This is a genomic window from Tateyamaria pelophila (genome assembly GCF_019966495.1).
GTDB classification, from domain to species: Bacteria; Pseudomonadota; Alphaproteobacteria; order Rhodobacterales; family Rhodobacteraceae; genus Tateyamaria; species Tateyamaria pelophila.
Genome location: NZ_JAIMIA010000022.1, coordinates 1 through 54,498 on the forward strand (window position 1 = coordinate 1; position 54,498 = coordinate 54,498).

A 54,498-nucleotide genomic window follows, 5' to 3' on the forward strand; every position below is an offset into this window, starting at 1 on the left:
GCCTTGGGTCATCACAGGCGCGATGAACGGCCCGGCATTCGACACCTACATCGAAACACAACTCGCTCCGGTGCTCGACCCCGGCACCGTTGTGATCCTGGACAATCTGTCCACCCACAAAAGTCCGCGCGCAGCCGAAGTTCTGCGCAAGCGCGGCTGCTGGTTCTTGTTTCTGCCTGCTTACAGTCCGGACCTCAATCCAATTGAAATGGCATTCTCAAAGCTCAAATCCCATCTGCGGCGCATCGGAGCCAGAACCTACGATGCCTTGTTTGAAGCGCTTGGCGACATCTGCGATCTCTACGAACCAGTAGAATGCTGGAACTTTCTCAAAGCCGCCGGATATGCCTCAGATTAAATGCAAAATGCTTTAGCGGTCGGCCCATGTCATTGAACGGAAAAAGGCCTCGGAATACCGAGGCCTTTCGAGCTTGCCCGTTGGCTTTGGGCCAGCCGCAGCTTAGTTTTTCGCGTAGAATTCGACCACGAGGTTCGGTTCCATCACGACGGGGTATGGCACGTCGCCCAATGTCGGTGTGCGAACGAATGTCGCTGTCAGTTTGGAATGGTCCGCATCGATGTAGTCGGGCACATCACGCTCTGGCAGTTGGGTCGCCTCGAGAACGACGGCCAGTTGCTTGGAGCGGTCACGCACTTCGATCACGTCGCCTTCTTTGACGCGGTACGAAGGGATGTTCACCTTGCGACCGTTCACACGGACGTGGCCGTGGTTCACGAACTGGCGGGCCGCAAAAACGGTCGCCACGAATTTCGCACGGTAGACAACCGCGTCCAGACGACGCTCCAGCAAACCAATCAGGTTTTCACCGGTATCGCCCTTGACCCGCTCCGCCTCGGCATAGATGCGGCGGAACTGTTTTTCGGTCACGTCGCCGTAGTAGCCTTTCAGCTTCTGCTTGGCGCGCAACTGGATACCAAAGTCAGAGACTTTGCCCTTGCGGCGCTGACCGTGCTGGCCGGGGCCATATTCACGACGATTGACGGGGGATTTGGGGCGGCCCCAAATGTTTTCGCCCATGCGGCGATCGATCTTGTACTTGGCAGACGTGCGTTTTGTCACGGCTGATCTCCTTCGTTCAGGTTTTCGAAGGGCGTTGTCCTCTGCCTGGATTTTGCCAGACCGACAGGAAACCCCTTGCGGGGTCCACCAACACCAATGAAGCCGCGCTTATACGGTTCGTTTCAGCAGAGTCAACGCCTCGCAAGGCGGGCACATTCCGCATGACGATGGCAGGTCACGATGTGATCGTTCACCAGACCGGTCGCTTCCAGAAAGGCGTATACGATGGTCGGCCCGCAAAACTTGAACCCTTCTTTCTTGAGATCCTTGGAGATTTGGGTGGAGAGCGGCGTAAATGGCGGCACGTCAGCTTGCGTGGCCCAGGTGTTCTGTAGCGGAATGCCATCAAAATACTTCCACAAGAACTGGTCGAACCCGTCGCGCGTGTTAACCATCTGAAAAACGCGCGCGTTGTTGATTGTCGCCTCGATCTTTCCCCGATGCCGGATAATGCCGGGATCCTTCAACAGGCGAACGACGTCCGCTTCCCCCCAGTCCGCGATGATATCAGGATCGAAACCTGCAAAAGCCTTTCTGAAATTTTCGCGCTTTTTCAGTATGGTGATCCAGCTCAGCCCGGCTTGGAACCCATCAAGGATCAGTTTTTCCCAAAGGGTTCGGGCATCGTATTCGGGCACGCCCCATTCGGTGTCGTGATAGCCGACATAGATCGGCTCAGGTCCCGCCCAACCGCAACGCGCCTCCATTTGTCACCCCTTTTCGATTAACCTCTAAAATTAGAACAAAATGTCAACATTAAGGTTTTCTTACGGATTCTGACGCAATGTGGCCAGAATAAATGCCTAAGGGGATCGCTGCCAGGCCATGCAACAGAAACGTAAGATCATTGCGCCCGCGGGCCTGGAAAACCCGCTGAACGTCGCGGTCTCATCGCGCGATCGCAGCACACTGGATATGGTGGCGCAAGCCGTCAAGCATCAGCAGACTCTGCTGGCCTTTCAGCCGGTCGTGATTGCCCGTGATCACCAGCGGGTTGGATTTTATGAAGGGCTGATTCGCGTCATGGACGAAACTGGCCGGGTGATCCCCGCCAAAGACTTCATGCCCGTTGTAGAGCGCGCTGAATTGGGCCGCGAGATTGACGTCGTCGCGCTGAACATGGGTCTGCGGACATTACACGACAATCAAGGCGTCCGATTGTCCATCAATATGTCAGCACGCTCAATCGGATATCAACGCTGGTTTCAGGTATTGAACCGATGGCTGAAGAAAGACAGCACCTTGGCCGAACGGCTGATCCTCGAGATCACCGAAAGCTCCGCGATGGATCAACCCGAACTGGTGATCGACTTCATGGCCCGGTTGAGCAGGCGGGGCATTTCCTTTGCCCTCGATGATTTTGGATCCGGCTATACCGCATTGCGATATCTCAAGGATTTCCTGTTTGATGTGTTGAAAATCGACAGCATGTACTGTCACGGGATTGCGGATGATCCTGACACACAGGTCTTGACGCAGGCGATGATCCACATCGCGCAGCATTTTGACATGCTGGTCATCGCCGAAGGCGTTGAGCGGCAGGCTGATGTCGAGATGCTGGTGGCAATGGGCGTCGACTGCATTCAGGGCTATTACTTCGCCGCACCGATGATCAGGCCCGGCTGGCTGCTGGGCAAGCACGGTGGGAATGCGCAGGCGGGTATGCGCGCCTGAGACACGGTGGCCGTTGCCGCGTCACAGCGAATCCAGTAAAGGAGCGATGACGTGGGGTAATCTGGGGCCCGCAATCCATGTATGTCTCGGACTGACCTCGCCAAATTTGACAGAGGACCTGACCCTTATGACCAACATCGTGATCGCTTCTGCTGCCCGGACTGCCGTTGGCAGCTTTGGCGGCTCTTTCGCCAACACACCCGCACATGACCTCGGCGCAACTGTCCTTGAGGCCGTGGTTGACCGGGCCGGTATCGACAAATCAGAAGTATCCGAGACCATTCTCGGTCAGGTCCTGACTGCGGCACAAGGCCAGAACCCGGCGCGCCAGGCGCACATCAACGCAGGCCTGCCCAAGGAAAGCGCCGCCTGGAGCATCAATCAGGTCTGCGGCTCCGGTCTGCGCGCCGTGGCCCTTGCCGCGCAGCACATCCAGCTTGGCGATGCCGATATCGTCATTGGCGGTGGCCAGGAAAACATGACGCTGAGCCCCCATGCCGCCGCCCTGCGCGCGGGTCACAAAATGGGCGATATGACCTATATCGATACAATGATCCGCGACGGTCTGTGGGACGCGTTCAACGGCTACCACATGGGTCAGACCGCTGAAAATGTTGCCGACCAGTGGCAGATTACGCGCGACATGCAGGATACATTCGCCGTTGCATCCCAGAACAAGGCGGAAGCTGCGCAAAAGGCGGGCAAATTCGCCGACGAAATCACCGCCTTCACCGTCAAGACCCGCAAGGGCGACATCGTTGTCGACGCCGATGAGTACATCCGCCATGGCGCGACGATGGAAGCGATGGGCAAACTGCGTCCTGCCTTCGCAAAGGACGGCTCCGTCACGGCCGCCAACGCTTCTGGCTTGAACGACGGCGCAGCCGCTGCTCTGATGATGACCGCCGAAAATGCGGAAAAGCGCGGCATCGAGCCCTTGGCACGGATTGCCAGCTACGCGACTGTCGGCCTTGACCCTTCAATCATGGGTGTTGGTCCGATCTATGCCAGCCGCAAAGCACTGGAAAAAGCCGGTTGGAAACCCGAAGACCTCGATCTTGTTGAAGCAAACGAAGCCTTTGCCGCGCAAGCCTGTGCCGTGAACAAGGACATGGGATGGGATCCTGCGATTGTGAACGTGAACGGTGGTGCGATCGCCATTGGTCATCCGATCGGCGCCTCAGGTGCACGTATCCTCAACACGCTTCTCTTCGAGATGAAGCGCCGCGATGCGAAGAAAGGTCTCGCCACGCTTTGCATCGGCGGTGGCATGGGCGTCGCCATGTGTCTCGAACGCGACTAAACTGGATCACAGGCGGCGCAAATCTGCGCCGCCAAGCATCTCAAATCCGTCAATCTCTCAAAATAGCAATCAGCCGCGTAATATTGTTGCGCATGCATTAGATATGCGCGAAACAAGATTACAAACCACTGGAGGAAACCACCTATGTCCCGCGTCGCACTTGTCACCGGAGGCAGCCGAGGAATCGGTGCCGCAATTTCAACTGCCCTCAAAGATGCAGGCTATTCCGTTGCGGCTACATATGCCGGTAACGACGAAGCGGCTGCAAAGTTCACCGACGAATCTGGCATCAAGACCTACAAATGGAATGTCGCGGATTACGACGAGTCAAAAGCTGGTCTGGCGCAAGTCGAAGCGGACCTCGGCCCAATCGACATCGTTGTCGCAAACGCCGGCATCACCCGCGACGCGCCGTTCCACAAAATGACGCCCGAGCAATGGCACCAGGTGATCGACACAAACCTGACCGGTGTGTTCAACACCGTCCACCCGATCTGGCCCGGCATGCGCGAACGCAAATTTGGCCGTGTCATCGTGATTTCGTCGATCAACGGCCAAAAGGGTCAGTTCGCGCAGGTAAACTATGCCGCAACCAAGGCAGGCGATCTGGGCATCATCAAATCGCTGGCCCAGGAAGGCGCGCGTGCGGGCATCACCGCCAACGCCATCTGCCCCGGGTACATCGGCACCGACATGGTGATGGCTGTTCCTGAGAAAGTACGCGAGAGCATCATCGCGCAGATCCCGGCAGGGCGTTTGGGCGAACCAGACGAAATCGCACGCTGCGTTGTTTTCCTCGCCTCTGACGACTCCGGTTTTATCAACGGGTCGACCATCTCTGCCAATGGCGCTCAATTCTTTGTTTGATCTAGCTTGCATCCGTTTGAAAACTGGTGCTAGAAACGAAAAAGGGGCCGGTGCAGATCGCACCGGCCCTTTTATTTTCTCGGGAAACGGTAGACTAAATCAGCTGGAATTCCTTGACCCAAACAACCAGTTCCACGCATCTTTCATGGCTTTTGCCCGTTCCATATGTGCATTCAGCATGGCGTCACGGGCAGCGGGGTTCGTTGTGGCTTCAATCATTTTACTATCCTCTGTGCCGCAGTGTTGGCGTTTCAATCAAGTTGAATATGAGGATTGGGTCGAAGACTGACAAACGAGACTTTCCATTCCTTCAGTTAAGTTATATTTAACTGATCATGCCGGACCGCCTGCCCCCTCTGACTGCTTTACGTGCCTTCGATGCGGCGGCACGCCACATGTCATTTGCCAAGGCAGCGGACGAATTGCATGTGACGCCCGCTGCCCTGTCGTTTCAGATCAAATCCCTTGAGGCACATCTAGGGGCGCCGCTCTTTCGGCGGCTGAACCGAGCCGTCGAGTTGACGGAAGCGGGGCATGCGCTTGCGCCGGGCGCGTCAGACGGGTTCCAGACTCTGGCCAGCGCTTGGCGTGCCGCAGAGCGAACGCAGGATAATCAAACGCTTACAGTCACGGCAGGTCCTGCGTTCACAGCCAAGTGGCTTGCACCCCGGCTTTACGAGTTTGCGCAGACCCACCCAGAGATCGAATTACGATTCTCGGCCTCTCTCAAACTGATGGACTTCGGCCGCGACGCCATCGATGTCGCAATTCGCTTTGGCCGCAGTGCGGATGAAGGGCTGTTTTCCATTCCCTTGGCCGAAGAATGGGTGTGTCCTGTAATGACACCCGCGATGGCGGCGTCCTACCCCACCCCGGAAAGCTTGATGGACGCTCCGCTGATCTTTGATGACAGCATCAGTTTTATCAAACCCAAGGCGGACTGGGAAACCTGGTTCAAAGCGATGGGGCTTACCTTTGCACCGACCTACGGCCCGCGCTTCAGCCAAGCGGACCATGCCCTTGATGCTGCCCTTGCAGGCGTCGGTGTCGTTCTGGGCCGCCGCGCCCTTGTGGTCAAGGATCTGGATGATGGCCGCTTGGTGGCGCCGTTTCCCACCGCGATCAACACCGGCGTACGCTTTCGATTTCTCTGCGCGCAGGGGGCCGAGGACAGACCCCAAATCGCGGCGTTCCGGGCATGGATGATGAGAGAGATCGACAAAACTGCGCATATTACAGATGGGCTGACACTCATCCCCTCTCGCGAAATCGCGGCACGATGACCTGCGGGCGTCCAACGCCCGTCAGGCTAGCGGTTGCCATATTTCGAAGCAATTCTTGGCTTTGACGCTGCCACACGGATCATTTTGGGTGTTGGGTGCGCCGTGCAAACTGTTGTATTGATTAGGTATCTGCTGGCTACTCGGTGCGACACAGCCTTGCACCCCGTACCGTTCCACCTTGGAAGTTCACATCTAAGCCGACAAACTTCGTCAGAGCGTCCTGATCGGTATCTTCATCTAAGGCAGTCTGACACACAAAGGACAGATGCCGCGTCTTACGCGGCATCCTTGCCGTTTATACACGTTTTGTGGCGACCGACATGGCAGCATCCAGTCTGTGGCTGGTCGCTGCTTCCGTACATGATTACAGGAGGTGCGGTTATAGCTGCTCATGCCAGCCTGAAGACTTCGAAATCAAACCGATAATCGGGTGATCTCCTCTTTAAGTTTCAGCTTCTGCTTTTTCATCGCTGCGATTTCGATCTGATCTGCAGCGGGCGAACGTTGGACGAGATCGACCTGTTCGCTCAGCCTCTGATGCTTCTTTTTCAACTCTTCGAGATGGGCTGTCACGCTCATGCATTACTCCTTGCTGATAAAGTGCACTTACAGAAAACCACACTCAAACGCGTGTGTCACGCCGCACGCGCAGCATGTGTACAAGTCAATGGATACAAATTTAACGGGATATCAGGACATCAGAGCCGCGCCGTCGCGTAAAACTGCTTGAATTTCAGGCCTGTAGCTTTCGCCATCGGCCATATGCACCGATCCGATATGCAGAATCACAGGAGCGTGAAGGCGAAAATCCGCTCTTCCGTCTTTGCGTGCCCGAAAAATCACCAGTTCTGCCGCTTTTCCATTCCTTGGGCAAAGCGGCAAAAGCTCAGGGCTACCCAATCGTTTTTGAGCCGCGGCCAATATGTCTGGCACCCGTTCTACGCGATGGATCATGTGCAGGTATCCTTTGTGGCGCAAACGGCGCGCCGCTGCATCCACCCAGGCCGCCAGCGGCGTATCGATCCCCAAGGCCCCCTCCCGCCCGGGGTCTTCGGCACTATGGCCCGCGCGGCGATCAAAATAGGGGGGATTCGCCAACATATGATCAAAGCTTTGGTCCCGGACCGGAGCGGGCAGATCCGTCAAATCCGCCTGAACGACATCAAGACCATTGCGTGCGGCGAGGTCAGCATAAAGCGGCTGCCGTTCGACGCCCAGGAGCCGCAGACCGGGCACCCGGGCCCCAAGGCATAATGCCGCAGCACCGACACCACAGCCCAGATCGAGCACCGACTGCCCTGCCCTTGCCTTTACAGATGCTGCCAACAGCACCGGATCAACGCCAGCGCGATAGCCTTGCCGGGGCTGCCAGAGATGCAGCTTTCCACCTAAAAACGCATCATGGGTCAGATCAGTATCCAAGGTCGATGTCATTGTCCTGCATCACCCGCAGTGCAGCATCATGATCGCCCGTCCGAACCATCAGGCGTCGTGGGAAAATTCCGATGCCGCCTTCGAGGATGCTCATGTTTACGTCTATCTGAAAGCAGTCTATATCCTCGCCCTCAAGCAAGGCCGAAGCGAATGCAATAATCGTCGGGTCGGTGCTGCGCAAAAGTTCCTTCATATCATGGATGTAGGAGCATAGCGGCCTAAATGTCGAGAGGGATTGGGGGAGCGGGTTATGGGCACGGCTGAAATCACGAAACCGCAAGATCGTCTGGCGGCCTGGATGACGACCGATATGGAGGCCGTCAACGGCCTTATCCGTGATCGCATGGCCTCGAAACACGCACCCCGCATCCCCGAGGTGACCCGCCATCTGGTGGATGCCGGCGGCAAACGTCTGCGCCCGATGCTGACATTGGCGGCGGCGCATATGTGTGGCTATGACGGCCCATACCACATTCATCTCGCCGCGACGGTCGAGTTCATTCATACCGCCACGCTGCTACATGACGATGTGGTCGATGAAAGCGCGCAACGGCGTGGGCGTCCCACTGCGAACCTTTTGTGGGACAACAAATCATCGGTTCTGGTCGGTGATTATCTGTTTTCGCGCAGCTTCCAGTTGATGACCGAAACCGGGTCACTGGATGTGCTGCGCATCCTGTCGGATGCTTCTGCCACAATTGCCGAGGGCGAAGTGTTGCAAATGACCGCCGCCCGGGATCTGGCCACGGACGAGGGCGTGTATCTGCAAGTCGTGCGCGGCAAGACGGCGGCACTGTTTTCTGCGGCGACCGAAGTCGGTGGTGTGATCGCCGGGGCCGATGCGGCCACTGTACGCGCTTTCTATGATTATGGAGACGCTCTTGGGATCGCGTTTCAGATCGTTGATGACCTGCTGGATTATCAGGGCCAGTCCGCCGCCACGGGCAAGAACGTCGGAGACGATTTCCGCGAACGCAAGCTGACGCTTCCCGTAATCAAAGCGGTCGCAAAGGCCGACGAGGAAGAAAGAGCGTTCTGGACGCGTACGATCGAAAAAGGGCGCCAGGAAGACGGCGATCTGGACCATGCGCTGGAGTTGCTGAACCGGCATGGTGCGTTGGAGGCGACGCGGTTGGATGCTGTGGCGTGGTCGGACAAGGCGAAGGCGGCGCTTGCCCCCTTGCCCGAACATGAACTGCGCACGATCCTGATCGATCTGGCCGACTACGTGGTCGAGCGGATCAACTGAGGCGCAGCACGGCTGCCGCCGTTTAACCGCCCCACACGCACCCACCAGTCCGGGTGCGCGGCAGTGATGGCATCAGTCGCAGCCTGGGCCAGATGGACACGTTCGAACAACCCGAAACAGGTCGCGCCAGAGCCGGACATCCGCGCCAACCGGCACGTCGGTTCCTGGGCCAGTGCATCCAGAACTTCGGCGATCGCGGGACAATCCTGCAGGGCGGGAGCTTGCAGGTCGTTGCGTTGTGCAGCCAGCCAATCCAGCACCGTATCGCGGTCTTCAAACGTTTCCGGCCACGGATCGAGGCCCGGATTTTCCTTGACCGCCAGTCGGGAAAACACTGCCGGGGTAGACACCTGAATGCGCGGATTCACCAGCACGATAGGATACGGGTGAAAGTCAGAAATCGGAGTGATCTGTTCGCCAATCCCCTGCACGCGCGCGGGCGCACTCGGCACGCACATCGGCACATCCGCCCCGATGGACATCAAGGCCTGTGCATCATGAAACGTTGGATCGCGCGGGGCGTCCTGCCCCTCAAGTGCCGCGCGCAAGGCCAACAGCCCACGATATGTTGCCGCCGCATCCGCTGATCCACCGCCGATGCCGGAGGCCACCGGCAATTGCTTGTCCAGATGCATCGAAAGGGGCCGGTCTTGCGCCCAGAACCGCGCCGCCGTCTGCCACATGATGTTGTCATTCCCGGCAAGCTCGGGTGACGCTTCGGGCCCCGTCACGTCCAGCACATGCGACACGGCCGCGCTGAGTGTTATGGTGTCGCCAATATTTGCGAAGGCCACCAGCGTGTCCAGCAGGTGATAGCCGTCCGCGCGCTTTCCGGTGACATGCAAACAAAGGTTGATCTTGGCTGGGGCAAAAACCTCAACCTTCGTCATCAGCCACCTTCAAAGGTTCCGAACCTTCTTCTTCCAGGACCTCATCCAGCCCAACCTCCAGCTTGCGGCGAATACGCTCCGGATCGGCTTCGCCATCCGCGTCATCCGGGTCCACGAAGCTCAGGGCGCGAGTCCACTGGAACTGCGCTTCGCGTTTTCGATCGACAGCCCAGTACACGTCCCCAAGGTGGTCGTTGACGACCGGATCAATGGGCAAGAGTTCGACGGCACGTTCCATATACTCCACCGCCTCTTCATAGCGGCCGAGGCGGTAGAGGACCCATCCTAGCGAATCGACGATGTAGCCACTGTCCGGGCTGGCTGCCACTGCCTCCTCGATCATTGACAGCGCCTCATCCAGCTTGATCTGCTTTTCCACCAGTGAGTAGCCCAGATAATTCAAAACCTGCGGCTGCCCGGGGTTCAGCTCAAGCGCCATGCGGAAATCCGCTTCTGCGCGCGGCCATTCCTTGATCCGTTCCAACGAAATCGCCCGCGCATAATAAAGGAACCAAGCCGCACGCGCGCCATCGTCGGTCAATTCAAGGGCGCGGTCATAAGCCACGACAGCCTCTTCGAATTTGTCCTGCTGACGCAATACGTCCCCCAAAGTGGAGTGCACGATCGCCAGATCACCAAACCGTTTCGCCAGCTGCTCCAGAACTTCGATCGCCGCGTCTGGCCTGCCGGACCGCCGCAGAACCGCGGAGCGCCCAAGCTCAGCCGCATGAAAGGCGGGATGATCCGCAGGGACTTCCTTATAGGCCGCATTGGCAAGGTCGTACTGCTCCAGACTGTCCAGCAATTCCGCGCCCAGAAGCAGGGAATCGATGTGGTCTGGCCTTAGATAATGCGCCAGCCGGGCGTAGAGAAGGGTGTAATCGGCCCCCGCGTCTTGCCGCAATGCGCCTGCCACGGAATAAAACACCTCCGCGGCGCCGTCGCGCGCCGAGGTGATGTGGGTAAATGGCAATGTCTCACCCGCTTCGAGCGTCGCTGCAAAGGCGGTCAGTTCCGGATCGGTCGCCGCGCCAAAAGCACTCCGGATCGCGGCGAGGGCTTCTTCATTCCGTCCCAGTTGGGATAACACCTCTGCCCGCGCCATCGCGCCGCGCCGCGTCTGCTGCAAGGGGCCGCCATCCTGGCCCTGAAAGATCGCTTCCGCCGCTTCGAAGTTACCCAGACCCCCAAGCGCCATCGCCTTGTGATACAGCGCAAATCCCTGCAATCCGGATTGCTCCGCGATTTCATCAAACTTGGCCATGGCTGCCGGTTGGTCACCGGCCCCCACATGCGCCCAGGCCGTCAGCAAGCTGTCCACCAGCGGGCCAATGCCCTGCGTTTCCGGGTCGCGTGCAAGATACGCGGCATAGTCCTCGTCTTGAAACAAGGTCGCGATCGTCGTCATATGTGCGATCTGGCTGCGCAGGCCGCTGGCCTCGAGTGCCGTAGCCAATGGTTTGGCCCGGTCGATCCGGCCGAGGGCAATCTGTGAAACAATCGCGTCCTCCGTGATTTCGGGATTCCCCGGATCACGCGCCAATGCCTGCATGTAATACCGCCCCGCCGCCTCAAAATCGCTACGTGCGGCGGCATGTTGGCCCGCCAGATAGGCCCCCGAAAACGATTCCGCGACCGCGGGAACGGTAAGTGCCACGATGATGGCGAGCCCTGCGGACGTAGACTTTAAAATTCGGATCACGAGGAATGCGCTCCTGTTTTGGCCATTGCGTGCATATCGCACCGTTTCAAGGTTATCACGGCCAGTTGCCGTTGCAATCGCACAAGCGTCGCAGGCCAATGACATCCGCGCGATCACACGGAATAAGGCCGCTTATAGCCCGAACAAAACAAAGGCGCGAGTACCCCCGCGCCTTTCACATGATCCGGTCGATTTGCCGTTACATGTTGGGATAGTTTGGCCCGTCGCCCCCTTGAGGCGTTGTCCAGTTGATGTTCTGGCTGGGGTCCTTGATATCGCAAGTCTTGCAATGCACGCAGTTCTGGAAGTTGATGACAAAGCGCGTGTCTTTGCCTGCCTCTTCCACAAACTCGTAAACCCCGGCAGGGCAATAGCGCGCGGACGGGCCCGCATATTTGGCAAGGTTCACCGCGACGGGCACCGATGCATCCTTGAGATGCAGGTGCGCAGGCTGGCTTTCCTCGTGATTGGTAAAGGAAAACGCCACGTTGGTAAGCCGGTCGAAAGACAATTTGCCATCCGGTTTGGGATAGTCGATCGGCTTGTGCTTGCTCGCCTCTTCAGTGGCATCCGCGTCGTTCTTCCCGTGCGATTGTGTGCCAAACACGGAAAACCCGATGGTGTTGGTCCACATATCAAGACCACCCAGCATCAGGGAGGCCGTCAGCCCGTATTTCGACCACAGCGGTTTCACATTGCGCACCCGTTTCAGGTCAGCGCCGATTGCACCCTCGCGCACCTCGGTCTCATAGGCCGTCAACTCGTCGCCTGAACGCTCGGCTTTGATCGCGTCAAAGGCCGCTTCGGCCGCCGCTTTGCCCGACAGCATCGCGTTGTGGTTGCCCTTGATGCGCGGCACGTTGACCATCCCCACCGAACAACCCAGCAGCGCCACGCCAGGGGCCACCATCTTGGGCATCGACTGATAGCCACCTTCGGAGATAGCACGCGCACCGTAAGCCACCCGCTTTCCGCCCTCCAGCAAATCCGCCACCATCGGGTGATGCTTGAAGCGCTGGAATTCCATGTAGGGGAACAGATACGGATTCTTGTAGTTCAGGTGCACCACAAAGCCGACATAGACCTGATTGTTCTCAAGGTGATAGATGAACGATCCGCCACCCGCATTGCTGCCCAGCGGCCAGCCCATCGTGTGGGTGACCGACCCTTCGCTGTGCTTTTCCGGGTCGATCTCCCAGATCTCTTTCATCCCAAGGCCGTATTTCTGCGGCTCCTTGCCTTTGGACAGATCGTATTTGGCGATGACTTCCTTGGCGAGCGAGCCCCGCACGCCTTCCGACAGGAACACGTACTTGCCGTGCAATTCCATGCCGGGCTCAGTGCCCTCGCCGATCGACCCGTCAGCCTCAAGGCCGAAGACGCCCGCAACCACGCCTTTGACCTCGCCGTTTTCGCCATAGACCAGTTGCGAACAGGCCATGCCGGGGAAAATCTCGACACCCAGTTCTTCGGCCTGCTCCGCCATCCAGCGGCACACGTTGCCCATCGACACGATGTAATTGCCGTGGTTGTTCATCAGCGGGGGCATCGGAAAATTGGGGATGCGCAACTGCCCCGCCTCGCCCAGCATATAAAAATTGTCGTCCTTCACAGGCACGTTCAACGGCGCGCCCTTGTCTTTCCAATCCGGGATCAACGCATCAAGGCCACTCGGATCAAGTACTGCCCCAGACAGGATATGCGCGCCAACTTCGGAGCCCTTCTCAAGAACCACAACATTCAGGTCCGCATCCAACTGCTTCAACCGGATCGCAGCAGACAGACCCGCAGGGCCTGCACCCACGATCACAACGTCGTACTCCATCGTTTCGCGTTCAATCTCGGCCATGATCGGGGGCTCCTTTTAATCGTGTTAATCGTGTTGCAAGGCCTCGATGGCCCCAAATAAAACCGTTCGGATTTGGCTAGCTTAGCACTGGCAGCAATGCAATCGCGACACCGCGTAAAAACGGGGCAAGGCGGCGATGCGTCACAGAATCCTTGGCTTTGCAGGCGCGGGCGCCCATGGTGCAAGCACCGAACTCGAAGGAACATCATATGGCCGTAACCCTGCAAGTCTTGTACCCGATCACTGATGGCAGCACATTTGACAATGACTATTACGCGTCCACCCACATGGGTTTGGTCCGTGCGCATATGGGACCACATATCAAAAGCACGGTCGTGACAAAGGGTTTGGCAGGCGGACCAGACACACCGCCTGCATTTCACGCCGTGGCGACCATGGTCTTTGCAGATCAAGACGCATTGGACGCGGCGATGGCCGTCGCTGGGCCCGTCCTGGCTGATATTCCCAAGTTCACAAATGCCGCGCCCCAAATGCTGATCGGCCAGACCTACGACTGATCCGGGCGATCGCCCATCAGATACCGAGGGCCTGTGCCACGTTTCGCGGCCCGGTCTGCGGGGTTATACAGTGCACAAGCCTCAAGGCTGAGGCAGCCACACCCAATGCACCCGTCCAGCGTATCGCGCAGCTTCTGCAGCCGCGCGATACGCTGATCCAACCCTGCCCGAAAGGCGACGCTGATACGGGCCCAATCCGCCTTGGTCGGCGCGCGATGTTTGGGCAACCGGTCCAGTTCGGTACGGATCTGCGGCAACGAAAACCCGAATTGCTGCGCAATCATCACAAAACTCATACGCCGGATGTCCGCGCGCTGAAAGCGCCGCCGACCGGCATCGTTGCGCCAGGGAGAAATGAGACCCTGTTCCTCATAAAAACGGATTGCGGATACGGCCAGGCCCGTACGCGCCGCAATGTCACCAATGCTCAGCCCATCTGAAACAGCCATAAAAAAAACCTCTTGACCTCAAGTTCACTTGAGGTGGGACACTGCACGCAGTTATCATGAAAGGAAAGCCAATGATTGCTCACCTCGAACATACGAATTTCACAGTTCAGGACCCCGACAAGACTGCCAAGTGGATGTGTGACCTCTTTGGCTGGCATATCAGATGGGCAGGGGCCGCCATGTCCACAGGGCGCACCGTCCATGTGGGCACCGACACCCATTATCTCGCGCTCTTTTCCCCCGGCCAGCCGGTCAAGACCACGGAGGACCATCACGCCACCATCGGCGGCCTCAACCATCTGGCCGTCGTCGTCGATAACATCGACGCCATGGAACAGGCCGTGACGGCCCAGGGGTTTACGCCCGTCAATCACGGCGACTACGAACCGGGCCGCAGATTCTACTTTCACGACGAGGACGGCATTGAATACGAAGTGGTCCAATACGACTGAACCGCCCCCTCTTCTCTGTTCCGGAAAATCCCGGGGAGGCCGAAGGCCGGGGGCAGCGCCCCCTTGGAAATCCACTTGCATTCCACCACGCCATTGGGTCAGGTAAGGGTCAACACCTTGACAGGCGGCCTTCGACGGGGGCCGCCCTCACCATATCTGGACGCCTGCCAATGGATAAGATTCCGATGACCCGCGCCGGGGCACTTGCCTTGGAAACCGAGCTCAAGCTTCTCAAGACCGTAGAACGTCCTGCAATCATCAAGGCGATTGCAGAAGCGCGCGAACACGGGGATTTGTCCGAGAACGCGGAATATCACTCGGCCAAGGAAAAACAGTCCTTCATCGAAGGCCGGGTCAAGGAACTTGAAGGTGTGATTTCACGGGCCGAGGTCATCGATCCGGCCAAACTCTCGGGCTCGATCAAATTCGGGGCAACCGTCACGCTTGTCGACGAAGATACCGATGCGGAAAAGACCTATCAGATCGTCGGAGAATACGAGGCCAACATCGAAAAAGGGCTTTTGAACATAAAATCGCCGATCGCCCGCGCCCTGATCGGCAAAGAAGAGGGCGACAGCGTCGAAGTGCGTACTCCAGGCGGCGAAAAGTCCTATGAAGTCCTGAAAATCAGCTATAGCTGAGGCCATGGCCGACAAGACAAATCAGCAATCGCGACCGACCCCGCTCGGGATCTATGACAAACCTCAATCCGGAGGCGTCACAGGGATCGAAGTGGTCGCCGTCATCCTGTCCGCCATATGGCTGATCGGCGCCGCCGCCGTTTTCCTGATGGGCGGCGACAGCCCTGCCGAAAGTGTCGATAGCACGCGTTTTTTGGTCACGATGCTTGCGGTGTTCATGCCTGTCGCGATGATCTGGGTTGCAGCCACTGCCGCCCGCTCCAGCCGTGTCATGCGTGAAGAAAGCCAGCGCCTACAGGCCGCCATTGATGCCATCCGTCAGGCCTATATCGCACAGCAACAGGGGCGCGACATGGGGGCTGAACCTTCGGTTGCGCGCAGACTGGATGAAATCGCCGCTGCGACCCGTAAAACGGAAACCGCGCTCGCCACGTTTCAAACCCGGCGCGACGGCGATCAGCAACAACACTTTCGGCCGCCCGCGCAACCGGCACCGGCCCCGGCAGACGACCAACCCGCTCTGGCCCTCGGCACGACAGCCGAAGATATGGCCCCTCCGCTGGCCAAATCCGATTTCATCCGCGCGCTGAATTTTCCCGAAACCGCAGAAGATGAAGAAGGCTTCGCCGCGTTGCGAAAGGCGATGAAAGACCGCGAAACAGCGCAACTGGTTCAAGCTGCACAGGATATACTCACCCTGCTCAGCCAGGACGGTATCTACATGGATGACCTGCGCCCTGATCGCGCCCGGCCCGAGATCTGGCGTGAATTTGCCAATGGTGCACGCGGGCGGGCCGTGGCACCGCTGGGCGGCGTGCGCGATCGCTCGTCGCTGGCCCTGACCGCCGGACGGATGAAACAAGACCCGATTTTCCGCGACGCCGCGCACCATTTTCTGCGTCGCTTCGACAAGGCCGTCTCCGCCTTTACGGAAACTGCGACCGATGCGGACATATCATTGCTCAGCGACACGCGCACCGCGCGCGCCTTCATGCTCTTGGGCCGGGTTGCAGGCACGTTTGACTGACGGTTAAGGCATGAAGCCTGACCACGGGATATAGCGCACCGGATCACCGGGCTGCACATGCACCGCGCCATCCGGCAATTCCACCAAACCCTCGGCCCAGGCCAAACCGCTGATACGACCGGACCCTTCGGACGCAAACACCTCGACCCGGCCCGCGCGCACCCGTGCGCGCAAAAACTCGCGCCGCCCCGGTTTCTTGCGTTTTTCAAAGGCTGCAGGCAGATCGAAACCGTGCGGTACGGTCCATGCCGCTCCCGCCATTTGCGCCAGTGCGGGGGCTGCAAACACCAATGTACAGACCATCGCCGCAACAGGGTTTCCCGGCAGCCCGAACACCGGTTTGCCCTGCCAGACGCCAAGGGCAAGCGGTCTCCCCGGTTTGATGGCGATGCGCCACAAGGCCATGGCGCCGGCCTCATTCAACAGACCGGATACGTGATCTTCGTCCCCCGCCGACGCGCCGCCACTGGTCAATATAACGTCCGCCTGCGCAGCGGCTTCGTCAAGCCGCGCACGCAATGCCGGGCGGTTGTCTTCGACACGACCCAGATCGATTGGCACGTGGCCAAGTCGTTCGATCAAACCCATCACCATCGGGCGGTTTGCATCGAAAATCTGGCCCGGTGCCGCGTCCTGCCCCGCGCCCACCAATTCGTCACCCGTCGACAACACACCGACCCGCAACCGCTCAAAAGCAGAGACTTTGCCAACCCCAACTGCCGAGATCACTGCCAGATCGGCAGGCGTCAACCGTCGGCCCTTTTCCGCGACGACATCCCCGACCTGCACGTCCTCGCCCGCCGCACGGGTATTGGCCCCCGCCTTGAGCGGCCCCATAAAACGGATCGCACCGTCGATGACGTCCACGTCCTCCTGCAACACAACCGTATCAACCCCGTCCGGCAGGGCCGCTCCCGTCAGAATACGGACCGCTGCACCGGGTGGCACGATTTCCGTCAACCGGGCACCCGCTGCGGCCTGCGCGTCTACCAGCGGCAATCGGTGCGCCCCCGCACCGCGACCGCCCGCAAAGCCATAGCCATCGACGGCTGTGTTGGGCAAAGGCGGATTGGCGCGCGGGGCCACGACATCTGTGGCAAGAACCCGTCCCAAGGCCGCATCGACGGGCGTTGGCTGCGCACGCATCACCGGGTGCAACCGTTTGCGCAAATCTTGCAATGCCACATCGACAGGTGTCCAATGCACTCCCGGCGGCAGCGCGAAACAATCGTTGCGCAAGGGCTGCCCCGTTCCGCGCAGTTCATCCTCATAACCGAGCCCAAATATCCAGCCCTCAGTGGTGGTCGGCACATTGAGCATCTCGCTCAAGCGCGCAGGTTCAAGTGCGGCGATATCTCGGGCGACGGCATGAACTTGCCACTGATCCTTGATCCAATCCGCAGGCGCTGCACCCGCCGTCAGCGATGGCCAGACCTCGACCACGGCAATCGACGCCTTCAACGGCTCAAAGGGCCAAACGGCAAGATGGGCCCCGAAGTGACGGCGCAACCGGTTCAGCACGGGCAAACCCATCATCACCTGCCCCCCGACCGAGCCGACCCCGGACATTTGCCATAGCGTAAAGGCCCCTGTAGCCTGCTCTTCTGCCTTGCGACGATCCGGAAACGGGTTGGCATATCCCAGCTTGGTACGCGGCAAACCCGCAATATCACGTTTCAGCCCATTGCCCCAAAACGGCCCCCTGCCCCCGAATTGCGTGTTGATCTGCCCCGCCACATCAAAGCGGTTGTTGGCGGTTGGCGTGTCTTCGATCCGCGCCTCGAACCAGTCCCACAAATCAAAAGGATCATCAGAGCCAAGCAATGCCTGCCCGAAGCCCGCCGGATACCCGAATGGAAAATCGAAACCGACAAAGACACGTCGCCCTGCTGTCGTTTCGGCGGTCAGCGTCTGGATCAGCCAATCCTCGGCGGCGCCACGATGGCGCAGGTACACGGCTTCCTCCACGATCTCGCCGCGCGCGATACAGGCCCAGATCGCATCGGCCCGAGGTTTGGCCGAACCTTGATTGCCGCCTGACCAATCTACGACAATGACGGTGTCAAACTGGCCTGTCACAGGCCCACCTCAGCCAGTATGAAATCTGCAATCGCGTCCGTATCATCGAGTTCAAAGACCGGGCGATCCAGCGCAAGCGGCGTATCGCTGGCGATCGCGCGTATGGTCGGATCATCCGGTGCAATCAGTGGATTGCCGGTTTCAGCCCGGTGCGCCTCGATCTTGGGGTGGGCGTCGCGTTTGTATCCTTCAACCAGCACCAGATCGGCAGGGGCCAGTTTGGTCAACAAGTCGGCCAGACCTGGCTCGTCCGTATCGCGCAACTCATGCATCAACGCAAAACGATTGCGCGAGGCCAACAGCACCTCGGTCGCACCTGCAACCCGGTGCCGATGGCTGTCCTTGCCCGGATGATCCACGTCAAAGCTGTGGTGGGCATGCTTGACCGTTGAAACGGAATACCCGCGCCCTGTGATCTCGGTCACCAAACGCTCCATCAGGCCGGTCTTGCCCGCGTTTTTCCACCCGACGACACCGTATAGTCTCATAACATCGCTTCCGCCCGTTCGAGGTCATCCGGCGTGTTGACGTTGAAAAACGCCGCCTCATCCGGGAACATCGCGATGCGGCCGTCGTGGCGATCCGTCCACATCACGACCTTTCGTATGCCGTTTTGCAAAGCCGCGCGCAGATCATCGCGCAAAGCAACGGGCCATAGTCCGAAGGTGGGGTGCCGCGCGCTGCCACGCTCCGGGTCCGGCGTTGCGGCCAAAACCAGTGGATGCTCCATGCCTTCCGCGGTCAGTTGCAGGCGTGGCACCAGATCGCAGGGGAAAAACGGCGTGTCCGCCGCCGCGGTCACGATGCAATCGGCCCCAATCGTCGCCGCCCAGTCAAGACCGGCGAGAACACCCGCCAACGGACCCGCATAGCCTTCGACGCTATCGGGAATAACCGGAAGTTTCAGAGCACAGAACCGCTCCGCATCCCCATTGGCATTCAAGGCAAGATCAGCCACCTGCGGGCGCAACCGGTCAATCACCTGCCCCAGCAGCGTGCTGTCGCCCAAAGGCAAAAGCCCCTTGTCGCCTCCGCCCATCCGCGTGGCCAATCCGCCCGCCAAAATCACCCCAACCGGCTGCTTCATTGCGCGGCCTTTCGTGCAGAACGGCGCGGCTCATCGGCAACGGATTTCGGGTCAACATCGCGCACCAGCCGCTCTTCGCCACTCAGGCACACAAACCGCTGACCGCGCATGCGACCAATCAGCGTCAGACCCACCTGCTGCGCAATCTCAACGCCCCACGCGGTAAAGCCGGAGCGGGAGGCAAGTACCGGAATGCCCATCATCGCCGTCTTGATCACCATCTCCGAAGTCAGGCGACCCGTGGTATAAAGGATTTTGTCGCCGGCCTCGACATGATTGGCCATCATCCACCCTGCAATCTTGTCGACCGCATTATGGCGGCCCACGTCTTCCATGTAGACGAGCGGCCGGTCCCTGTGACACAAGACCGTGCCATGGATCGCTCCCGCCTCAAGGTACAGTGATGGTGTCCGGTTTATCTGCGCCGACAAGGCATAAAGCCACGAGGTCTTTACTTCGGTTTCAGACAGTTGCACGCCCTCCAGACCTTCCATCATGTCCCCGAAAACCGTACCGACCGCACAGCCGCTGGTACGGGTCTTCTTCTTCAACTTTTCTTCGTGATTGGTGGGCGTCTCGGTCCGCACGACGACCGTTTCCAACTCTTCATCGTAGTCAATGCCGGTTACCACCTCCTGCGGACCCAACATGCCTTGGTTGCGCAAGAACCCAAGTGCCAGATAATCCGGATAATCCCCGATCGTCATCGCGGTGACGATTTCCTGACTGTTGAGGTAAATGGTCAGCGGGCGCTCTTCGACCACCGAAATCTCTGTGCGGGCACCCGTGTGGTCATGGCCGACCACGCTGCGGGTCAGCCGCGGCGCCATCGGGTCCGGCGCAATCACATAGCCCGCCACATCGTTTTCCTGCGCCAATTGCATCCCCCCCGGCAGATCGCTAAGTCGTTCAAAGACAGTCTAAGGACCCTTCATGCCCACCACCACCACCAAATCCGCGTTTTGGGCGGGCATCCGCGACAGCGCGCCCTTCATATTTGTGGCAGGCCCCTTCGCGATGCTGTTCGGCGTGCTGGCGACCGAGGCCGGGCTCAGCATTTTCGAAGTGATGAGCTTTTCACTGGTCGTCATTGCAGGGGCCGCGCAATTCACCGCCTTGCAGTTGATGCGGGAGGAAGCCCCGACGGTCATCGTCCTGATCTCCGCACTGGCGGTCAATTTGCGGGTGGCGATGTATTCGGCAGCATTGACGCCATATCTCGGTCGCGCACCGCTGTGGAAGCGCGCCATCGCCGCCTATCTGCTGGTCGATCAAAGCTATGCGCTCAGTCATGCAAAATTCGAAAGCGAACCCGCTTTGACGCTGCAACAACGGCTCGCCTATTACTTCGGAACCTGCGCGCTTGTGATGGTGATCTGGTTCGGTTGCAGCTATCTGGGAGCGGCCCTGGGCACATCATTGCCACAAGACCTGCCGTTGGATTTTGCTTTGCCCATCGCGTTTCTGTCGATGGTGGCGCCGATGCTGCGCACGCTGCCACACCTGATTGCCGCGGCCGTCGCGATCGTGGTCAGCCTGATTGCAGTCAACATACCCTATTCACTGGGTCTGATCGTGGCGGGACTTGCCGGCATGATGGCCGGGGCACAGGCCGAACTGGTGATGCAAAGACGGCAGACATGATGGACCCTTCGGCAATCGACAAAGGCACGCTTTGGTTCATCATCTTTGGCCTCGGCATGGGCAGCTTTCTGCTGCGCTTCACGTTTCTGGGCTTTGTCGGGGACAGGCCCCTGCCCGCCTGGCTGCTCCGGCACCTGCGCTATACGGCCGTGGCGATCCTGCCTGCGCTGGTTGGGCCGCTCGTGGTGTTTTCAGGCGAAGGCGGAAGCACGGACCCGACCCGCTTGATCGCCGCTGCGGTGACGGCGACGGTCGGGGTGTGGACGAAAAACGTGCTCGCGGCGATCGGGTCCGGGACCGCCACTTTGTTTGCCCTTCTCTATCTGGTGGGATAATGGGACGGTGGGCGGGGCGTCTTTGCCAAAGGCAAAGAGCGTCCGAGCCGCCGGACTACAGCACAACCTTGGCTATGCCGTCCTGAATAGTGCCCTCGTCATCTTCGTAATAACGGTCTTCGACAACGCCGGGGCGCACAGATATCTGCTCCATCAGGTTGGTTGGATAAAACGTCTGCTTGATGTCTTCAAAGCCGGGGACCTGTCGCAACAGACCTGACGCAGCATTCGTACAATAAGTCTGAGCAACCGCCCCGTTGCTCAACGCAAGCTGCAATGCAGTCTCAGCCTGTTCGTCCGTCACCTCGACGGTTTGACTGACGATATGAAAGGTGCTGCGCGCATGCGCGCTCTTGTAGCCCGCCAAAACCGCAGGCGTCACACCAAAAAGAACATCCTGCTGCTCTGGTACGCGTTCATTGACGAAGGATCCGGCCGGATCAAAGATCACACGCTGTGACCCGTTGATCATGACGGCTGTGTGGCCACCGCTCCCTGTCCGGTTATTGACCATCGTCATAACGGTCAGTGTCGCAGGCCCGGGTGCGCGATAGGCAACCTCCTGGACCCGTTCATTTGATGCGTAGGACACCACGGGTGCAGGTGCACAACCTGCAAGTCCCGCGCAAAGTGTCAGTGTCGCAATGATCCGCATCATGTCCGATCCTCAGCGCCGGGGACAGACAATCAGGTAATGAAAATCGCCATTCCAACGATGATCACCAAAATCACGACGACCGACCAAGTTGTAAACTTCATGAACCCGTCAAACGTCTTTTCGTGTTCTTTGACGTCCATCTCGCCATGTTTGTATTCGGCCATGTCCGGCTCCCTTATTCGATCAGCTTTGACGGGCTTTACCGCATTTGAACATGGCTGTCACTGCGTCTTTGTTGCGCGATCAACCTTCTTCGAGATCCTGTGCCAGCCGAAAGCCGATGCGCGTCGGAGCCGCGGTTTCGACCGCTTTCGGCAAGGTCCGCAGCATCACGTTCAACTGGGTGACATGTTGGATCAGTTGCGTTTTGGCACCTGTCCGATCACTGCCATAGAATGTCACGATATCAGGATCGTAGTACCCCATCCCTTCGATGCGCAAAACGCCGACATCGCCGCCGGTAAAACCCATCGCCACTTCGTGTTCGTTATCAAGGTTTTCCTCGAAATTCTTGAGATACAGGATGATGCGCTCATAGGCCCAGCGCGCCGGGCTTTTCTTTTCCATCGGAGTTTTTGCCACACCCGAGGGCACAGGCTGATTTTCCGCGTTTGGCGTATCAGGATCACAATGAACGTCGTGCCGACACGGGATCGCATCCGCTTCATATGCCTCTGCCGCCGTATTGATCATCTTGTCATCCATGTCTCATTCCTTGCGTTGATACACCCAAGCGCCATCGCCCCGCCGCGTGCGGGTTGCCTGCCCCGCCTGATGAAGATGCGACAAATGCGCCACCGATTCCACCAGGGCCAGCCCATATTCGGCTTCACCAATCTTGCGCTTGAACAAGGGTGCAAAGCACTCCGATGCGGCTTTGGGTGTTTCAATATAGTCAATCAGCCGCTTCAAGGCACCATGGTGATTGTCGATCAGTTGCCGTATGCGCGTGGGCAACCCGGTAAAGGGCAGTTTGTGGCCGCCCAGAACAAGCTGATCCTCCCGCGCCAAGGGCCGCAGACGTTCGCAGGCCTCAAGCCAGTCGCCAATCGGATCGGCCATCGGCTCGGTGGCGTAAACACCGATATTGGGGCTGATCGACGACAGGATCTGATCACCGGAGATCACCAGCCCATCGTCGCGACTCCAGAACGTGGCATGTTCCGGCGCGTGGCCGTTGCCCATATGGATGTCCCAGACGCGCCCGCCCATGGTGATCGTCTGACCTTGCTGAATCCGGGTAAAACCCAAGGGCATGGGGGCCACGATATCGCCGAAATTGAAGGGACGTTCTGCCGCGCGTTTGTCAAAGGTCTGGGTGTCCATGCCCGCGCTGCGCCAAAACGCGAGCGTCTCTGCGACGGGCGTTTCTTGCACATCCAGTGTCAGCATCCGCGCAAAAAGCCACGCGGTGCGCGTCGTCACCAATTCCGCGCCAAAGTCACTCTGCAACCAGCCCGCCAGTCCGACATGATCCGGATGGTGATGCGTCACGACAACGCGGCGAATGGGTTTGCCTGCCAGCGGGCCGTCGATCATTTCACGCCAGATGGCGCGCGTCTTTTTCGTGTCAAAGCCCGTGTCGATCACCGTCCAGCCATCGCCATCGTCCAACACATAGACATTCACATGGTCCAGCCGCATCGGCAGCGGCAAGCGGAACCACAGCACGCCCGGAGCCACTTCCACGCCAACGCCGTGTTCGGGTGGGTCAGGCCACGGGTATCTGAGGCCCGTGGGCGCAAGGGATGTCATCAGGTGGCGAACTCTTCGGCATTCAGGGAAAACACGTCATAATCACCCGATTGTGCCTGCGCCAGCAACCCCGTGTTTTCCGGCAGCATGCGCAGGATGTAGAACCGCGCCAGTTTCTCGCGCACACCGCCCTTGTCCGCCACCGCCGAGGTCAGGTGCACATGCGCGCCCAGCACGCGCGCGAAGGCCCGCAGATAGGGCACCGCGCCGGAAAAGCGGACGCGGTGGTTCTGCTCGATCATCCACTCGGTGGTTTCGCGCAGCGATTCGCTGGCCTGCCATACCGCTTCGGCCAGATCGGGGAACACGGCGCGGGCCTCTTCTGCAGCGGCTTCGATCTCATCAAACAAACGCCCGGCAGCCTCGCCCCCGTCGATCATCTTGCGGGCCACAAGGTCCATCGCCTGAATGCCGTTGGTGCCCTCGTAGATCGTGGTCACGCGCACATCACGGGCATATTGTGCCGCGCCCGTCTCCTCAATCACGCCCATGCCGCCATGGACCTGAATGCCCATATGCGCGACTTCGTTTCCGATATCCGTGCCAAAGGCCTTGGCCACCGGCGTCAACAGGGCCGCACGGCGTTTCCACGCCTCTTCGCCCGTGGCCGTGGTCATGTCGATGGCCACCGCACACATCAGAGCGATGCCCCGCGCGGCATAGATTTCGGCGCGCATCGTCATCAGCATCCGGCGCACATCGGCGTGGTCGATGATGGTACCAGTGCTGCCCTCGGTCTTGCCCTGTTTGCGATCGAGCGCATAGTTCAGCGCGTGCTGATACGCCCCTTCGGCGGCGCCCACGCCTTGACCGCCCACACCCAGACGAGCATTGTTCATCATGGTAAACATGGCCGCCATGCCGCCGCCCTCGGGGCCAACCATCCAGCCCTTCGCGCCATCATATTGCATGACGCAAGTGGGGGATCCGTTCAGACCCATCTTGTGTTCGAGGCTGACGACCTTGAGGCTGTTGGCCACGCCCACATTGCCGTTTTCGTCGGGAAGGTTGCGCGGCACCAAAAACAGGCTGATGCCCTTCGTGCCCGCCGGTGCGCCCGGAATGCGCGCCAGAACCAGATGGCACACATTCTCGGTAAAATCGTTATCCCCCCAGGAGATGTAAATTTTCTGACCCGTGATCGCATAGGTGCCGTCGCCATTATCCTCTGCCTTGGTGGTCAGCGCCCCCACATCCGAACCGGCCTGTGGCTCGGTCAGGTTCATGGTGCCCGACCACTCGCCCGAGATCAGCTTGGGCAGGTACAGGTCCTTGATGGCGTCACTGGCGTGATGCTCAAGCGCTTCGATCTGGCCCTGGCTCATCAACGGGGCCAATTGCAGCGAGAGGCACGCGGCACTCATCATCTCGTTCACCGCGCTGGTCAGTGCCATCGGCAGCCCCATGCCGCCATATTCCGGATCCGCCGACATCCCGATCCAGCCGCCTTCGGCAATCGCCTTGTACCCATCACCGAACCCCGGAGACGTCCGCACAACGCCGTTCTCCAATCGCGCAGGATGCAAGTCGCCGGGACGTTGCAACGGGGCCATGATCTCTTCGCAGAGTTTACCCGCTTCTTGCAGGATGGCAGAGGTCACATCCTTCGACGCCTCGGAGAAGCGCTCCGTTGCCACCACCTGATCAAGGCCGACCACATGGTCGAACAGGAAGCTGTATTCATCAACTGGGGCACGATAGGACATTGGGGTGGTCTCCGGATCAAAGTCTTGGCAAGGGCTCGGACGCGGCGTAAAGGAGCGTCTTCGATCTATTGATGCGGCGCGCGGCGCGTTATCGCAACTCAAACGCGGCGTCACAGCGGGCGCGAAAAGGCAGACATGACCAACCTGCAGACAATGACCCTGGCCGCCGATGGCGACGGATTTGCCACGGCCGCCGGGGTGCTGGCCAAAGGCGGGCTGGTCGCCTTCCCGACAGAAACCGTCTATGGCCTCGGGGCGGACGCGACGCATGACACAGCCGTCGCACGCGTCTTTGCGGCCAAGGGCCGACCCAGCTTCAACCCGCTGATCGTGCATGTGGCGGACCTTGCCGCCGCCCGAAACATCGCCGTCTTTGATGACATGGCCTTGCGTCTGGCGGCCGCGTTCTGGCCCGGCCCGCTCACGCTGGTTCTGCCTCTGCGCCCGGGGCACGGAATTGCCCCGCTGGTTTCGGCGGGCCTTGAAACGATTGCGCTGCGTGTCCCCGCGCATCCCGTAGCGCAACGCCTGTTACGTACCTGTGATCTGCCCATCGCGGCCCCCTCGGCCAATCCATCAGGCCAGATCAGTCCGACGACGGCTGCTCATGTCGCCGCCGGGCTGACCGGCAAAGTGGACGCAATTCTTGACGGTGGGCGCTGTGATGTGGGACTGGAATCCACCATCGTCGGCGGGTCGCCCCTCGCGCTCCTGCGTCCCGGTGGCTTGTCTGTGGAACGCATTGAAACGTTGGTTGGCCCTTTGGCCCCAGCGGGCGAAGGCATCACAGCGCCCGGACAATTGGCGTCCCATTACGCGCCTAAAGCCACTGTGCGTCTGAATGCGAACGCCGCCCATCCCGGTGAAGCCCTGTTGGGGTTTGGCCCCATGCCGTCGGATTTGAACCTGTCAATCACCGGAGATCTGACGGAAGCGGCGGCCAACCTGTTCGGGCATTTGCACAAGCTTGACGCAATGAAACGTCCCATCGCCGTGGCCCCGATCCCGGACGTCGGGCTTGGTCGCGCCATCAATGATCGGCTGAGACGCGCCGCGGCGCCCCGCTGACCTAGGCGCGCCCGGCAGTGCCAGAAAGCCCCAGCGGATCAATCCCCATGGATTTCACCGCATCGGTCCATGTTGTGTCATCCTGCGCGCCAAAAACCAGATCCGGGGATGCGGCACCCGTCAGCCATCCGTTATGGGCAATCTCGTTCTCCAATTGCCCCGGCCCCCAACCGGCATAGCCCAACATGACTTTGGCACGTTCGGGTCCCTGCCCTTTGGCAATGGCCTCCAGCACATCAATGGTTGCGGTCATGCCGAACTGATTTGCAACGTTCAGGGTTTTCAGGCCGGACTGGTAATCCGTCGAATGCAGGACAAAGCCGCGGCCACTTTCGACCGGGCCACCGAAATGAACGGGGGCGGTGTGGGCCGGTCCATCGGCGCGAAGATCAAGCTGGTGCAAAAGATCACCCAGCGCCATGTCCGGCACAGGTTTGTTCACGATCAACCCCATTGCGCCATCGTCTGAGTGGGCACACAGAAAGATCACCGCCCTGTCAAAGCGCGGATCGCCCATGCCCGGCATAGCGACGAGCAACGCACCGGTGAGGTCATCAAGATCGTCGTCAGCCATGCGGTTCATATCCGTTCATCACACCCCTAGGATGCCCGCACTGCGCATCGAGGACAAGGGATCGTGTCGCCGCAGGTGGAAGCGGACACACAGGCAGGTGACCATATCGTGACTTGGATTTCAAAGCCGACGCGTTCATTTAGGGAGCATGACAAAGCACATCCTAGCCGTAATCGCCCTCGGGCTTGCCGCGACCTTGGCCTTGGCCCCGCCTGTGGATGCCAAAGATCCTTTCGATGATCCAATTCGGGCCGATGTCTTGCAGGGCTGGGACTTGCCGGACGGGCGACGCCTTGCCGCTGTGCAACTGACCCTCGATCCCGGCTGGAAAACCTATTGGCGCGCGCCGGGCGATGCCGGTATCCCGCCCCATTTCGACTGGAGCCGTGCGCGCAACCTGTCGCAGGTGGCCATCAGTTGGCCCACGCCCAAGGTCTTTATGGATAACGGCATGCAATCCATCGGCTACAAGGACAAAGTCGTCATTCCGGTCTATCTGACCCCGTCCAAACCGGGCCAGCCCATCCGACTCCGGACCAAGATGTCGCTCGGAGTGTGTGCGGATGTCTGCATGCCCCATGAAATCAAGATCGACACGATGCTTGATACCCCGGACTTGACTCCCACTCCGGCCATCGTCGCCGCCCTGGCGAACGCGCCCTATGCGCAGGACGAAGCGGGCGTGCGCGCCGCCACATGCCGACTGCGGCCTACCGCCGATGGGATGGAGATCAAGGCGCAGATAACACTGCCCTATACCGGCGGGCCCGAAGTCGCTGTGATAGAGACCACGACAGACGGGCTCTGGATCAGTGAGGCACAGACCTCGCGGGCGGGGGATACCCTCACCGCCATCAGCGAAATGGTGCATATCAATGGCGGTGCTTTTGCGGTCGACCGCTCCGGTGTTCGGATTACGATCCTGGGCGGTGACTACGCGGTAGACATCAAGGGCTGCTCAGCCGGCTAGGCCAACATCCAAGACATCTCCTTGCATGCCCAAGGGCGCACCATGCGACTGCGCATGTCAGGGCGCCCTCAGCCTTGTGATCTGAAAGCCCAGGGCCGCCACGATATAGGCCACAAGCCCGATCGCCAGCACACCGGCAGAAAAGAGCGCCAAAGCCGCAGGCATGGCCGCCGTTGATGCAAAAGCCGGAACGGCCTGTTGGATGGCGACAGGCAACACGCCGGTGACCATTGCATGTCCCAAGGTGGCAGCGAACCACATCGCCACCAACGCCCACAAGCCGACAAAGCCCCAGCGCACGGCAGCCGCAGGCGCAGACAGCCCACGGCGCATCGCCGCGATCTGACGGGCAAGGTCGTGTTGCACCGCAACCAGAGACGGCACCACAAGCAACACCAGCAACATCCCAAAGCCCAGCCCATAAACCAACGTGATGACCGTCGGTTTGAGGAACTGCGCCTGCTGCGATTGCTCGTACAGCAGTGGTGCCATCCCCAAGACCGTCGTCAGCGTGGTCAGCATGACGGGGCGCAAACGATCGGACGTGCCATCAATGATCGACGGAATAAGCCCGCGGGTCTCTGCGTAGTCGTCAATTGTCGTCACAAGCACGATGGAATCGTTGATGATGATCCCCGTCATGCCCAACAAGCCGACAACGGTGAACATGCTCAGGGGCACATCCCACAGTGCATGACCATAAATCGTTCCCACCAACCCAAACGGGATGATCAGCATTACCACAATGGGCCGCGTCCAGCTGGAAAACACCCATGACAACACCAGATAGATACCGGTGAGTACAAGGATGAGACCGTTCAAAGCGTCGGCCAGAAACTCGTTTTCATCCTCACTCAGACCAGCCTGAAAATAATCGACCTGACGTTCCGTCGCGATGGTCGGCAGAATATCGTCCGCAAGAATCTGGTTGATCTCTGTGGCACGGGCGGGATCGTCCTCGGAAATATCACCGCTGACGGTAATGAGGCGGATACCGTTTTCCCGACGCACCGTCGAAAAGCCAGTACGCCGCTCGACGCTGACGATATCGGCCAGCGGCACGTAGGCTCCCGCAGGCGTCCGCATCTGGGTGCGATCCAGGAAATCGGCTGTCAATTCGCCCGCCGGCAACTCGACACGGATCTCCGCGCTGCGCGCGCCGTCGGGATAGGTCGCCGCTTCGATGCCGTTCAGGCGATTGCGCAAAGCCCGGCCCAGCGTATCGATGGTAAAGCCCAGTGCCTGACCCTGCGCCGTCAGGTCCAGAATCAACTCTTCCTTGTCATAGGCCAGATTATCCTGAACCGCGCTGACTTCGGGGAATTGCAACAGCGCCCGTTTCAGGTCTTCGGATGCCTCCTTGAGGGTATCCGTATCCGCACCAAAGAACTCGACATCAAGCGCATCACCACCCGGGCCCGAACGCCAACCGCGAAAGCTGACCGTTTCGACCATCGGGTGGTGGACAACGGCGTCCTGCAAGGCTGCCACGAATGCAAAAGACGAATAGGGGCGCAAATCGGCGTCGATCAGTTCGATCGAAATCCCGCCCAACAGGTCCTCGTCCTTGCTGTCCGTTCCGGCCAGACCGCGCCCTGCATTGCCACCGATTTCTGCGATCACGTAGTCAATCGGGTTGCGCCCGTGCTCCTGCTCGAACTCCGCGCCCAGCGCTTTGGTCGCGCGTTGCATTTCGCGCATCATGGCCAGCGTATCGGCACGTGTGGCCCCTTCGGCCATCGCGAAGTTGCCAGTGACGGAACCACGTTCAGGCGCGTTGAAGAACCGCCATTGCACGTCGCCCCGGATGAGCAAGGTCACCTGACTGGCCAGTATGACACACACCCCGGCAAGGACCGCATAACGACATATGATGACGCCGGCGATGAAAGGGCGAAACAGATGTTCACGCATCCATTCAAAGCCGAGATTGACGATCGCGGATGGCGTATCCAGGCCCTGGTTTCCCATCTGGGCCACCCAGTGCATCTTCCGCGCGCGCGGACTGAGCAGGAATATGATCGCCATCAAGGTCGGGCCTGCTGCCAGATAGGGCACCGCCGCCGCCCAGCTGTTCAACGCATCGGGCCAGATCAAAAAGGACAGACCACCCGTCAGGCCCGCGCTCAACACGACAAGGGATACCACAGCGACAGCAAGCTTGAAGCGGCTGAACCGGGCTTTGCCGCCGGCAGCCAGTGCGTGCGCCATGTGGTGCGGCAGAATCAAAAAGCACTCAACCAGAGAGGCGATCAGAACGAAAATGACAGTAAAGGGAATGTCCTTGATCAGCGTCCCAAACCGGCCCCCGATGATGAGCAGGCCAAAGAACGCGATCACCGTGGTGAGCATCGCGGCAAAAACCGGCAACGCCATGCGTCGGGCTGCATTCTCGGATGCGGTCATCGGCCCCTCGCCAAGGGTGCGGTATCTGAAATCCGCATGCTCCCCGACAACAATCGCATCATCCACGACGATACCCAGCGTTATGATCAACCCGAAGAGCGAGATCATGTTGATCGTGAGGCCGCCCACATACATCAGCGCAATTGCGGCGGACATCGCAACAGGAATACCCGCCGCCACCCAAAACGCAGTCCGCGCATTCAGAAACAGGAACAGCAGCCCCACAACCAACCCAAGGCCCAGCAGGCCATTGTCGATCAGAATGTCCAAACGGCCCGAAATCGCCTCGGCGCGCGTGCGGATCAATTCGATGGAAACGGCGGGCGGCAAGGTTGCGTTCAATGCCGCCGCGACCTCTTCCACGGTCGCCTGAATCGCCAGTGCGTCCCCCTGGTTCGAACGGTCCACGCGGATCGATACCGCCGGATTATCGCCCACGTAATAGCTGCGGTTGCGATTGCTCCCCAGCAACGTGACGGTGGCCACATCCCGCACCCGCAATTTCGATCCATCCGGATTGGACCTCAGAACGATGCCCCCGATCTCTTCGGGCGTGCGTTTTTCCGTGCCCGTGCGCACGCGGGCATTGGCCCCGGTCACATCACCTGCCGGACTTGCGTCGACCTCGGCCGCGATGGCGTCTGCTATGTCGGACATGGTCACGTCATTGGCGATCAGGCTCAGCGATGGCACTTCGATCAGCGTTTGCGGGGCCGCGACCCCCTGGATCGTGGTGCGCGTAACGCCCTCGGCAAAGAGGCGCATGACAAATTCGTCGGCGAAAAGACCCAGTTGCTTTGGATCCACCGGGCCGGTGATCACCACATCCGTGACGCGGTCCCGCCATGCGCCGCGACGCACGGTCGGATCGTCTATGTCTTCGGGCAGGCCCGTGACCTGATCAACCGCAGTTTGCACGTCGTCCGCGGCCCGGCTCATGTCCCAGCCGGGTTCGAACTCCAGCGTGATCCGGGCAGAGCCTTCGCTGGACAAAGCAGACGAAGTCTCGACGCCTTCCACTGCCAGCAAGCCCGGCTCCAACACCTGAACAACGGCTGCGTCGATATCCTCGGCCCCAGCCCCATCCCAACTGACGGAGACGGATACATTGTCCACGATCACATCGGGAAAGAACTGGGCGCGCATGTTCGGGATCGCGACGGCACCCGCCACCACCAACAAGACCAACAGCAGGTTCGCAACTGTCCTGTGCCGGACGAAATAGCTTATGATGCCGCCAGCGGCCTTTGGAATCCCGCGTACCAAATCAGCCTCCCATCCGCCCTTCCAGACGGGCAACCATCTGCGCTGGAACACGCGTTTCGCTCAAACTGGCCAGAACGCGGGCCTTGGCTTCTTCGGGCATCCGTTGATTGGCTTCGACAAAGGCGACAAGCTTGGCACGACGTTCGGCGCTCAGCTCAAGCATCTCGGGCTCGGCCGGGACTTCGGCAACGTCCGGACGCAGGGGGCGAACGGCGATGCCGACCCCCAGCAAGGGCGAGCGGGCTTCGACCACTTCGCGCCCCGCCAAACCGGCACCGCGCACCAGAACATCATCGCCCTGACGGCGCACAAGCGTCACTGCGATGGCTTCCAACCTGTCATCTTCGCCCAATACCAAAACCGTGTTGGACGAATCCAAAGCCGCGGCCGGCAAGCGCACGACCTCGTCCAATGGCGGCTCCTGCACATTTACGGTGACGAAGTCGCCCGGCTTGAACCCCACGGATTGATCCAGGCGGGCAAAGACAAGCCGTCCGGTCTGCCCTTCGCCCACGGCCACGCTCGCGCGGCTGATGATACCCGTGGCGGTCAGGTCGATCCCGGACACATCCAGCGTGGCGGTTACGGAGGCAGGCACCAACGCGCCCGCATCGTCCAGCAATCGCGCGTACTGGGCCGTAGAAACCCGGAACGACACTTCCAACATGTCCGGATCGATCAATACAGCCAGTTTTTCATTGGCGGAAACAAGGCGGCCCTGCACCACATTCGTGTCACTCAACGTTCCATCAAACGGTGCAATCAGGGTCGTATCGACCAATTCCTTTTCCGCCTCTCGCAGCGCAATGCGGGCACGGGCCAAACGCGTCTGGGTCTGATCCATACGCGCCTCTGCCTGGGATACGGCCTGGCGACGGGACAACACGGCCTGACGCGCCGCTGATGCCGCCAACTCAGCCGTTTCCGTATTGGCGGCCGTTCCGACGCCGCGCTCAGCCAGGTTGACCTGCCGCTCATAGACACGCTGACGCAGGTCCGCTTGTTCCTGCGCTGCCGCCTCTTCGTCTCGGGCCAGCGCAATACTGCGCTCGGCATCCCGTACTTCCGCCTCGGCATCCAACATATCCGCCTCGGCGCGCTCAAAATCGGCTTGCGCGTCTGCAGGGTCGATCCGTATCAACTCAGATCCGGCTTGTACGGCCCCGCCATCTTCGAACGCATCCGAAAGCGTGACCACGCGCCCACCTGTTGCGGCGCGCAACTCAAGGGTCCGACGGCTCTTGACCTCGCCAAAGCTCTCGAGAATGGGGTTTTCCGTCCCCGACACGGCACGCACCACGCCAACGGCAAAGACACGCTCGCGCGCAGGTGGGGCCTTGGTTTCGCGGGCCATGTATTCCTGCACCGCACCGCCCACAAGCTGTGCCGCATAGGCCAAAAGCCCGAGGCTCAGAGCCGCCAGCACGAGTCCGATCAGACTTTGCCTCAAAAATCGCATTTATTTAAGCCTTTACCCGCCGCGTCCCGGTTAAAATATAACGTAGACCGCAGCCACAAAATACGTATGCACGAACATGTTACGCGCCAGCACGTTATTTCCGTCGTTGATGTTCATCAAGCCGGGGCAATATTTCAACAAAATTGCAGGGACGGTGACGATAATCCAGCTGTCGGCCCAGAATCTCATCCCATGCGTCCTTGCACGCGCCGGGACTGCCCGGCAAAGCAAAGAGGTAGGTGCCGTTGCGCACGCCCCCGGTTGCCCGGCTTTGCACCGCACTCGTACCGATCTTTTGCATCGAAACGATGGTGAAAATGGTGCCGAAGGCGTCGATTTCCTTTTCGTAGACATCCCGGTGCGCCTCGACCGTCACATCACGGCCCGTCAGGCCCGTGCCACCGGTTGAGATGACCACGTCGATCTGCGGGTCATCGCACCAGATCCGCAGTTGCTCCGCGATTTGTGCGCGTTCGTCGGGCAAAATCTTGCGGTCCACGAGGACATGTCCGGCGTCCGCAATCCGGCCGACCAGCACATCGCCCGATCGGTCCTCGCCCAGCGACCGCGTGTCGCTCACCGTCAGAACGGCTATGCGAATGGCGATGAAGTCCTTGGTCTCGTCAATCCGGTTCATGCCCGCTCCATAATCGCAAGACGGGCAGCGAGGCCCGCAAGAAAAAAGACCGATCGCCGGTCCAACGCAAAGCTGTCGCCGACCGAAACGGCCCTCGCTTCTGACATGACCAAGCGCGGAACACAGGCCAGTGACAAAACCGGATCAACCATCGCGTAACCGCGCCTTGAGGCTGAGCAAATCGGCCCAGGCTTCACGTTTTGCCAGTGGCGTGCGCAACAGATAGGCCGGATGAAACATGGGCAACGCTGGTTTGCCCTGCGCCTCGACCCAATCGCCGCGCAAACGGGTGATGCCGCGCTTGCCAAGCAGGGCCTGACAGCTGTGATTGCCCATGATGACCAGAACATCCGGATTGGCCAAGGCGATATGACGATCTAGGAAAGGCTGCATCATCGCGACCTCTTCAGGCTTTGGATCACGGTTCTGCGGTGGGCGCCAGGGCAGGACATTGGTGATATAGACCGATGTTTCGCGGCTCAGATCGATGGCCGCCAGCATCTTGTCGAGCAACTGACCGGCAGGGCCGACAAAGGGGCGCCCCTCGCGATCTTCATCGCGCCCGGGCGCTTCGCCAACGATCATCACACGCGCGCCGGGCACGCCGTCGGCAAAGACCAGATTGCGCGCACCGCGCTTCAACTCGCAATGCTCGAACGCCCCGAGGGCTGCGCGCAACCCGTCCAGATCACTGGCCGAGGCCGCAGCCGCCCGCGCAGCCGCGACCGGATCAATCTCGCTTGGCATCTCCGGTTCGGCCGTCTGAACGATACGCGCAATCGCGGGTTTGGGTGCGGGCGGCGGGACGTCATAGCGATTGACGGGTACATCACCGATACACTCATCCGCGCCCAGCTCAATCTGCCAGGCCAGCATCGCCGCCGCGTTATGATAGTTCACCGATTCCATTACTCAGACTCTATCGCTCCGGAACCGGAACAGGAACGCCCCATCGAACTTTTGCAAATCCTCACGTCAATGTTTCCCAGATACTGAGGCCCGCCCGCTTGCCGCGCGCCTGCCTGCACGCTTATAAGCACCTGAACGCGCCAAGGGATTGCCATGACCTTTACCCACCGCCACCTCCTCGGGATCGAACATCTGCGGCCCGAAGAAATCGTGACCCTGCTGGATCTGGCCGATGACTATGTGACCCTGAACCGCGCTGCGGAAAAGCACGGGGCCGCACTGGCCGGGCTGACACAGATCAACATGTTTTTCGAAAACTCGACCCGCACGCAAGCCAGCTTTGAGTTGGCAGGCAAGCGGCTCGGTGCGGACGTGATGAACATGGCGATGCAGGCCAGTTCGATCACCAAGGGCGAAACGCTGATCGACACCGCCATGACGCTGAACGCAATGCACCCCGATCTTCTGGTGGTGCGGCATCCGCATTCGGGTGCCGTGGACCTGTTGGCGCAAAAAGTGAACTGCGCCGTCCTGAATGCGGGCGACGGGCGGCACGAACACCCAACGCAGGCCTTGCTCGACGCGTTGACCATCCGGCGCGCCAAGGGGCGGTTGCACCGGCTCAACATCGCAATCTGTGGCGATATCGCCCACAGTCGCGTGGCACGCTCCAACATCATCCTGCTGGGGAAAATGGAAAACCGGATTCGTCTGATCGGCCCTCCGACCCTGATGCCTGCCGGAATCAATGAATTTGGTGTCGAGGTTTATGACAACATGCAAAAAGGTCTCGACGACGTGGACGTCGTAATGATGCTGCGGCTGCAACGCGAGCGGATGGATGGCGGCTTTATCCCGTCCGAACGGGAGTATTATCACCGCTTCGGCCTCGACGCGGACAAACTGGCGCACGCCAAACCGGATGCCATCGTCATGCACCCCGGCCCAATGAACCGCGGCGTGGAGATTGACGGAACACTGGCCGACGACATCAATCGCTCCGTCATTCAGGATCAGGTGGAGATGGGCGTGGCCGTGCGCATGGCGGCCATGGATCTGCTGGCGCGCAATCTGCGCACCGTGCGAGGGGCGGCATGAGCGCCCCGATTGATATCCCGGCCCACGAGGTCGGCCGAATCCGGCTCTTTTCTCTGTCCCTGACAGACTCCGAAGCCAAAAATCTGCAAGGCGACGCCGCAGCGCTGCAAAAGATGCTCGGTGCGGACGTGGATACCGAATATGTGGATGTCTTTCCGCTTTCCAATCTCGAAGGGGTCGGCCTCGCAGGGTTCCTGCGCGACGGCAATGCGGTGTCCACCGATCAACTGGCGCCCGATCGCGGCAAGCTCGACAAGCTCGACGCTTTGGGCGGCTGGGTTCTGATTGTTTATTCGAGTGCGTTCCGAAACACCGCCACCACGTTGACGCCCGCCCCTGCCCTGACCCTGATCGGAACCTACGGCGAGGCAATGACAGACTGGACCGCCACCGAAACCGTCAGGGCGGACGCGGCAAAACCCTTCACCGCGCCCCCTGAAACCGTAAAGAAGCGCCCCTCGGACGCCGCCATGTCCGGGCGCATCGCAACCATCGCGCTGATTGTCATGTTTGCCCTGACCGCGCTGATCATCTGGATCGCGGCATGATGGACATACTCTTGACCAACGCCAAGCTGATCGACCCCGAGGCAGGTGGCGTGACCTTCGGTGCACTGGCCGTCAGGGACGGCAAGATCGCGGCCATCATCACCGATGACAGCCCCCTGCCCGCGGCGCGCGAGACGATTGATTGCAACCGCAAGCACCTCGCCCCCGGCATCGTCGATATCGGCGTCAAAGTCTGTGAGCCGGGGGAGCGGCACAAGGAAAGCTTTGGCACGGCCGGTCTGGCGGCAGCCGCTGGCGGGGTGACCACCATGGTGACGCGCCCCGACACGGATCCGGCCATCGACAACCCCGAAACGCTGGAATTCGTCATCCGCCGCGCCCGCGAAGCCGCTCCCGTCAACGTCCTGCCCATGGCCGCGCTGACCAAAGGGCGGCAAGGGCGTGAAATGACCGAGATCGGGTTTCTGCTGGATGCAGGTGCTGTCGCCTTCACCGATTGTGACCACGTGGTCACCGATAGCAAGGTACTTGGCCGCGCGCTGGCCTACGCCAGGTCGCTCGGTGCGCTCGTGCTGGGCCACCCTCAGGATCCGGGCCTCAGCGCAGGTGCTGCGGCAACATCCGGGAAATTTGCATCGCTGCGCGGATTGCCCGCCGTGTCGCCCATGGCCGAGCGTATGGGCCTTGATCGTGACATCGCGATGATCGAAATGACCGGTGCCCGCTATCACGCCGACCAGATCACCGCCGCCCGCGCCCTGCCACCGCTGGAACGGGCCAAGCAGAACGGGTTCGACATCACGGCAGGCACATCGATTCACCACCTGACGCTCAATGCGCTGGACGTGGCCGACTACCGAACCTTCTTCAAGCTCAAGCCACCACTGCGCGATGAAGAAGATCGCCTTGCCATCGCCGAGGCCGTCCAGACCGGCCTGATCGACGTGATCAGTTCGATGCACACCCCCCAGGACGAAGAAAGCAAGCGCTTGCCCTTCGAGGCCGCCGCCAGCGGTGCCGTGGCACTGGAGACGCTGTTGCCCGCCGCGATGCAACTCTTCCATGCAGGCTCCATCGATCTGCCGACGCTGTGGCGGGCGATGTCGCTGAACCCGGCCAAGAGGCTGGGGCTGCCCTCCGGGCGGCTGGCCATCGGCGCGCCGGCCGATCTGGTGGTGTTTGACCCGCATGCCCCGTTTGTCATGGATCGCACGATGCTCCATTCCAAGTCGCGCAACACGCCCTTTGACGGGGCTCGTATGCAGGGTAAGGTCATCGCGACATATGTCGCTGGCGCGCCCGTTTATCAAAGGTCCTGATGCCCTTACTTGAATCGTCTTTCTCCGTCCTGGCCCTCTGGGCCGTGATCGGATATCTGCTCGGGTCCATTCCTTTCGGGATGGTGCTGGCAAAAGTCATGAACCTTGGCAACCTGCGCGAAGTCGGGTCGGGCAACATCGGCGCAACCAACGTCCTGCGCACCGGCAACAAGACCGCCGCTGCGCTGACGCTGTTGCTGGATGCAGGCAAAGGGGCCGCCGCGTTTCTGCTGGCCTGGGGCCTGACAGGGGCAGAAGACGCCGCCCAAATCGCAGGCCTTGCCGCGATGTTCGGGCATTGCTATCCGGTCTGGCTGAAATTCAACGGCGGCAAGGGGGTCGCCACCTTTCTCGGGTTGATGCTGGCGCTCAGCCTGCCGGTCGGCGCCGCGTGTTGTGCGGCGTGGGTTGTGGGGGCCGGGGTCAGCCGGATCTCGTCCATGGGCGCGCTTGTCGCTGCTGCCTCCTCGACATTTTTCATGGCCTTTCTCGGCTTGCCGCAGGCCTTGGTTCTGGGTGTCATCCTGACCTTGCTGATCTTTTGGCGGCACCGGGGGAATATCGCCCGCATCCGTGCGGGCACCGAACCCCGGATCGGCAAGAAGTCCCAGTGACCGGCTTTGCCACGGCCCTGGCCGCCTTGCCCATGGGCACCTTTACCGGCACCGCATTCGGGCGACGCTATGTCGTCACGAAATCAGCATTTTCCGCGGGCAAATCGGTGAAACTGGTGGCCGAAGAGTTGGGCGGCACCGACTATATCAGCCTCAACTGGTATGATCTGGCGTCAGGGGACCGGTTGAAACCCTGTGAAATGTCTGCGGCCAAAGTCACTGCGTTTGTCATGGCCTTACAGCCGGAGTAACCTCGCCCTTTTTGCAGCCATCTGCCCCCCCCGCCGCGAGCTGAGGGGGGCGTGACCTCAGTAGGAATAGTCGGCAAACACCCGCGATATATCGCCGTTCCAATCGCCGTGGTAATGCTCCAAAAGCTCATCGGCGGGCACTTTTCCGGTCTCGATGCTTTCGTGCAGGGCATTCAGGAAATGGGTCTCATTCGGCACCAGACCACCCGCGCCGGGCCGTGCGCGGGCCTCAAGCCCCGCCTGACTGATCGCGACAGCTTCGCGGGCCAGATCGTGCATGTTGATGCCCGCAACCTTGGCCTGCAATCCGTCAACCGAGGCCGCCACCCGCAGCGCCTCGCGCTGATCGGCCGTGAACCCCTTGACCAGATCCCACGCCGCATCCAGCGCCGTCTGGTCATACATCAGGCCAACCCAGAACGCGGGCAAGGCGCACAAACGCCGCCAAGGCCCCCCATCGGCCCCGCGCATTTCGATATATTTCTTCATTCGCGCCTCGGGAAAGGCGGTGGTGAGATGATCGGCCCAGTCGCTCAGCGTCGGCGTCTCGCCCGGCAGCGCGGGCAGCTTGCCTTTCAGGAAATCACGAAACGACATGCCCAGCGCATCGATATACTTGCCATCGCGGTAAACAAAATACATCGGCACATCAAGCGCATATTGCACCCAAGCCTCAAAGCCGAAGCCTTCGTCGAAAATGAACGGGATCATGCCCGTCCGGTCGGGATCAAGGTCGCGCCACACCCGGCTGCGCCAGGATTTGTGACCGTTGATCTTGTTCTCGAAAAACGGGGAATTCGCAAAGAGCGCCGTCGCCACGGGCTGCAACGCAATCGCCACTCGCATCTTTTGCACCATGTCCGCCTCGGACCCGAAATCAAGGTTCACCTGCACGGTGCAGGTGCGGCGCATCATGGTGCGGCCCATCGTGCCGACCTTGCCCATATAGGCATCCATCAATTTGTAGCGGCCCTTGGGCATCAAGGGCATTTCCTCGTGTGTCCAGATCGGAGCCGCACCCAGACCGATGAAGCCGACACCGATCTCGTTGGCGATGTCCATGACTTCGCGCAGGTGCTGGTTCACTTCATCGCAGGTCTCATGGATGGTTTCCAAAGGCGCACCGGACAATTCCAGCGCTCCGCCCGGCTCAAGCGACACGTTTGCACCGTCTTTTTCCAAGCCCGTCAGCTTGCCGCCTTCGCGCACCTCGGTCCAGTTGTGACGATCCCGCAATGCCCCCAGAACCGCCTCGATCGAGCGTTCGCCTTCGAACGGCAGCGGGTTCAGCGTGTCGCGGCAATAGCCGAATTTTTCGTGCTCGGTCCCGATGCGCCAGTCGGCCTTGGGTTTACAGCCGTCGGCCAGATACTGGGCCAATTGGTCGTGATGTTCGATCGGCCCACCGCCGGACTGAGGAATAGACATAGGGGTGCTCCAGTATGCATTGGCCTTAGGCGGGTAGGGATGGTGGGATTTGATCGGGGTGTCAATGCAGCCCGTCCCGATGTCCGGACAGGCATCGCTGTGCGCGGCTGCACAGGTCCAGAGGTGCACTTTAGTTCATACGGCGCTCAGGCAGACCCGCGCGGCACCATATCGACCAAGGATGGGCGCGGACGTTCCCAGATGACAACCGCCACGTCGGGCGTGTCCTGCAATTGCGCCAGCATCCGTTCGGTGCGCAGACCCGGCAGGGCCGCGAAGGCATCGAACAGGGCATCTGCTCCGGCCGCATCGACGGGAATCATGAGTGCGGGGCCGTCCACCTGCTCCAGCATCCAATGCGCCGGACGCAGGCTGCCATCCAACTTGAGACGCGAAAGTTCGCGCAGTGCCACAGCGCCGCCCGTCAGCGGGCCGAAATAGGTCACCTGGCCCTCGTCGACCTGCACCGCCCCCAAGCCATTGCCAGCACCGCGAAACCGCCCCCTTTGCAATCCGACCATGATCAACGCACCTGCTCCGACCAGCAACACCGGCGCAATCCAGCCCAACAACCCCTGCGGCCCCGCCAGCCACCACAGCGCCAGCACCGCGAGTGCCACGCCAACCAATACTTCGCGCCAGCGCCAGACGGCGGCAGAGGCTTCGGGCCTGATAAAACTCATGATGTCTCTCCGATCACCGTGGGCGTCTGCAACACACTGACACGGTACTGTCCGATCAAACGATAGCCAAGCGCCTCATAGGCGCGCACGGCAGGTTCATTGTTGGCAAAGAGCACCGATTGCGTCACGCCCTGCGCCGCACAGGCGCGCAACAGCCCCGCAAGAGCACGCCGCGCATATCCACGACCGCGCAGCGGGGCCGGGGTATAGACTCCGCCAATCTGAACGATGTCCGGCAAACGCGCATTGATCCCGGCCATCGACACCGCATCACCTTCATGATCCAACAGCATGACGTCAGGGCTGTCGATGGCGCGGGCGGCGCGAGCCAGCACATCCTCTGTCGGCGGCGTGCCGACCGGAGCAAGGCCTGCGTCCTGTTCATAGCCGTTGAACCAGTTTTCCAGCATCGGCAAATCTTCGACGACAGCTTTGCGGACGGCGACGGGGCCACAGATCAGCTGCCCAATCTCCAGATGATATAACGGCTCGTCTGTATGGACCTGCCACGACGCTTCGGACAGTCCCAATGCGGTCAGACAGGCCGCCACCTGCTCTGGCACACCGGTCATGCCACGCACCCGGCGGCCAGTGATCCGAGCTGCAAAATCCGCCCAAAGCGCGACAGGTGCCTTTGGCGCCTGCGCCATCACATAGCCGGAATTGGTAATTCCAAAAACCGCACTGATCGTCGAACCTGTTTCGTCGACGAAAAATGCCGTCCCATGTGGTGACACAGTATCGTGGGTCCCGTGGGCGGCCAGATTCGCGCGCAGAAACATCGAGGTCGCAGCGTGCGATGCGAGGAATGTGTCGATCGCGGAGGCATCCTCTGGGGTGGCCGCTCGAAGTGTCCGGCAATCCCCCCTGTTCACGTCCAATCCCCCAATGCCATCTGCCACAGGGTCAAAGCGGCGACAGCCGCTGTATCGGCACGCAGAATCCGTGGGCCAAGAGAGACGGCATGGGCCTGATCCAGACCGTGCAAACGGGCGCGTTCGCGCTCGGAAAAGCCCCCCTCCGGCCCGATCAGAATCGCCCAAGGGCCGGGATTGTCCCGTAAGGCGGGCGTGTCGCCCGCCCCTGCCCCAACCATCGCTTCGTCACAAAACAGCAACCGACGCTCACCCAGCGTGGCCAAGGCACGATCCAGCCGCTGCATCTCCGCCACCTCGGGGACGAACGTTCCGCCGCACTGCTCCGCGGCCTCGACCGCGTGGGCCTGCAGACGATCCCTCTGGACCCGGCCTGCATTGGTGAATTCCGTTTGCACGGGCACAATGCGACGCGCGCCCATCTCGGCCGCTTTTTCGACGATGAAATCCGTGCGGGCCTTCTTGATGGGCGCAAACATCAGCCAGAGGTCCGGGGGCAAATGCACATCGCGGGTTTTGGTGACACAAGTCAGAACACCGCTCCGCTTGCCCGCTTCGACCACTTCGGCGCGCCATTCGCCGTCGCTCCCATTGAACAGCAACACAGCCGCGCCGACGGACAGTCGCATGACCCCGAAGAGGTAATGCGCCTGCTCCCGCGACAGCACGACGGATTGCCCCTGCCCCAAGGGGTGCTCTACATAAAGGCGGATCTTTGCGTCATTCATGGAACCTACATATGACCAACATACAGCCCACACCAGATGTGCAGGTCGCTGATGCGGTAAAAGGCAACTGGGTCGATACAATCGCCCCCGCTGCCACGCGGCCCTATCTGCGGCTGAGCCGCGCCGACAGGCCTATCGGCACGTGGCTGTTGTTGTTGCCCTGCTGGTGGGGACTGACGTTGGCGATGGTCCACGACCAAACTGTGACGTGGCACGATGCGTGGATCGCCATAGGTTGCGCCGCCGGGGCGTGGTTGATGCGCGGAGCCGGTTGTACCTGGAACGACATTTCAGATCGCAACATCGATGGCCAGGTCGAGCGCACAAGGTCACGCCCCATCCCATCGGGTCAGGTCAGCGTGCGTGGCGCGGTGATCTGGATGTGCGCGCAGGCCCTGATCGCCTTTGGGATTCTTCTGACATTTCACATCAACGCGATTTTGCTGGGTATTCTCGCGCTGCTGCCCGTCGCGGTCTATCCCTTTGCCAAGCGGTTCACGTGGTGGCCGCAGGTCTTCTTGGGCCTCGCCTTCAACTGGGGGGCGTTGCTGGCTTGGACGGCGCATACCGGAACGCTGGGGGCACCGGCGGTTGCCCTCTATCTGGCGGGCATCGCGTGGACCCTGTTTTACGACACGATCTATGCCCATCAGGACACCGAAGACGACGCGCTGATCGGGGTGAAATCGACCGCCCGCCTGTTCGGAACAAACACCGCGCCCTGGCTGCGGCGTTTCCTGATGGCCACCGTCGGATTGATGGGCATCGCGGTGATATTCAGCGCCCTGCCAAACGCATCGGTTCTGGCGATGGTATTGGCACTGGCGGGGCCGTGGGCCATGGGCTGGCACATGGCCTGGCAATTGCGCGGGCTCGATATCGAGGATCCGGCCAAGTGCCTGCAACTGTTCCGGGCCAACCGAGACACCGGCATGATACCGCTTGTCTTTTTCTGTCTGGCCCTGCTCGTTTGATTGAAACACACCGCTGCAAGGATTACAGAACTGACGATTGCCACGAAACAAAGGCCCACAGATGCGTTTGTCATCCGTTTTCACCATTTCCGCCACCTTCGTTGCTGCTGCCGTGCTTTCGCTGGTGGCGGCCAGCTTTTCCGTTGAATTGATCGAAGACAACTCGGAAATCGGGGTGCGCAATGCGCTGGACGACAATGGCATGACCTGGGCGGAAGTCGAAGCCAACGGGCTGCAGGTCGTCCTGGCCGGAGTTGCGCCGACGGAAGCGGTCCGCTTTGCGGCTCTGTCAACTGCCGGCGGCATCGTCGATGCGGCCCGGATCATCGACGAGATGGAAATCAAGGCGACCGCCGCGATCGCCGCGCCACGTTTTTCCGCGGAAATCCTGCGCAACGACGCCGGAGTATCGATCATTGGCCTGATACCGGCATCGACCGACCGGACCGCAGTCCTGAACCGGGTGACGGCGATCAGCGGCGACGCGCCCGTCACCGAACTCATCGAAACAGCCGATTATCCGGCCCCGACGGGATGGGAAGACGCGTTGGGATTCGCCTTGACTGCCATGAACCGGCTTCCGCGCGCGAAAGTCTCCGTTCAGGCGGGTCGCGTCGCGATCACCGCCATCACCGACAGTGCCGAAGAACAATCCGAACTGGAGCAAGAGCTGAGCAACGCAGCACCGCCTGGGTTGCGCGTTACGCTCGACATTGCCGCCCCGCGGCCTGTGATCACGCCGTTTACCCTGCGTCTGGTGCGAAACGAAGACGAAACACATTTTGATTCCTGTTCCGCCGATACGATCGAAGCGCGCACGCGCATCCTGAATGCCGCCCGGCGCGCCGGTTTGGAGGGCCAAGTCAACTGCACCCTCGGAATGGGCGTGCCCAGCCCAAACTGGAGCGAGGCCGTGGAACAGGCCATCGACGCGCTGACCCAATTGGGTGAGGGCTCGGTCACATTCTCGGATGCCGACGTAACGCTGGTGGCTGCGGAAGGCACGGCGCAGTCCGACTTTGACCGGATCGTCGGAGAGTTGGAAAACGGCTTGCCCGAGGTGTTCGCGCTCTTTGCCAAGCTGCCGAAAGCCGCAGACCCGGATAAGGGCCCTCCGGAATTCGTGGCAACGCTCAGCCCGGAAGGTCTGGTGCAATTGCGCGGCCGCTTGTCGGATGAAAACCTGCGCAACCTGGCAGACAGCTATGCACGCGCCGCGTTTGGGTCGGACAATGTCTACACGGCGGCGCGGGTGGTTGATGACCTCCCTGCCTCCTGGCCGCTTCGGGTTCTGACCGGGCTGGAGGCCCTGTCGGAATTGTCGAACGGGCTTGTAACGGTCACACCCGACATGGTCGTCGTCTCCGGCAATACAGGCGCGCCAACGGCGAGCACAAATATCGCGTCGCTCCTCGCCTCCAAACTCGGCGAAGCGGAAGAGTTTGATATCCGGGTGACGTATCTGGAACAGCTCGACCCCGTCGCAGCACTGCCCACACCAGACGAATGCGAGGCCGAAATCGCAGCCATTGTCGCCATCGCCAAGATTACGTTCGAGCCGGGCAGCGCCACAATCGACGCCACGGCGCTCGGCACGATGGACGATATTGCCGAGGTGCTGCGCATATGCGGCGATCTCAAGCTCGAGATCCAGGGGCACACCGACAGTCAGGGCCGCGAAGAGATGAACCTGAACCTCAGCCAGGCGCGCGCGCAGTCCGTTCTGAACGAACTACGGGCGCGCCGCGTGCTGACGTCTACTTTCACCGCCAAAGGCTACGGCGAGGAGTTTCCGATTGCCGACAATAGTGACGAAGACGGGCGCGAAGCCAACCGGCGCATCGAATTCAAGCTGATTCGTCCCGAACCGTCCCCACCCCAGTCGGAAACAACGCTGGAATCCATCTCCGGATCAGGCGATACAGGCGCCCAGGAAGACAGCCCAGCCGAAGGAACAGGTGATGACCAGAACTGAATTTATTATCGCAACGGCGATTGTTCTGTTCATCGCGTTTTGTCTGGGCTGGTTTGCGAACTGGCTGGTTCACAGATTTACGCGTGTGGCGGCCGGCGATGTCGCGGAATTGGATCGGATGAGCCAAGAACTGCACGAGGCCGAAGAAACCCGCGATCAGGCCATTACATACCTGCAGCAGCGCGAGGCGGAACTGACCAACCAGTTGAGCCAGACAGAAGCGGAATTGCGCGCTGCCATGGATGGGCTGCGCGACGCCCGGCACGAAACCGAAGAGTTGCGCGCCAGAATGGATCGGCCTCAAGCCAGTTGATGCAGGGCCCGTAAGGCGGAGGCATCCTCCGCCATGGCGCACCGGGGTGCGCCTTACGCCTATGATCCGGTGTGACCGGATCTCGAAAGCCTTTTTGGCCGGACTCGGGCCAAGGTGCGTCATGCCAGTTGAATGAAATATCCATCGGCCTGCACAGAAAACCGATATCAGAGTTCGGGTTTACCAGCGCGTCAGCGCGGCTTCATCCTCATCTCGTGACGCCACCCACTCTGCCCCATCACCCGTGATCTCGCGCTTCCAGAAGGGCGCGCGCGACTTCAGGTAATCCATCAGATACTCCGCCGCCTCGAACGCATCCTTGCGATGCAGGGCAGCGGTTGCCACCATCATGATCATCTCGCCAGGCGCCAGAGTGCCATGCCGATGGATGATTAGACAATCCTCTAGCGCCCAGCGCCGTTCAGCCTCTGTGGCAATCTCGGTCAGGGCCGTTTCGGTCATTCCGGGATAATGCTCGATCTCCATGGCCTTCAGCCCGCCGGCGACATCGCGCACCACACCGGTAAAGGTCACGATGGCACCAGACACGCACCGCCCCCTGGCAAAAGCATCGGCTTCCGCCCCGAGATCAAAGGGGCCCTCCTGCACGGCAATGCGCATCTGTCAGCCACCTGTCATCGGAGGAAAGAAGGCAACCTCGCGCACGCCTGCCAAAGGTGCATCAAAGTCGGCCAACTGTTGATCCACCGCGACGCGCAATGCCGACAGGTCAGAAAATGCCGCGTCATAGCGGTCTTCCCGCGCACGCAGGACTTCGACCAGATCCATGACCGTCGCCACGTCCGCGTCCACTTTTTCCCGCGGCAGACCGATCCGTTCACGCACCCATGCAAAATAAAGGACATCCATCGCCATCAGCCTTTCAGATAGGGCATCGCCTTGCGGAAATAATCAAAACCCGTGATCAAGGTAAGCGCGGCTGCGATCCATAACAACCACAGGCCAATACGCCCCGCCCATTCGGCCCCCGCCAGTTTCCAGGACAATCCATGCAGATCGGGTTCATCCCCATTCAGGATTGCACTGACCATGTCACTGTCCATGCCCCAGATCGACATGCCAAAATAATGCTCGAATACGCCTTGTGAAAACAGAACCGCGATGGCGACCATCTGAAATGTCGTTTTCCATTTTGCCAGTGACGTCACCTTCAAGGTCCCTGCCGTGTCGCCCAGGAATTCTCGTAATCCAGACACAAAAACCTCGCGAAACAGGATCACAGTTGCGGGCAAAACCAGCCAGGGTGACCAGGACGAAAAGCCGATGATGACCATCAGCGCGATCACAACCATGGCCTTGTCTGCAATCGGATCCAGCATGGTCCCAAGCCGCGTCTGTTGTCCCCACGCGCGGGCCAGATACCCGTCAAACCAATCGGTGATCGCAGCCCCGACAAACAGGGTCACCGCAAAGATGTCCGCAAAAGGTCGGGTGAAAAACAAAAAGATCACGGCAACCATGGGCGCCGCGAGCAAACGCAGGGTCGTCAGGATATTGGGTATGTTCCACGTCATGAGGATACATCTACTTGGTTCTTCAGGCACCTGAAAGGGGGTGCCCGCCGTTCGGGCCTATCCCTGTTCATGAAAAAAGTCATAGACTTTTTGCGCGAGCCCTTCTGACACACCGTCAACCGCCTTCAAGTCGGCAAGATTGGCACGCGCCACCGCTTTGGCGGAGCCGAAATGGGCCAGCAAGGACCGCTTGCGCGCAGCCCCCACGCCCGGAATGTCATCCAGCGGATTGGCCATGTTCGATTTGGCCCGTTTGGCCCGGTGGGTGCCGATTGCAAAGCGGTGCGCCTCGTCCCGCATGCGCTGCACGAAATAAAGCACCGGATCATTGTGACGCAACGCAAAGGGGCGTTTGCCGACGCGGTGGAATTCTTCCTTACCTGCATCCCGGTCGATGCCTTTGGCCACGCCAACCATCGGGATGTCTTCGACGCCGTGTTCGCGCATGATCCCTGCCACCGCAGAAACCTGCCCTGCCCCACCATCGATCAGCAGCAGATCGGGCCACATGCCTCTGGTGCGGTCCGGATCTTCGCGCAGCAGGCGTTTGAAGCGGCGGTGCAGGACCTCCTTCATCATCCCGAAGTCGTCCCCCGGGGTCAGGTCATCGCCCTTGATGTTGAACTTGCGATAGCTGTTCTTGATAAATCCATCCGGTCCCGCGACGATCATACCGCCAACCGCGTTCGTGCCTTGGATATGTGAATTGTCGTAGACCTCGATACGGGTGGGCGTATCGGGCAGATCAAAAGCTTCGGCCAACCCTTTCAGCAACTTGGTCTGTGTCGCGGTTTCCGACATCTTGCGCGCCAGACTTTCGCGGGCATTGCGCATCGCGCTGTCGACCAGTTCGGCCTTTTCGCCCCGTTGCGGCACCAGCAATTCGACCTTGCGGCCCAGCTTTTGTGACAGCGCATCGGCCATCAGATCCGGGTTCTCGATCTCGTTCGACAGGATCAGCTGGCGCGGTGGTTCCTTGGTGTCATAGAACTGGCCAAGAAACGCCTCAAGCGCCTCGGCGGCGTCCACATCAGGCCCTACACGCGGATAGAAATCGCGGTTGCCCCAGTTTTGGCCCGCACGGATGAAGAATACCTGCACGCAGGCCTGCCCCTGCTCAAGATGCAGGGCGACAATGTCGGCTTCAGTGACGTTTCGCGGGTTGATGCCCTGTGCCGTCTGAACCTGAGTCATGGCCCGAATGCGGTCGCGCAAGGCGGCGGCACGCTCAAACTCCATGTCTTCAGACGCCTTCTGCATCTGCTCGGCCAACCGGGCCTGAATTTCGGTGCTCTTGCCCGTCAGAAAGCGTTCCGCGTCCTTGACGGTTTGGGCATAGTCATCCTTTGAGATCAGGCCGACGCAGGGGCCGGAGCAGCGTTTGATCTGATAGAGCAGGCAGGGGCGCGTACGGCTTTCGAACATCGCATCGGTACAATTACGCAGCAAAAAGACTCGTTGCAGTTGGTTCAGAGAGCGGTTCACGGCCCCCGCGCTGGCAAACGGGCCGTAATATGCGCCCTTTTCCTTTTTCGCACCGCGGTGCTTTTTGATCTGGGGAAAGGCGTGGTCGCCCGTGACCAGAATATTGGGAAAGGATTTGTCGTCGCGCAGCAAAACGTTGAACTTGGGTTTGAGCTGTTTGATCAGGTTCTGTTCCAGCAACAGCGCTTCTGTTTCCGTCCGGGTGGTCAGAAACATCATCGACGCCGTCATCGAAATCATGCGCGCGATCCGACCACTGTGACCGGATGGGCGCGCATAGTTCGAGACCCGCGCGCGCAGGTTGCGCGCCTTGCCCACATACAAGACACGGCTTTCGCGATCCAGCATCCGGTAAACGCCCGGCGAATTGTCGATGGTCTTCAGATAGCTCTGAATGACCTCGTGCCCGACAGGCACGGGGGCCTCAACCGCAGGGGGTTTTGAATCAGAAGTGTTCGCCATTCGATTCGACTCTACGCTGAGATGTGGCTGCACCGATTAGACCCGCAGTGCAAGGACGGAGACATCCACGATTCCTGTGGATAAACCTAAGGACAAGTTCTCGCCTCATGGAATTTTCCCTTGTTTTCCCAGCGCTTCATCAACTTGCCTAAAAAACAGGCTAATCTGTAGGCCTTTGTTTTTTATGGGTATTATAATGAACTTCGCGCAAGACACTGAAAACAAACACCTTTTGGTAACAGATTTGTAACGAAGATTAACCCGGTGCAAAACTCACCCGACGTCACCTATTCGACGCCTACCACATCCGGTGTTTCCCAAGCCAGATGCTGACCGCCATCCACACACAAAAGCTGGCCTGTAACGGCAGGCGCGTCGAGGAAATAGCCTAGCGCAGCGACGATATCGGACGGGTTCGCGCCCCGCTCCAACACCGTTGCTGCGCGTTGCTTGGCAAAATGTTCGGCGCTTTGGCGCGCACCTTGCAGCGTCGGCCCCGGACCGATGGCGTTGACACGGATCGACGGTGCCAGAGCCCGCGCGCTGGTCTGTGTCAGCGCCCACAGCCCCATCTTCGCCAGCGTATAGGTCATGAACTCCGGCGTCAGCTTGCGCACCCGCTGGTCTACCATGTTCACGATCAGACCGGTTGCGACAGGCTCGCCCATATCGTCATAGGTCGGCGCGAGCCCTTGGGCTGCCATCGCCTGCGTCAGGATAAACGGGGCGCGCAGATTGCTGTCGATATGCCTGTCCCAGGATGCTCTCGTGGCCGTCTCAAGGCTGTCATGCTCGAAAATGGAGGCGTTGTTGACGAGACACGTCACCGGACACTTCAATGCGTCCACCGCACGCGTAAACAGGCTCTGTGTGGCGTCTTCGTCCAGCATATCGGCCTGCAGCGGCACGGCGCGTCCCCCCAACGCTTCGATTTCGGCCACCGTCTCCTGCGCGCCTTGATCGGAACTGGCATAGTGAACCGCCACATCATGACCGCGCTTGGCCAGATAGACTGCCATGGCCCGGCCCAGTCGATGCCCTGCCCCTGTCACAAGCGCGCCTGTCATCTCGATGTCCCCCTTCAAAAGCTCAGTAGAACAGCCAGATAGACCAGATAGAGACCCGTCAAGATCACACCCCACATTCGGGTGATGTCGCGGCCCATGTAAACAAATGGGGCGAGCAGAACAGACGCTCCCAACATCACCCAAAGATCGAAACGAAGGAATTCGGGATCAACGGGGATTGGCCCCACCAGGCTTGCGATCCCGACAATGGCGAGCAGGTTGAACATGTTCGACCCGATGACATTCCCCAGGGCCACATCCGCCTGGCGGCGCAGTGCTGCCATGACTGTCGTGGCAAGCTCTGGCAGGGATGTGCCGATTGCCACCAGTGTCAAACCAATGACCGTATCGCTCACGCCATAGGTCTTGGCGATGATCGTGGCGTTGTCGACCAGCAGCGCGGCACCCAAGGGCAGACCGACCAGGCCCAGGATCAGAAACAGCGCGATCTTCCAGACCGGCAATTCGGGGTCGACGCCTTCGATTTCGTCTTCTTCGGCAGTGTTGGCTGCACATGCAGCGCGGTGACCGCGCGCGTCCCGCGCGGAATCGTATAGAACGAACGCCAAAGCGCCCAACAGCACAATCGCCGCAATCCAGTCGAACACGCCGCGATAGGCCAGTGCAATAAACAGCACCGACGCGGCGATCATGTAGTTAAAGCTTTTGCGCGTGTCGCATTCGGATGTATGCATTGTCGCCAGCAGCGCCGGGATCCCCAAAACCATCAGAATGTTGGCCGTGTTGGATCCAACCACATTGCCCATTGCGATCCCCGGTGCATTTTCTATCACCGCCTGAATGGCGATCAACAACTCCGGAGCCGATGTGCCGAACGCGACAATCGTCAGGCTGACGATGAGCGCAGGCACCCCCAACCGCAAAGACAAGTTGACCGCCCCCCGCACAAGGCTGTCCCCTGCCAGCAGCAGGATCACCAGACCCAGCGTGCTTAATGCCCACGGCACAAGGGAGACCATCAAGATTTATCCTTGCCGCAGGAGCACGGGCCTTTGCCAATCCTGTACTTGCCACAACTGCATTTGGCCGAGGACAACCGCTTGCCCCCGATCCAATGCAGCTTTCCGAACATGGCCAGAACGCCCATGAAGACCAGAAACAGCACTACGACCTTGGTCATCATCCGTTACAGTCCAAACTGGGCGTAGGCCGCCCGCTCTTCGATGGAACCGATGGCATCATCCATCATTTGAGCGCCAAACCGCGACAGGAACGGGCGGCGCACGCCATAGCGGCGTGTCCGGACCTTGTCGCCAAACCGCTCCTTGAGCATCGGTTTGATGTGTCCGATCCCGTCGATCAGGCCGAGCTCTTGGGCTCTTTTAGCAAGCCAGACTTCGCCGGTGAACAATTCCGCGTCTGTATTGAGCTTGCCCGCGCGACGTGTTTGCACATGGTCGATGAAATTCGTGTGAATGTCCTGCAGCAACCCCTTGAGGCGGGCCACATCTTCGGGCTTTTCCGGGCTGAATGGATCCAGCATCGATTTCGACTTGCCCGCTGTATAGACGCGCCGCTCGACCCCTTGGCGGATCAGCAATTCATGCGCGCCGAAGCTGGCCGAAATCACGCCGATGGAGCCCACAACAGAGGACGGATCAGCGTAAATCTCGTCTGCGGCCGCGGCCAGCCAATAGCCGCCGGATGCGGCCACATCTTCGACGAAAGCGATCACGGGGATCTCTTTTTCTTCGGCCAGTCGCCGGATCCGAGACCCGATCAGCGACGATTGCACGGGGCTGCCCCCGGGGGAATTTATCTCAAGCGCGACTGCAACAGGCTTGCCGCGCGTGAAGGCCTTTTCGATGACCGCGCCCAGGGCTTGGTCGTTCAGCGTGCCACGTGTGCCGCCAGCGATGACCCCCTGCAGCCGAATAACGGCCACCGTCGGGTCAGATTTCATAAATGGGATCCAGCGTTTCATCTCAGCCCATGTAGATTGCAGTATGGTGACAAACAAGGCTGCCCGGCAAACGAGTTGTCAGGCGTGGCGTCATTGCCGAATGCGCCAGCCACTTTTGAAGATCCACCACACCGTCGCCAGGCAGACCCCCGAGAACCCGCCAATGGCCAGCAATGACAGGGCGATCGGCACATCTGCGACGCCGAAAAAGGCCCACCGGAACCCGGATATCAGATAGACGACGGGATTGAACATGGAGATGGTCTGCCAGACCGGCGGCAACATCGAGACTGAATAAAACGATCCACCCAGAAACACGAGCGGCGTCACGATCAGGAGCGGCACCATTTGCAACTGCTCGAAGTTGCCTGCCCAGATCCCGATGATAAATCCAAACAGCGCAAAACTGACGCAGGTCAGAACCAGAAAGGCCGCCATCGCCAGCGGATGGGCAATCTGGATATCGACAAAGAAAAACGACGTGATCAGGATGATGACCCCGATGAACAGCGCCTTTGTGGCCGCCGCCCCCACGTAGCCCATCACGATCTCAAGAAAGCTCATAGGCGCCGACAGAACTTCGTAGATCGTGCCGATGAATTTGGGGAAATAGATGCCGAAAGACGCTGCGGAAATCGACTGGGTCATCACCGTCAGCATGATCAGCCCCGGTACGATGAACGCGCCGTACTGCACCCCTTCAACCTCGTCGATCCGGCTGCCAATGGCTGCGCCAAAGACCACGAAGTAAAGCGATGTCGATATCACCGGTGAGATGAGCGACTGCGAAATCGTCCTGAAGAACCGCGTCATTTCAAAGGTATAGATCGCCCAGATCGCAGACCAGTTCATGCTGCGTCCTCCGCATCCTTGTGCACGAGTGACACGAAAATATCTTCAAGGCTGGACTGCCGTGTGACCACGTCGCGCAACTGCAATCCGGCAGAGGACACATCGGTCAGCAACTGGGTGATGCCCGTGCGCTCTGCCTTGGTGTCATAGCGATAGACCAGCGTCCAACCTTCATCCTTCAGATCCAGATCATATTTCGTCAACGCTTGGGGGATATGTTTCAATTGGGCCGACAACTGTACGTCGAGCTGCTTTTGGCCCATGCGCACCATCAACTTGTCCTTGTCCTCGACCAGCAGGATTTCCCCATTGGCGATGACGCCCACACGGTCCGCGATGGCTTCGGCTTCTTCGATGTAATGGGTCGTCAAAATCGTCGTAACCCCGTCCGCGCGCAGTTTTTCGACAATGGCCCACATGTCCTTGCGCAATTCCACATCCACACCCGCCGTCGGTTCATCGAGGAAAAGAATGCGCGGCTCATGCGCCAAGGCCTTCGCGATCAGGACGCGCCGTTTCATTCCGCCGGAAAGCTCATGTATCTGATTGTCACGCTTGTCCCAAAGCGACAGCCGTTTGAGAATATCCGCGACAGCCGCATCATCGCGTGGCTTTCCAAACAGACCCCGGGAAAAACGGACGGTGCTCATGACCCGCCCAAAGGGTTCCAATGCGATTTCCTGGGGGACCAGGCCGATCAGACTGCGGGCGGCGCGGTAGTCCTTGATCGTGTCATGGCCTGCGACGGTCACCGTGCCGGAAGTCGGCATCGTGATGCCGCAGATGGTCGAGATCAGCGTCGTCTTGCCTGCCCCGTTCGGGCCGAGCAGCGCAATGATTTCGCCCTCTTCGATGTCCAGCGAAACGCTTTTCAGCGCCTCGAAGCCGCTGTCATAGGTTTTGCGCAGATCTTTGATACTGAGAATGGTGGGCATGCTTCCTCCGCGACGCGTGGCGTACAATAGCTATCGTAGCGCAAGCGTCGCGAACAGCGCGATGCTGCACATGCTCCTGTGCGTGTGGGCGTCAGTCTTTGCCCTTCAGGCGATCCAGCCATCCCTTTTTGGCGCCATCCTTCTGCGCATCAGCCGCTGCCGCGTCTTCCGAAACCGGCTCGGCAGAGCCTTCCAGCGTTTCCTGTAGATTTGCAAAGAACTGATCCGCCATGCGCTTGGCAAAACCATCAATGATGCGGCTGCCCAGTTGAGCGAGTTTTCCGCCCACTTTCGCCTCGACGTCATAGCTGAGTTCGGTGCCCCCCTCGGAAGGCGACATTTTGACGACCGCGCCACCCTTGGCAAAACCGGCCGCGCCGCCTTTGCCTTCGCCGGTGATGGTGAGGCTTTCGTTTTCGATCATCTCGGACAGGATGACCTGGCCTTTGAACGTGGCTTTGACAGGGCCCACTTTTTGAACGACAGTCGCCTCGAACCC

The 54,498-nt window shown here is 60.1% G+C and carries 61 protein-coding genes (1 of these 61 only partly in view); 22 read left to right on the top strand and 39 right to left on the bottom strand.

Annotation, left to right across the window (positions count from 1 at the left end; genetic code table 11):
- The coding region (locus LC354_RS09235) for a transposase (protein WP_223423163.1) at positions 1 to 358 on the top strand (358 nt) is incomplete at its 5' end.
- Positions 359 to 460: 102 nt separating this feature from the next.
- Here the strand turns inward: LC354_RS09235 and rpsD are convergent.
- Together rpsD and LC354_RS09245 are read right to left on the bottom strand one after the other, a co-directional pair.
- Positions 461 to 1,081, bottom strand: a complete 621-nt coding sequence (gene rpsD, locus LC354_RS09240; RefSeq protein ID WP_223423165.1) for a 30S ribosomal protein S4 — start codon at positions 1,079 to 1,081, stop codon at positions 461 to 463.
- Positions 1,082 to 1,212: 131 nt separating this feature from the next.
- The gene (locus LC354_RS09245; protein WP_223423167.1) at positions 1,213 to 1,788 is read right to left on the bottom strand and encodes a DNA-3-methyladenine glycosylase I; all 576 of its coding nucleotides are present in this window, start codon (positions 1,786 to 1,788) and stop codon (positions 1,213 to 1,215) included.
- 118 nt (positions 1,789 to 1,906) lie between these two features.
- On the opposite strand from LC354_RS09245, the gene LC354_RS09250 reads away from it, so the two are divergent.
- From LC354_RS09250 to LC354_RS09265, 4 genes are all read left to right on the top strand, one after another.
- The gene (locus LC354_RS09250; protein ID WP_223423168.1) at positions 1,907 to 2,755 is read left to right on the top strand and encodes an EAL domain-containing protein; all 849 of its coding nucleotides are present in this window, start codon (positions 1,907 to 1,909) and stop codon (positions 2,753 to 2,755) included.
- Between the two features lie 127 nt (positions 2,756 to 2,882).
- Positions 2,883 to 4,058, top strand: a complete 1,176-nt coding sequence (locus tag LC354_RS09255; protein ID WP_223423170.1) for an acetyl-CoA C-acetyltransferase — start codon at positions 2,883 to 2,885, stop codon at positions 4,056 to 4,058.
- A gap of 144 nt (positions 4,059 to 4,202) precedes the next feature.
- Positions 4,203 to 4,925 (top strand): acetoacetyl-CoA reductase, encoded by a 723-nt coding sequence (gene phbB, locus LC354_RS09260; protein ID WP_223423172.1) that lies wholly within the window; start codon positions 4,203 to 4,205, stop codon positions 4,923 to 4,925.
- Positions 4,926 to 5,260: 335 nt separating this feature from the next.
- Entirely contained in the window at positions 5,261 to 6,208 is a 948-nt protein-coding gene (locus LC354_RS09265) for a transcriptional regulator GcvA (protein WP_223423173.1), read from the top strand.
- A 414-nt stretch (positions 6,209 to 6,622) separates the two neighbouring features.
- Here the strand turns inward: LC354_RS09265 and LC354_RS09270 are convergent, their stop codons facing one another.
- The 3 genes from LC354_RS09270 to LC354_RS09280 all read right to left on the bottom strand — a co-directional run bounded on the left by LC354_RS09270 (position 6,623) and on the right by LC354_RS09280 (position 7,835).
- On the bottom strand, positions 6,623 to 6,787 hold the full coding sequence (locus LC354_RS09270; protein WP_223423175.1) for a YdcH family protein: 165 nt from the start codon (positions 6,785 to 6,787) through the stop codon (positions 6,623 to 6,625).
- 111 nt (positions 6,788 to 6,898) lie between these two features.
- Complete coding sequence (locus LC354_RS09275) at positions 6,899 to 7,642, bottom strand: tRNA1(Val) (adenine(37)-N6)-methyltransferase (RefSeq protein ID WP_223423177.1); 744 nt, start codon at positions 7,640 to 7,642, stop codon at positions 6,899 to 6,901.
- A complete protein-coding gene (locus tag LC354_RS09280) occupies positions 7,620 to 7,835 on the bottom strand; it encodes a putative signal transducing protein (protein ID WP_223423179.1) in 216 nt (71 codons plus the stop codon). Before LC354_RS09280 ends, LC354_RS09275 begins: the two co-directional genes overlap by 23 nt.
- A gap of 57 nt (positions 7,836 to 7,892) precedes the next feature.
- Here LC354_RS09280 and LC354_RS09285 point away from each other — a divergent pair, with 57 nt between their 5' ends.
- Positions 7,893 to 8,891: a polyprenyl synthetase family protein gene (locus LC354_RS09285; RefSeq protein ID WP_223423181.1), complete on the top strand. Its 999-nt coding sequence runs from the start codon at positions 7,893 to 7,895 to the stop codon at positions 8,889 to 8,891.
- On the opposite strand, the gene LC354_RS09290 is transcribed toward LC354_RS09285, so the two are convergent.
- From LC354_RS09290 to LC354_RS09300, 3 genes are all read right to left on the bottom strand, one after another.
- A complete protein-coding gene (locus tag LC354_RS09290) occupies positions 8,867 to 9,781 on the bottom strand; it encodes a 4-(cytidine 5'-diphospho)-2-C-methyl-D-erythritol kinase (RefSeq protein ID WP_223423182.1) in 915 nt (304 codons plus the stop codon). The two genes, LC354_RS09285 and LC354_RS09290, sit on opposite strands and share 25 nt — an antisense overlap.
- Positions 9,768 to 11,483 (bottom strand): tetratricopeptide repeat protein, encoded by a 1,716-nt coding sequence (locus LC354_RS09295; protein ID WP_223423184.1) that lies wholly within the window; start codon positions 11,481 to 11,483, stop codon positions 9,768 to 9,770. Before LC354_RS09295 ends, LC354_RS09290 begins: the two co-directional genes overlap by 14 nt.
- 199 nt (positions 11,484 to 11,682) lie before the next feature.
- Positions 11,683 to 13,332, bottom strand: a complete 1,650-nt coding sequence (locus LC354_RS09300; RefSeq protein ID WP_223423185.1) for an electron transfer flavoprotein-ubiquinone oxidoreductase — start codon at positions 13,330 to 13,332, stop codon at positions 11,683 to 11,685.
- 209 nt (positions 13,333 to 13,541) lie between these two features.
- On the opposite strand from LC354_RS09300, the gene LC354_RS09305 reads away from it, so the two are divergent.
- The gene (locus tag LC354_RS09305; protein WP_223423187.1) at positions 13,542 to 13,850 is read left to right on the top strand and encodes an EthD family reductase; all 309 of its coding nucleotides are present in this window, start codon (positions 13,542 to 13,544) and stop codon (positions 13,848 to 13,850) included.
- Here LC354_RS09305 and soxR read toward each other — a convergent pair.
- The gene (gene soxR / locus LC354_RS09310; protein WP_223423189.1) at positions 13,841 to 14,299 is read right to left on the bottom strand and encodes a redox-sensitive transcriptional activator SoxR; all 459 of its coding nucleotides are present in this window, start codon (positions 14,297 to 14,299) and stop codon (positions 13,841 to 13,843) included. The genes LC354_RS09305 and soxR overlap by 10 nt on opposite strands.
- A gap of 71 nt (positions 14,300 to 14,370) precedes the next feature.
- Between soxR and LC354_RS09315 the strand changes: the two genes are divergently transcribed.
- The 3 genes from LC354_RS09315 to LC354_RS09325 all read left to right on the top strand — a co-directional run bounded on the left by LC354_RS09315 (position 14,371) and on the right by LC354_RS09325 (position 16,419).
- Positions 14,371 to 14,751: a VOC family protein gene (locus LC354_RS09315; protein WP_223423190.1), complete on the top strand. Its 381-nt coding sequence runs from the start codon at positions 14,371 to 14,373 to the stop codon at positions 14,749 to 14,751.
- Positions 14,752 to 14,921: 170 nt separating this feature from the next.
- Positions 14,922 to 15,392 (top strand): transcription elongation factor GreA, encoded by a 471-nt coding sequence (greA, locus tag LC354_RS09320; protein WP_223423192.1) that lies wholly within the window; start codon positions 14,922 to 14,924, stop codon positions 15,390 to 15,392.
- A gap of 4 nt (positions 15,393 to 15,396) precedes the next feature.
- Positions 15,397 to 16,419 (top strand): hypothetical protein, encoded by a 1,023-nt coding sequence (locus LC354_RS09325; protein ID WP_223423193.1) that lies wholly within the window; start codon positions 15,397 to 15,399, stop codon positions 16,417 to 16,419.
- A gap of 3 nt (positions 16,420 to 16,422) precedes the next feature.
- On the opposite strand, the gene LC354_RS09330 is transcribed toward LC354_RS09325, so the two are convergent.
- From LC354_RS09330 to LC354_RS09345, 4 genes are read right to left on the bottom strand one after another with little or no spacing between them, the layout of a single operon-like run.
- Positions 16,423 to 18,498, bottom strand: coding sequence for a molybdopterin-binding protein (locus tag LC354_RS09330; protein ID WP_223423195.1), 2,076 nt, complete (start codon positions 18,496 to 18,498; stop codon positions 16,423 to 16,425).
- Entirely contained in the window at positions 18,495 to 18,986 is a 492-nt protein-coding gene (gene mobB / locus LC354_RS09335) for a molybdopterin-guanine dinucleotide biosynthesis protein B (protein WP_223423197.1), read from the bottom strand. The genes LC354_RS09330 and mobB overlap by 4 nt, the downstream gene beginning before the upstream one ends.
- Positions 18,983 to 19,585, bottom strand: a complete 603-nt coding sequence (gene mobA / locus LC354_RS09340; RefSeq protein ID WP_223423199.1) for a molybdenum cofactor guanylyltransferase MobA — start codon at positions 19,583 to 19,585, stop codon at positions 18,983 to 18,985. Before mobA ends, mobB begins: the two co-directional genes overlap by 4 nt.
- Positions 19,582 to 20,469: a formate dehydrogenase accessory sulfurtransferase FdhD gene (locus tag LC354_RS09345; protein ID WP_223423201.1), complete on the bottom strand. Its 888-nt coding sequence runs from the start codon at positions 20,467 to 20,469 to the stop codon at positions 19,582 to 19,584. Before LC354_RS09345 ends, mobA begins: the two co-directional genes overlap by 4 nt.
- Positions 20,470 to 20,518: 49 nt before the next feature.
- Between LC354_RS09345 and LC354_RS09350 the strand changes: the two genes are divergently transcribed.
- Both LC354_RS09350 and LC354_RS09355 read left to right on the top strand, forming a co-directional pair.
- The gene (locus LC354_RS09350; RefSeq protein ID WP_223423202.1) at positions 20,519 to 21,229 is read left to right on the top strand and encodes an AzlC family ABC transporter permease; all 711 of its coding nucleotides are present in this window, start codon (positions 20,519 to 20,521) and stop codon (positions 21,227 to 21,229) included.
- The gene (locus LC354_RS09355; RefSeq protein ID WP_399203268.1) at positions 21,226 to 21,564 is read left to right on the top strand and encodes an AzlD domain-containing protein; all 339 of its coding nucleotides are present in this window, start codon (positions 21,226 to 21,228) and stop codon (positions 21,562 to 21,564) included. The genes LC354_RS09350 and LC354_RS09355 overlap by 4 nt, the downstream gene beginning before the upstream one ends.
- 55 nt (positions 21,565 to 21,619) lie before the next feature.
- Here LC354_RS09355 and LC354_RS09360 read toward each other — a convergent pair whose 3' ends face one another.
- The 5 genes from LC354_RS09360 to LC354_RS09380 all read right to left on the bottom strand — a co-directional run bounded on the left by LC354_RS09360 (position 21,620) and on the right by LC354_RS09380 (position 25,683).
- Positions 21,620 to 22,222: a hypothetical protein gene (locus tag LC354_RS09360; RefSeq protein WP_223423204.1), complete on the bottom strand. Its 603-nt coding sequence runs from the start codon at positions 22,220 to 22,222 to the stop codon at positions 21,620 to 21,622.
- 29 nt (positions 22,223 to 22,251) lie between these two features.
- Entirely contained in the window at positions 22,252 to 22,386 is a 135-nt protein-coding gene (locus LC354_RS09365; RefSeq protein ID WP_223423205.1) for an aa3-type cytochrome c oxidase subunit IV, read from the bottom strand.
- A gap of 79 nt (positions 22,387 to 22,465) precedes the next feature.
- On the bottom strand, positions 22,466 to 22,927 hold the full coding sequence (locus LC354_RS09370) for a DUF6173 family protein (RefSeq protein ID WP_223423207.1): 462 nt from the start codon (positions 22,925 to 22,927) through the stop codon (positions 22,466 to 22,468).
- A 3-nt stretch (positions 22,928 to 22,930) separates the two neighbouring features.
- Entirely contained in the window at positions 22,931 to 23,977 is a 1,047-nt protein-coding gene (locus tag LC354_RS09375) for an MBL fold metallo-hydrolase (protein ID WP_223423209.1), read from the bottom strand.
- Positions 23,977 to 25,683: an acyl-CoA dehydrogenase gene (locus LC354_RS09380; protein ID WP_223423211.1), complete on the bottom strand. Its 1,707-nt coding sequence runs from the start codon at positions 25,681 to 25,683 to the stop codon at positions 23,977 to 23,979. The genes LC354_RS09375 and LC354_RS09380 overlap by 1 nt, the downstream gene beginning before the upstream one ends.
- A gap of 135 nt (positions 25,684 to 25,818) precedes the next feature.
- Between LC354_RS09380 and LC354_RS09385 the strand changes: the two genes are divergently transcribed.
- Positions 25,819 to 26,751 carry an L-threonylcarbamoyladenylate synthase gene (locus LC354_RS09385; protein ID WP_223423213.1) on the top strand — a complete coding sequence of 311 codons (933 nt, stop codon included), beginning with the start codon at positions 25,819 to 25,821 and terminating at the stop codon, positions 26,749 to 26,751.
- Position 26,752: 1 nt separating this feature from the next.
- Here the strand turns inward: LC354_RS09385 and LC354_RS09390 are convergent, their stop codons facing one another.
- Complete coding sequence (locus LC354_RS09390; protein WP_223423215.1) at positions 26,753 to 27,325, bottom strand: YqgE/AlgH family protein; 573 nt, start codon at positions 27,323 to 27,325, stop codon at positions 26,753 to 26,755.
- Between the two features lie 148 nt (positions 27,326 to 27,473).
- On the opposite strand from LC354_RS09390, the gene LC354_RS09395 reads away from it, so the two are divergent.
- Positions 27,474 to 28,295 (top strand): protein-disulfide reductase DsbD domain-containing protein, encoded by an 822-nt coding sequence (locus LC354_RS09395; protein ID WP_223423216.1) that lies wholly within the window; start codon positions 27,474 to 27,476, stop codon positions 28,293 to 28,295.
- Positions 28,296 to 28,352: 57 nt separating this feature from the next.
- Here the strand turns inward: LC354_RS09395 and LC354_RS09400 are convergent, their stop codons facing one another.
- The 5 genes from LC354_RS09400 to LC354_RS09420 form a co-directional block, all read right to left on the bottom strand.
- Entirely contained in the window at positions 28,353 to 31,967 is a 3,615-nt protein-coding gene (locus tag LC354_RS09400; protein WP_263289372.1) for an efflux RND transporter permease subunit, read from the bottom strand.
- 1 nt (position 31,968) lies between these two features.
- Entirely contained in the window at positions 31,969 to 33,426 is a 1,458-nt protein-coding gene (locus LC354_RS09405; protein WP_223423220.1) for an efflux RND transporter periplasmic adaptor subunit, read from the bottom strand.
- Positions 33,427 to 33,520: 94 nt separating this feature from the next.
- Positions 33,521 to 34,063 carry a molybdenum cofactor biosynthesis protein B gene (gene moaB, locus LC354_RS09410; protein ID WP_223423222.1) on the bottom strand — a complete coding sequence of 181 codons (543 nt, stop codon included), beginning with the start codon at positions 34,061 to 34,063 and terminating at the stop codon, positions 33,521 to 33,523.
- Positions 34,060 to 34,215 carry a hypothetical protein gene (locus tag LC354_RS09415; protein WP_223423224.1) on the bottom strand — a complete coding sequence of 52 codons (156 nt, stop codon included), beginning with the start codon at positions 34,213 to 34,215 and terminating at the stop codon, positions 34,060 to 34,062. Before LC354_RS09415 ends, moaB begins: the two co-directional genes overlap by 4 nt.
- A complete protein-coding gene (locus LC354_RS09420; protein WP_223423226.1) occupies positions 34,208 to 34,972 on the bottom strand; it encodes a uracil-DNA glycosylase in 765 nt (254 codons plus the stop codon). Before LC354_RS09420 ends, LC354_RS09415 begins: the two co-directional genes overlap by 8 nt.
- A gap of 153 nt (positions 34,973 to 35,125) precedes the next feature.
- On the opposite strand from LC354_RS09420, the gene LC354_RS09425 reads away from it, so the two are divergent.
- The 5 genes from LC354_RS09425 to LC354_RS09445 are packed head-to-tail and all read left to right on the top strand — an operon-like array spanning position 35,126 to position 38,763.
- Complete coding sequence (locus LC354_RS09425; RefSeq protein WP_223423228.1) at positions 35,126 to 36,070, top strand: aspartate carbamoyltransferase catalytic subunit; 945 nt, start codon at positions 35,126 to 35,128, stop codon at positions 36,068 to 36,070.
- Positions 36,067 to 36,618, top strand: coding sequence for a hypothetical protein (locus LC354_RS09430; protein ID WP_223423230.1), 552 nt, complete (start codon positions 36,067 to 36,069; stop codon positions 36,616 to 36,618). The genes LC354_RS09425 and LC354_RS09430 overlap by 4 nt, the downstream gene beginning before the upstream one ends.
- Positions 36,618 to 37,898 carry a dihydroorotase gene (gene pyrC / locus LC354_RS09435; RefSeq protein WP_223423276.1) on the top strand — a complete coding sequence of 427 codons (1,281 nt, stop codon included), beginning with the start codon at positions 36,618 to 36,620 and terminating at the stop codon, positions 37,896 to 37,898. Before LC354_RS09430 ends, pyrC begins: the two co-directional genes overlap by 1 nt.
- Positions 37,898 to 38,512: a glycerol-3-phosphate 1-O-acyltransferase PlsY gene (plsY, locus tag LC354_RS09440; RefSeq protein WP_223423231.1), complete on the top strand. Its 615-nt coding sequence runs from the start codon at positions 37,898 to 37,900 to the stop codon at positions 38,510 to 38,512. The genes pyrC and plsY overlap by 1 nt, the downstream gene beginning before the upstream one ends.
- A 32-nt stretch (positions 38,513 to 38,544) precedes the next feature.
- The gene (locus LC354_RS09445; protein ID WP_223423278.1) at positions 38,545 to 38,763 is read left to right on the top strand and encodes a hypothetical protein; all 219 of its coding nucleotides are present in this window, start codon (positions 38,545 to 38,547) and stop codon (positions 38,761 to 38,763) included.
- A 57-nt stretch (positions 38,764 to 38,820) separates the two neighbouring features.
- On the opposite strand, the gene LC354_RS09450 is transcribed toward LC354_RS09445, so the two are convergent.
- From LC354_RS09450 to LC354_RS09465, 4 genes are all read right to left on the bottom strand, one after another.
- Positions 38,821 to 40,191, bottom strand: a complete 1,371-nt coding sequence (locus LC354_RS09450; RefSeq protein ID WP_223423233.1) for a glutamate--cysteine ligase — start codon at positions 40,189 to 40,191, stop codon at positions 38,821 to 38,823.
- A 146-nt stretch (positions 40,192 to 40,337) separates the two neighbouring features.
- Complete coding sequence (locus LC354_RS09455) at positions 40,338 to 40,874, bottom strand: hypothetical protein (protein ID WP_223423235.1); 537 nt, start codon at positions 40,872 to 40,874, stop codon at positions 40,338 to 40,340.
- On the bottom strand, positions 40,871 to 41,656 hold the full coding sequence (locus tag LC354_RS09460; RefSeq protein ID WP_223423237.1) for a GNAT family N-acetyltransferase: 786 nt from the start codon (positions 41,654 to 41,656) through the stop codon (positions 40,871 to 40,873). The genes LC354_RS09455 and LC354_RS09460 overlap by 4 nt, the downstream gene beginning before the upstream one ends.
- 89 nt (positions 41,657 to 41,745) lie before the next feature.
- Positions 41,746 to 42,477, bottom strand: a complete 732-nt coding sequence (locus LC354_RS09465; protein ID WP_223423239.1) for a 16S rRNA (uracil(1498)-N(3))-methyltransferase — start codon at positions 42,475 to 42,477, stop codon at positions 41,746 to 41,748.
- An 11-nt stretch (positions 42,478 to 42,488) separates the two neighbouring features.
- Here LC354_RS09465 and ubiA point away from each other — a divergent pair, with 11 nt between their 5' ends.
- From ubiA to LC354_RS09480, 3 genes are all read left to right on the top strand, one after another.
- Complete coding sequence (ubiA, locus tag LC354_RS09470; protein WP_223423241.1) at positions 42,489 to 43,451, top strand: 4-hydroxybenzoate octaprenyltransferase; 963 nt, start codon at positions 42,489 to 42,491, stop codon at positions 43,449 to 43,451.
- A 61-nt stretch (positions 43,452 to 43,512) separates the two neighbouring features.
- Positions 43,513 to 45,426, top strand: a complete 1,914-nt coding sequence (locus LC354_RS09475; protein ID WP_223423243.1) for an OmpA family protein — start codon at positions 43,513 to 43,515, stop codon at positions 45,424 to 45,426.
- Positions 45,413 to 45,739 (top strand): hypothetical protein, encoded by a 327-nt coding sequence (locus LC354_RS09480; protein ID WP_223423245.1) that lies wholly within the window; start codon positions 45,413 to 45,415, stop codon positions 45,737 to 45,739. Before LC354_RS09475 ends, LC354_RS09480 begins: the two co-directional genes overlap by 14 nt.
- Before the next feature lie 180 nt (positions 45,740 to 45,919).
- Here the strand turns inward: LC354_RS09480 and LC354_RS09485 are convergent, their stop codons facing one another.
- From LC354_RS09485 to LC354_RS09535, 11 genes are all read right to left on the bottom strand, one after another.
- Entirely contained in the window at positions 45,920 to 46,360 is a 441-nt protein-coding gene (locus LC354_RS09485) for a molybdenum cofactor biosynthesis protein MoaE (protein ID WP_223423246.1), read from the bottom strand.
- Positions 46,361 to 46,363: 3 nt separating this feature from the next.
- Complete coding sequence (gene moaD / locus LC354_RS09490) at positions 46,364 to 46,609, bottom strand: molybdopterin converting factor subunit 1 (protein WP_223423248.1); 246 nt, start codon at positions 46,607 to 46,609, stop codon at positions 46,364 to 46,366.
- A 5-nt stretch (positions 46,610 to 46,614) separates the two neighbouring features.
- Complete coding sequence (gene pgsA, locus LC354_RS09495; RefSeq protein ID WP_223423250.1) at positions 46,615 to 47,274, bottom strand: CDP-diacylglycerol--glycerol-3-phosphate 3-phosphatidyltransferase; 660 nt, start codon at positions 47,272 to 47,274, stop codon at positions 46,615 to 46,617.
- A gap of 57 nt (positions 47,275 to 47,331) precedes the next feature.
- A complete protein-coding gene (uvrC, locus tag LC354_RS09500; RefSeq protein ID WP_223423251.1) occupies positions 47,332 to 49,221 on the bottom strand; it encodes an excinuclease ABC subunit UvrC in 1,890 nt (629 codons plus the stop codon).
- A 287-nt stretch (positions 49,222 to 49,508) separates the two neighbouring features.
- Complete coding sequence (locus tag LC354_RS09505; RefSeq protein ID WP_223423253.1) at positions 49,509 to 50,288, bottom strand: SDR family oxidoreductase; 780 nt, start codon at positions 50,286 to 50,288, stop codon at positions 49,509 to 49,511.
- 14 nt (positions 50,289 to 50,302) lie between these two features.
- Positions 50,303 to 51,268, bottom strand: coding sequence for a calcium/sodium antiporter (locus LC354_RS09510; RefSeq protein ID WP_223423280.1), 966 nt, complete (start codon positions 51,266 to 51,268; stop codon positions 50,303 to 50,305).
- A complete protein-coding gene (locus LC354_RS09515) occupies positions 51,268 to 51,432 on the bottom strand; it encodes a hypothetical protein (RefSeq protein WP_223423254.1) in 165 nt (54 codons plus the stop codon). The genes LC354_RS09510 and LC354_RS09515 overlap by 1 nt, the downstream gene beginning before the upstream one ends.
- Positions 51,433 to 51,435: 3 nt before the next feature.
- Complete coding sequence (locus LC354_RS09520; RefSeq protein WP_223423256.1) at positions 51,436 to 52,233, bottom strand: S49 family peptidase; 798 nt, start codon at positions 52,231 to 52,233, stop codon at positions 51,436 to 51,438.
- 69 nt (positions 52,234 to 52,302) lie between these two features.
- Positions 52,303 to 53,064 carry an ABC transporter permease gene (locus LC354_RS09525; protein ID WP_223423258.1) on the bottom strand — a complete coding sequence of 254 codons (762 nt, stop codon included), beginning with the start codon at positions 53,062 to 53,064 and terminating at the stop codon, positions 52,303 to 52,305.
- Positions 53,061 to 53,999, bottom strand: coding sequence for an ABC transporter ATP-binding protein (locus LC354_RS09530; protein WP_223423259.1), 939 nt, complete (start codon positions 53,997 to 53,999; stop codon positions 53,061 to 53,063). The genes LC354_RS09525 and LC354_RS09530 overlap by 4 nt, the downstream gene beginning before the upstream one ends.
- A 91-nt stretch (positions 54,000 to 54,090) precedes the next feature.
- A protein-coding gene (locus tag LC354_RS09535) for a CoxG family protein (RefSeq protein ID WP_223423261.1) crosses the window boundary here: on the bottom strand, positions 54,091 to 54,498 show its 3' portion. 126 nt of this gene lie beyond the right edge of the window; only the last 408 of its 534 coding nucleotides appear in the window; its start codon lies beyond the right edge, outside the window — the gene reads right to left on this strand; its stop codon occupies positions 54,091 to 54,093.

What these genes read in the sequence shown, in the direction of transcription:
- LC354_RS09305 (WP_223423187.1), top strand. Translation starts at nt 13,542, where the DNA reads ATGGCCGTAACCCTGCAAGTCTTGTACCCGATCACTGATGGCAGCACA.
- LC354_RS09280 (WP_223423179.1), bottom strand. Translation starts at nt 7,835, where the DNA reads ATGAAGGAACTTTTGCGCAGCACCGACCCGACGATTATTGCATTCGCT.
- LC354_RS09485 (WP_223423246.1), bottom strand. Translation starts at nt 46,360, where the DNA reads ATGCGCATTGCCGTGCAGGAGGGCCCCTTTGATCTCGGGGCGGAAGCC.
- pgsA (WP_223423250.1), bottom strand. Translation starts at nt 47,274, where the DNA reads ATGACGTGGAACATACCCAATATCCTGACGACCCTGCGTTTGCTCGCG.
- LC354_RS09250 (WP_223423168.1), top strand. Translation starts at nt 1,907, where the DNA reads ATGCAACAGAAACGTAAGATCATTGCGCCCGCGGGCCTGGAAAACCCG.
- LC354_RS09415 (WP_223423224.1), bottom strand. Translation starts at nt 34,215, where the DNA reads ATGGTTGATCCGGTTTTGTCACTGGCCTGTGTTCCGCGCTTGGTCATG.
- LC354_RS09475 (WP_223423243.1), top strand. Translation starts at nt 43,513, where the DNA reads ATGCGTTTGTCATCCGTTTTCACCATTTCCGCCACCTTCGTTGCTGCT.
- LC354_RS09405 (WP_223423220.1), bottom strand. Translation starts at nt 33,426, where the DNA reads ATGCGATTTTTGAGGCAAAGTCTGATCGGACTCGTGCTGGCGGCTCTG.
- LC354_RS09300 (WP_223423185.1), bottom strand. Translation starts at nt 13,332, where the DNA reads ATGGCCGAGATTGAACGCGAAACGATGGAGTACGACGTTGTGATCGTG.
- LC354_RS09525 (WP_223423258.1), bottom strand. Translation starts at nt 53,064, where the DNA reads ATGAACTGGTCTGCGATCTGGGCGATCTATACCTTTGAAATGACGCGG.
- LC354_RS09465 (WP_223423239.1), bottom strand. Translation starts at nt 42,477, where the DNA reads ATGAATGACGCAAAGATCCGCCTTTATGTAGAGCACCCCTTGGGGCAG.
- moaD (WP_223423248.1), bottom strand. Translation starts at nt 46,609, where the DNA reads ATGGATGTCCTTTATTTTGCATGGGTGCGTGAACGGATCGGTCTGCCG.
- LC354_RS09265 (WP_223423173.1), top strand. Translation starts at nt 5,261, where the DNA reads ATGCCGGACCGCCTGCCCCCTCTGACTGCTTTACGTGCCTTCGATGCG.
- phbB (WP_223423172.1), top strand. Translation starts at nt 4,203, where the DNA reads ATGTCCCGCGTCGCACTTGTCACCGGAGGCAGCCGAGGAATCGGTGCC.
- LC354_RS09325 (WP_223423193.1), top strand. Translation starts at nt 15,397, where the DNA reads ATGGCCGACAAGACAAATCAGCAATCGCGACCGACCCCGCTCGGGATC.
- LC354_RS09245 (WP_223423167.1), bottom strand. Translation starts at nt 1,788, where the DNA reads ATGGAGGCGCGTTGCGGTTGGGCGGGACCTGAGCCGATCTATGTCGGC.
- LC354_RS09445 (WP_223423278.1), top strand. Translation starts at nt 38,545, where the DNA reads ATGGGCACCTTTACCGGCACCGCATTCGGGCGACGCTATGTCGTCACG.
- mobB (WP_223423197.1), bottom strand. Translation starts at nt 18,986, where the DNA reads ATGAGACTATACGGTGTCGTCGGGTGGAAAAACGCGGGCAAGACCGGC.
- LC354_RS09480 (WP_223423245.1), top strand. Translation starts at nt 45,413, where the DNA reads ATGACCAGAACTGAATTTATTATCGCAACGGCGATTGTTCTGTTCATC.
- mobA (WP_223423199.1), bottom strand. Translation starts at nt 19,585, where the DNA reads ATGAAGCAGCCGGTTGGGGTGATTTTGGCGGGCGGATTGGCCACGCGG.
- LC354_RS09530 (WP_223423259.1), bottom strand. Translation starts at nt 53,999, where the DNA reads ATGCCCACCATTCTCAGTATCAAAGATCTGCGCAAAACCTATGACAGC.
- LC354_RS09370 (WP_223423207.1), bottom strand. Translation starts at nt 22,927, where the DNA reads ATGGATGACAAGATGATCAATACGGCGGCAGAGGCATATGAAGCGGAT.
- LC354_RS09355 (WP_399203268.1), top strand. Translation starts at nt 21,226, where the DNA reads ATGATGGACCCTTCGGCAATCGACAAAGGCACGCTTTGGTTCATCATC.
- ubiA (WP_223423241.1), top strand. Translation starts at nt 42,489, where the DNA reads ATGACCAACATACAGCCCACACCAGATGTGCAGGTCGCTGATGCGGTA.
- LC354_RS09270 (WP_223423175.1), bottom strand. Translation starts at nt 6,787, where the DNA reads ATGAGCGTGACAGCCCATCTCGAAGAGTTGAAAAAGAAGCATCAGAGG.
- LC354_RS09285 (WP_223423181.1), top strand. Translation starts at nt 7,893, where the DNA reads ATGGGCACGGCTGAAATCACGAAACCGCAAGATCGTCTGGCGGCCTGG.
- uvrC (WP_223423251.1), bottom strand. Translation starts at nt 49,221, where the DNA reads ATGGCGAACACTTCTGATTCAAAACCCCCTGCGGTTGAGGCCCCCGTG.
- LC354_RS09390 (WP_223423215.1), bottom strand. Translation starts at nt 27,325, where the DNA reads ATGGCTGACGACGATCTTGATGACCTCACCGGTGCGTTGCTCGTCGCT.
- LC354_RS09520 (WP_223423256.1), bottom strand. Translation starts at nt 52,233, where the DNA reads ATGAAACGCTGGATCCCATTTATGAAATCTGACCCGACGGTGGCCGTT.
- LC354_RS09275 (WP_223423177.1), bottom strand. Translation starts at nt 7,642, where the DNA reads ATGACATCGACCTTGGATACTGATCTGACCCATGATGCGTTTTTAGGT.
- LC354_RS09255 (WP_223423170.1), top strand. Translation starts at nt 2,883, where the DNA reads ATGACCAACATCGTGATCGCTTCTGCTGCCCGGACTGCCGTTGGCAGC.
- LC354_RS09395 (WP_223423216.1), top strand. Translation starts at nt 27,474, where the DNA reads ATGACAAAGCACATCCTAGCCGTAATCGCCCTCGGGCTTGCCGCGACC.
- LC354_RS09515 (WP_223423254.1), bottom strand. Translation starts at nt 51,432, where the DNA reads ATGATGACCAAGGTCGTAGTGCTGTTTCTGGTCTTCATGGGCGTTCTG.
- LC354_RS09510 (WP_223423280.1), bottom strand. Translation starts at nt 51,268, where the DNA reads ATGGTCTCCCTTGTGCCGTGGGCATTAAGCACGCTGGGTCTGGTGATC.
- LC354_RS09430 (WP_223423230.1), top strand. Translation starts at nt 36,067, where the DNA reads ATGAGCGCCCCGATTGATATCCCGGCCCACGAGGTCGGCCGAATCCGG.
- moaB (WP_223423222.1), bottom strand. Translation starts at nt 34,063, where the DNA reads ATGAACCGGATTGACGAGACCAAGGACTTCATCGCCATTCGCATAGCC.
- LC354_RS09380 (WP_223423211.1), bottom strand. Translation starts at nt 25,683, where the DNA reads ATGTCCTATCGTGCCCCAGTTGATGAATACAGCTTCCTGTTCGACCAT.
- greA (WP_223423192.1), top strand. Translation starts at nt 14,922, where the DNA reads ATGGATAAGATTCCGATGACCCGCGCCGGGGCACTTGCCTTGGAAACC.
- pyrC (WP_223423276.1), top strand. Translation starts at nt 36,618, where the DNA reads ATGGACATACTCTTGACCAACGCCAAGCTGATCGACCCCGAGGCAGGT.
- LC354_RS09345 (WP_223423201.1), bottom strand. Translation starts at nt 20,469, where the DNA reads ATGCAATTGGCGCAGGAAAACGATGTGGCGGGCTATGTGATTGCGCCG.
- plsY (WP_223423231.1), top strand. Translation starts at nt 37,898, where the DNA reads ATGCCCTTACTTGAATCGTCTTTCTCCGTCCTGGCCCTCTGGGCCGTG.
- soxR (WP_223423189.1), bottom strand. Translation starts at nt 14,299, where the DNA reads ATGGCTGTTTCAGATGGGCTGAGCATTGGTGACATTGCGGCGCGTACG.
- LC354_RS09425 (WP_223423228.1), top strand. Translation starts at nt 35,126, where the DNA reads ATGACCTTTACCCACCGCCACCTCCTCGGGATCGAACATCTGCGGCCC.
- LC354_RS09460 (WP_223423237.1), bottom strand. Translation starts at nt 41,656, where the DNA reads ATGTTTCTGCGCGCGAATCTGGCCGCCCACGGGACCCACGATACTGTG.
- LC354_RS09455 (WP_223423235.1), bottom strand. Translation starts at nt 40,874, where the DNA reads ATGAGTTTTATCAGGCCCGAAGCCTCTGCCGCCGTCTGGCGCTGGCGC.
- LC354_RS09350 (WP_223423202.1), top strand. Translation starts at nt 20,519, where the DNA reads ATGCCCACCACCACCACCAAATCCGCGTTTTGGGCGGGCATCCGCGAC.
- LC354_RS09420 (WP_223423226.1), bottom strand. Translation starts at nt 34,972, where the DNA reads ATGGAATCGGTGAACTATCATAACGCGGCGGCGATGCTGGCCTGGCAG.
- LC354_RS09360 (WP_223423204.1), bottom strand. Translation starts at nt 22,222, where the DNA reads ATGATGCGGATCATTGCGACACTGACACTTTGCGCGGGACTTGCAGGT.
- LC354_RS09365 (WP_223423205.1), bottom strand. Translation starts at nt 22,386, where the DNA reads ATGGCCGAATACAAACATGGCGAGATGGACGTCAAAGAACACGAAAAG.
- LC354_RS09315 (WP_223423190.1), top strand. Translation starts at nt 14,371, where the DNA reads ATGATTGCTCACCTCGAACATACGAATTTCACAGTTCAGGACCCCGAC.
- LC354_RS09505 (WP_223423253.1), bottom strand. Translation starts at nt 50,288, where the DNA reads ATGACAGGCGCGCTTGTGACAGGGGCAGGGCATCGACTGGGCCGGGCC.
- LC354_RS09385 (WP_223423213.1), top strand. Translation starts at nt 25,819, where the DNA reads ATGACCAACCTGCAGACAATGACCCTGGCCGCCGATGGCGACGGATTT.
- LC354_RS09375 (WP_223423209.1), bottom strand. Translation starts at nt 23,977, where the DNA reads ATGACATCCCTTGCGCCCACGGGCCTCAGATACCCGTGGCCTGACCCA.
- LC354_RS09290 (WP_223423182.1), bottom strand. Translation starts at nt 9,781, where the DNA reads ATGACGAAGGTTGAGGTTTTTGCCCCAGCCAAGATCAACCTTTGTTTG.
- LC354_RS09450 (WP_223423233.1), bottom strand. Translation starts at nt 40,191, where the DNA reads ATGTCTATTCCTCAGTCCGGCGGTGGGCCGATCGAACATCACGACCAA.